The 55,417-nt window shown below is 58.0% G+C and carries 59 protein-coding genes and 1 pseudogene (2 of these 60 running past the window's edge); 24 read left to right on the top strand and 36 right to left on the bottom strand.

All coding sequences use genetic code 11. The features are described from left to right. Positions 1-454, top strand: the end of a protein-coding gene (locus ACSQ13_RS17570; protein ID WP_435988258.1) for an MFS transporter. 731 nt of this gene lie to the left of the window's left edge; 454 of the gene's 1,185 nt are visible here — the last part of the coding sequence; its start codon lies beyond the left edge, outside the window; it ends in the stop codon at positions 452-454. Here the strand turns inward: ACSQ13_RS17570 and ACSQ13_RS17575 are convergent. From ACSQ13_RS17575 to paaI, 9 genes and pseudogenes are all read right to left on the bottom strand, one after another. Further along, positions 451-1,374, bottom strand: a complete 924-nt coding sequence (locus tag ACSQ13_RS17575; protein ID WP_295512112.1) for an alpha/beta fold hydrolase — start codon at positions 1,372-1,374, stop codon at positions 451-453. The genes ACSQ13_RS17570 and ACSQ13_RS17575 overlap by 4 nt on opposite strands. Then, positions 1,371-2,291 (bottom strand): ornithine cyclodeaminase family protein, encoded by a 921-nt coding sequence (locus ACSQ13_RS17580; protein ID WP_176248920.1) that lies wholly within the window; start codon positions 2,289-2,291, stop codon positions 1,371-1,373. The genes ACSQ13_RS17575 and ACSQ13_RS17580 overlap by 4 nt, the downstream gene beginning before the upstream one ends. Continuing rightward, on the bottom strand, positions 2,288-2,908 hold the full coding sequence (locus tag ACSQ13_RS17585) for an HAD family hydrolase (RefSeq protein ID WP_176248921.1): 621 nt from the start codon (positions 2,906-2,908) through the stop codon (positions 2,288-2,290). Before ACSQ13_RS17585 ends, ACSQ13_RS17580 begins: the two co-directional genes overlap by 4 nt. Positions 2,909-2,982: 74 nt before the next feature. Continuing rightward, a complete protein-coding gene (locus ACSQ13_RS17590) occupies positions 2,983-3,432 on the bottom strand; it encodes a YaiI/YqxD family protein (RefSeq protein WP_176248922.1) in 450 nt (149 codons plus the stop codon). Between the two features lie 10 nt (positions 3,433-3,442). Continuing rightward, complete coding sequence (gene fghA / locus ACSQ13_RS17595; protein WP_176248923.1) at positions 3,443-4,276, bottom strand: S-formylglutathione hydrolase; 834 nt, start codon at positions 4,274-4,276, stop codon at positions 3,443-3,445. A gap of 102 nt (positions 4,277-4,378) precedes the next feature. After that, positions 4,379-5,308, bottom strand: a complete 930-nt coding sequence (locus ACSQ13_RS17600; RefSeq protein WP_176249057.1) for an AEC family transporter — start codon at positions 5,306-5,308, stop codon at positions 4,379-4,381. Positions 5,309-5,359: 51 nt separating this feature from the next. Further along, positions 5,360-5,966 (bottom strand): annotated as a pseudogene (locus ACSQ13_RS17605) (rubrerythrin family protein); the annotation flags it as partial. Between the two features lie 106 nt (positions 5,967-6,072). Then, positions 6,073-7,383, bottom strand: a complete 1,311-nt coding sequence (gene paaK, locus ACSQ13_RS17610) for a phenylacetate--CoA ligase PaaK (protein WP_295512116.1) — start codon at positions 7,381-7,383, stop codon at positions 6,073-6,075. Beyond that, entirely contained in the window at positions 7,380-7,817 is a 438-nt protein-coding gene (gene paaI, locus ACSQ13_RS17615; RefSeq protein WP_176248925.1) for a hydroxyphenylacetyl-CoA thioesterase PaaI, read from the bottom strand. The genes paaK and paaI overlap by 4 nt, the downstream gene beginning before the upstream one ends. Before the next feature lie 117 nt (positions 7,818-7,934). On the opposite strand from paaI, the gene ACSQ13_RS17620 reads away from it, so the two are divergent. Next, positions 7,935-8,285, top strand: coding sequence for a DUF2794 domain-containing protein (locus ACSQ13_RS17620; RefSeq protein ID WP_176248926.1), 351 nt, complete (start codon positions 7,935-7,937; stop codon positions 8,283-8,285). Positions 8,286-8,316: 31 nt separating this feature from the next. On the opposite strand, the gene ACSQ13_RS17625 is transcribed toward ACSQ13_RS17620, so the two are convergent. From ACSQ13_RS17625 to ACSQ13_RS17635, 3 genes are all read right to left on the bottom strand, one after another. After that, the gene (locus ACSQ13_RS17625; RefSeq protein ID WP_295512118.1) at positions 8,317-9,114 is read right to left on the bottom strand and encodes an NlpC/P60 family protein; all 798 of its coding nucleotides are present in this window, start codon (positions 9,112-9,114) and stop codon (positions 8,317-8,319) included. Then, a complete protein-coding gene (locus ACSQ13_RS17630; protein WP_176248928.1) occupies positions 9,111-10,493 on the bottom strand; it encodes a leucyl aminopeptidase family protein in 1,383 nt (460 codons plus the stop codon). Before ACSQ13_RS17630 ends, ACSQ13_RS17625 begins: the two co-directional genes overlap by 4 nt. Positions 10,494-10,560: 67 nt before the next feature. Beyond that, the gene (locus ACSQ13_RS17635; protein WP_255200103.1) at positions 10,561-10,938 is read right to left on the bottom strand and encodes a hypothetical protein; all 378 of its coding nucleotides are present in this window, start codon (positions 10,936-10,938) and stop codon (positions 10,561-10,563) included. A gap of 147 nt (positions 10,939-11,085) precedes the next feature. On the opposite strand from ACSQ13_RS17635, the gene ACSQ13_RS17640 reads away from it, so the two are divergent. Together ACSQ13_RS17640 and ACSQ13_RS17645 are read left to right on the top strand one after the other, a co-directional pair. Further along, complete coding sequence (locus ACSQ13_RS17640; RefSeq protein ID WP_176248929.1) at positions 11,086-11,736, top strand: carbonic anhydrase; 651 nt, start codon at positions 11,086-11,088, stop codon at positions 11,734-11,736. Between the two features lie 128 nt (positions 11,737-11,864). Then, positions 11,865-12,407, top strand: a complete 543-nt coding sequence (locus ACSQ13_RS17645) for an NYN domain-containing protein (RefSeq protein WP_255200104.1) — start codon at positions 11,865-11,867, stop codon at positions 12,405-12,407. A 138-nt stretch (positions 12,408-12,545) separates the two neighbouring features. Here the strand turns inward: ACSQ13_RS17645 and ACSQ13_RS17650 are convergent, their stop codons facing one another. The 5 genes from ACSQ13_RS17650 to ACSQ13_RS17670 all read right to left on the bottom strand — a co-directional run bounded on the left by ACSQ13_RS17650 (position 12,546) and on the right by ACSQ13_RS17670 (position 16,689). Further along, positions 12,546-13,568, bottom strand: a complete 1,023-nt coding sequence (locus tag ACSQ13_RS17650) for an aspartate-semialdehyde dehydrogenase (protein ID WP_295512121.1) — start codon at positions 13,566-13,568, stop codon at positions 12,546-12,548. A gap of 76 nt (positions 13,569-13,644) precedes the next feature. Beyond that, on the bottom strand, positions 13,645-14,820 hold the full coding sequence (locus tag ACSQ13_RS17655) for an MFS transporter (RefSeq protein ID WP_176248932.1): 1,176 nt from the start codon (positions 14,818-14,820) through the stop codon (positions 13,645-13,647). Then, positions 14,817-15,593 (bottom strand): HpcH/HpaI aldolase/citrate lyase family protein, encoded by a 777-nt coding sequence (locus tag ACSQ13_RS17660; RefSeq protein ID WP_295512123.1) that lies wholly within the window; start codon positions 15,591-15,593, stop codon positions 14,817-14,819. The genes ACSQ13_RS17655 and ACSQ13_RS17660 overlap by 4 nt, the downstream gene beginning before the upstream one ends. 126 nt (positions 15,594-15,719) lie before the next feature. After that, on the bottom strand, positions 15,720-16,394 hold the full coding sequence (locus ACSQ13_RS17665) for a winged helix-turn-helix domain-containing protein (RefSeq protein ID WP_176249059.1): 675 nt from the start codon (positions 16,392-16,394) through the stop codon (positions 15,720-15,722). A 1-nt stretch (position 16,395) separates the two neighbouring features. Beyond that, entirely contained in the window at positions 16,396-16,689 is a 294-nt protein-coding gene (locus ACSQ13_RS17670; RefSeq protein ID WP_295512124.1) for a hypothetical protein, read from the bottom strand. Between the two features lie 190 nt (positions 16,690-16,879). Between ACSQ13_RS17670 and ACSQ13_RS17675 the strand changes: the two genes are divergently transcribed. From ACSQ13_RS17675 to ACSQ13_RS17685, 3 genes are all read left to right on the top strand, one after another. Then, positions 16,880-17,416 carry a hypothetical protein gene (locus ACSQ13_RS17675; protein ID WP_295512126.1) on the top strand — a complete coding sequence of 179 codons (537 nt, stop codon included), beginning with the start codon at positions 16,880-16,882 and terminating at the stop codon, positions 17,414-17,416. A 181-nt stretch (positions 17,417-17,597) separates the two neighbouring features. Next, the gene (locus ACSQ13_RS17680; RefSeq protein ID WP_176249061.1) at positions 17,598-18,215 is read left to right on the top strand and encodes a ribonuclease HII; all 618 of its coding nucleotides are present in this window, start codon (positions 17,598-17,600) and stop codon (positions 18,213-18,215) included. 101 nt (positions 18,216-18,316) lie between these two features. Beyond that, positions 18,317-19,417 (top strand): site-specific DNA-methyltransferase, encoded by a 1,101-nt coding sequence (locus ACSQ13_RS17685; protein WP_176248935.1) that lies wholly within the window; start codon positions 18,317-18,319, stop codon positions 19,415-19,417. 128 nt (positions 19,418-19,545) lie between these two features. On the opposite strand, the gene ACSQ13_RS17690 is transcribed toward ACSQ13_RS17685, so the two are convergent. The 3 genes from ACSQ13_RS17690 to mutY form a co-directional block, all read right to left on the bottom strand. Continuing rightward, positions 19,546-19,938 carry a response regulator gene (locus tag ACSQ13_RS17690; RefSeq protein ID WP_295512128.1) on the bottom strand — a complete coding sequence of 131 codons (393 nt, stop codon included), beginning with the start codon at positions 19,936-19,938 and terminating at the stop codon, positions 19,546-19,548. A 102-nt stretch (positions 19,939-20,040) separates the two neighbouring features. Further along, positions 20,041-21,192 (bottom strand): alkane 1-monooxygenase, encoded by a 1,152-nt coding sequence (locus tag ACSQ13_RS17695; RefSeq protein WP_176248937.1) that lies wholly within the window; start codon positions 21,190-21,192, stop codon positions 20,041-20,043. Positions 21,193-21,266: 74 nt separating this feature from the next. Then, entirely contained in the window at positions 21,267-22,331 is a 1,065-nt protein-coding gene (mutY, locus tag ACSQ13_RS17700) for an A/G-specific adenine glycosylase (RefSeq protein WP_176248938.1), read from the bottom strand. Positions 22,332-22,433: 102 nt separating this feature from the next. On the opposite strand from mutY, the gene ACSQ13_RS17705 reads away from it, so the two are divergent. From ACSQ13_RS17705 to ACSQ13_RS17715, 3 genes are read left to right on the top strand one after another with little or no spacing between them, the layout of a single operon-like run. After that, positions 22,434-22,943: a DUF721 domain-containing protein gene (locus tag ACSQ13_RS17705; RefSeq protein WP_176248939.1), complete on the top strand. Its 510-nt coding sequence runs from the start codon at positions 22,434-22,436 to the stop codon at positions 22,941-22,943. 13 nt (positions 22,944-22,956) lie between these two features. Next, on the top strand, positions 22,957-23,640 hold the full coding sequence (locus ACSQ13_RS17710; RefSeq protein ID WP_176248940.1) for a DsbA family protein: 684 nt from the start codon (positions 22,957-22,959) through the stop codon (positions 23,638-23,640). Next, entirely contained in the window at positions 23,640-24,758 is a 1,119-nt protein-coding gene (locus tag ACSQ13_RS17715; protein ID WP_295512133.1) for a CaiB/BaiF CoA transferase family protein, read from the top strand. The genes ACSQ13_RS17710 and ACSQ13_RS17715 overlap by 1 nt, the downstream gene beginning before the upstream one ends. A 59-nt stretch (positions 24,759-24,817) precedes the next feature. Here ACSQ13_RS17715 and lpxK read toward each other — a convergent pair whose 3' ends face one another. From lpxK to ACSQ13_RS17745, 6 genes are all read right to left on the bottom strand, one after another. Then, entirely contained in the window at positions 24,818-25,810 is a 993-nt protein-coding gene (gene lpxK, locus ACSQ13_RS17720; RefSeq protein WP_176248942.1) for a tetraacyldisaccharide 4'-kinase, read from the bottom strand. After that, on the bottom strand, positions 25,807-27,036 hold the full coding sequence (locus ACSQ13_RS17725; RefSeq protein WP_176248943.1) for a 3-deoxy-D-manno-octulosonic acid transferase: 1,230 nt from the start codon (positions 27,034-27,036) through the stop codon (positions 25,807-25,809). The genes lpxK and ACSQ13_RS17725 overlap by 4 nt, the downstream gene beginning before the upstream one ends. 6 nt (positions 27,037-27,042) lie before the next feature. Next, positions 27,043-27,285 (bottom strand): DUF4170 domain-containing protein, encoded by a 243-nt coding sequence (locus ACSQ13_RS17730; protein WP_037228020.1) that lies wholly within the window; start codon positions 27,283-27,285, stop codon positions 27,043-27,045. 54 nt (positions 27,286-27,339) lie between these two features. Beyond that, the gene (locus tag ACSQ13_RS17735; RefSeq protein ID WP_176248944.1) at positions 27,340-28,119 is read right to left on the bottom strand and encodes an inositol monophosphatase family protein; all 780 of its coding nucleotides are present in this window, start codon (positions 28,117-28,119) and stop codon (positions 27,340-27,342) included. Next, positions 28,106-29,452, bottom strand: a complete 1,347-nt coding sequence (locus ACSQ13_RS17740) for a TldD/PmbA family protein (protein ID WP_176248945.1) — start codon at positions 29,450-29,452, stop codon at positions 28,106-28,108. Before ACSQ13_RS17740 ends, ACSQ13_RS17735 begins: the two co-directional genes overlap by 14 nt. An 89-nt stretch (positions 29,453-29,541) precedes the next feature. Further along, on the bottom strand, positions 29,542-31,080 hold the full coding sequence (locus tag ACSQ13_RS17745; RefSeq protein ID WP_295512136.1) for a DUF2125 domain-containing protein: 1,539 nt from the start codon (positions 31,078-31,080) through the stop codon (positions 29,542-29,544). 219 nt (positions 31,081-31,299) lie between these two features. Between ACSQ13_RS17745 and ACSQ13_RS17750 the strand changes: the two genes are divergently transcribed. From ACSQ13_RS17750 to ACSQ13_RS17760, 3 genes are all read left to right on the top strand, one after another. Continuing rightward, complete coding sequence (locus ACSQ13_RS17750; protein WP_295512146.1) at positions 31,300-32,049, top strand: SDR family oxidoreductase; 750 nt, start codon at positions 31,300-31,302, stop codon at positions 32,047-32,049. Further along, positions 32,046-32,687 carry an enoyl-CoA hydratase/isomerase family protein gene (locus ACSQ13_RS17755; protein WP_176248947.1) on the top strand — a complete coding sequence of 214 codons (642 nt, stop codon included), beginning with the start codon at positions 32,046-32,048 and terminating at the stop codon, positions 32,685-32,687. Before ACSQ13_RS17750 ends, ACSQ13_RS17755 begins: the two co-directional genes overlap by 4 nt. 175 nt (positions 32,688-32,862) lie before the next feature. Beyond that, positions 32,863-34,062, top strand: coding sequence for a TIGR03862 family flavoprotein (locus ACSQ13_RS17760; RefSeq protein ID WP_176248948.1), 1,200 nt, complete (start codon positions 32,863-32,865; stop codon positions 34,060-34,062). Here ACSQ13_RS17760 and ACSQ13_RS17765 read toward each other — a convergent pair. The 5 genes from ACSQ13_RS17765 to ACSQ13_RS17785 all read right to left on the bottom strand — a co-directional run bounded on the left by ACSQ13_RS17765 (position 34,059) and on the right by ACSQ13_RS17785 (position 39,278). Further along, entirely contained in the window at positions 34,059-34,649 is a 591-nt protein-coding gene (locus ACSQ13_RS17765) for a glutathione S-transferase family protein (protein WP_176248949.1), read from the bottom strand. The two genes, ACSQ13_RS17760 and ACSQ13_RS17765, sit on opposite strands and share 4 nt — an antisense overlap. Positions 34,650-34,679: 30 nt before the next feature. Continuing rightward, positions 34,680-35,678 (bottom strand): DNA polymerase III subunit delta, encoded by a 999-nt coding sequence (holA, locus tag ACSQ13_RS17770; RefSeq protein WP_295512139.1) that lies wholly within the window; start codon positions 35,676-35,678, stop codon positions 34,680-34,682. Further along, a complete protein-coding gene (lptE, locus tag ACSQ13_RS17775) occupies positions 35,675-36,160 on the bottom strand; it encodes an LPS assembly lipoprotein LptE (RefSeq protein ID WP_176248951.1) in 486 nt (161 codons plus the stop codon). Before lptE ends, holA begins: the two co-directional genes overlap by 4 nt. Continuing rightward, on the bottom strand, positions 36,147-38,693 hold the full coding sequence (leuS, locus tag ACSQ13_RS17780) for a leucine--tRNA ligase (protein WP_435988129.1): 2,547 nt from the start codon (positions 38,691-38,693) through the stop codon (positions 36,147-36,149). Before leuS ends, lptE begins: the two co-directional genes overlap by 14 nt. 87 nt (positions 38,694-38,780) lie before the next feature. Continuing rightward, positions 38,781-39,278, bottom strand: a complete 498-nt coding sequence (locus ACSQ13_RS17785; RefSeq protein WP_176248953.1) for a DUF3576 domain-containing protein — start codon at positions 39,276-39,278, stop codon at positions 38,781-38,783. Between the two features lie 297 nt (positions 39,279-39,575). On the opposite strand from ACSQ13_RS17785, the gene ACSQ13_RS17790 reads away from it, so the two are divergent. Then, entirely contained in the window at positions 39,576-40,592 is a 1,017-nt protein-coding gene (locus tag ACSQ13_RS17790) for a porin (RefSeq protein ID WP_435988130.1), read from the top strand. A gap of 99 nt (positions 40,593-40,691) precedes the next feature. Next, positions 40,692-41,345: a YggS family pyridoxal phosphate-dependent enzyme gene (locus tag ACSQ13_RS17795; RefSeq protein ID WP_176248955.1), complete on the top strand. Its 654-nt coding sequence runs from the start codon at positions 40,692-40,694 to the stop codon at positions 41,343-41,345. A 24-nt stretch (positions 41,346-41,369) separates the two neighbouring features. Here ACSQ13_RS17795 and ACSQ13_RS17800 read toward each other — a convergent pair whose 3' ends face one another. Both ACSQ13_RS17800 and ribA read right to left on the bottom strand, forming a co-directional pair. Continuing rightward, a complete protein-coding gene (locus tag ACSQ13_RS17800) occupies positions 41,370-41,864 on the bottom strand; it encodes a L,D-transpeptidase family protein (RefSeq protein WP_176248956.1) in 495 nt (164 codons plus the stop codon). Then, on the bottom strand, positions 41,861-42,949 hold the full coding sequence (gene ribA / locus ACSQ13_RS17805; RefSeq protein ID WP_295508258.1) for a GTP cyclohydrolase II: 1,089 nt from the start codon (positions 42,947-42,949) through the stop codon (positions 41,861-41,863). The genes ACSQ13_RS17800 and ribA overlap by 4 nt, the downstream gene beginning before the upstream one ends. Before the next feature lie 166 nt (positions 42,950-43,115). Here ribA and ACSQ13_RS17810 point away from each other — a divergent pair, with 166 nt between their 5' ends. From ACSQ13_RS17810 to ACSQ13_RS17830, 5 genes are all read left to right on the top strand, one after another. Continuing rightward, positions 43,116-43,802 (top strand): response regulator transcription factor, encoded by a 687-nt coding sequence (locus tag ACSQ13_RS17810; protein WP_295508255.1) that lies wholly within the window; start codon positions 43,116-43,118, stop codon positions 43,800-43,802. Positions 43,803-44,037: 235 nt separating this feature from the next. Then, on the top strand, positions 44,038-44,826 hold the full coding sequence (locus ACSQ13_RS17815) for an exodeoxyribonuclease III (protein ID WP_176248959.1): 789 nt from the start codon (positions 44,038-44,040) through the stop codon (positions 44,824-44,826). Between the two features lie 52 nt (positions 44,827-44,878). Continuing rightward, complete coding sequence (locus ACSQ13_RS17820) at positions 44,879-45,793, top strand: thioredoxin family protein (protein WP_295508250.1); 915 nt, start codon at positions 44,879-44,881, stop codon at positions 45,791-45,793. Between the two features lie 27 nt (positions 45,794-45,820). Continuing rightward, positions 45,821-46,465: an LON peptidase substrate-binding domain-containing protein gene (locus ACSQ13_RS17825; RefSeq protein ID WP_176248961.1), complete on the top strand. Its 645-nt coding sequence runs from the start codon at positions 45,821-45,823 to the stop codon at positions 46,463-46,465. A 29-nt stretch (positions 46,466-46,494) separates the two neighbouring features. Beyond that, positions 46,495-46,647: a Trm112 family protein gene (locus tag ACSQ13_RS17830; protein WP_176249063.1), complete on the top strand. Its 153-nt coding sequence runs from the start codon at positions 46,495-46,497 to the stop codon at positions 46,645-46,647. Positions 46,648-46,651: 4 nt separating this feature from the next. Here ACSQ13_RS17830 and ACSQ13_RS17835 read toward each other — a convergent pair whose 3' ends face one another. Beyond that, positions 46,652-47,878: an FAD-dependent monooxygenase gene (locus ACSQ13_RS17835; protein ID WP_176248962.1), complete on the bottom strand. Its 1,227-nt coding sequence runs from the start codon at positions 47,876-47,878 to the stop codon at positions 46,652-46,654. An 86-nt stretch (positions 47,879-47,964) separates the two neighbouring features. Here ACSQ13_RS17835 and ACSQ13_RS17840 point away from each other — a divergent pair, with 86 nt between their 5' ends. The 4 genes from ACSQ13_RS17840 (at position 47,965) to ACSQ13_RS17855 (ending at position 54,253) form a co-directional block, all read left to right on the top strand. Next, positions 47,965-49,293, top strand: coding sequence for an amidase (locus ACSQ13_RS17840; protein ID WP_295508242.1), 1,329 nt, complete (start codon positions 47,965-47,967; stop codon positions 49,291-49,293). Between the two features lie 107 nt (positions 49,294-49,400). Beyond that, a complete protein-coding gene (locus ACSQ13_RS17845) occupies positions 49,401-50,585 on the top strand; it encodes an aminotransferase class I/II-fold pyridoxal phosphate-dependent enzyme (protein ID WP_295508240.1) in 1,185 nt (394 codons plus the stop codon). Between the two features lie 17 nt (positions 50,586-50,602). Beyond that, positions 50,603-53,485: a DNA translocase FtsK gene (locus tag ACSQ13_RS17850; RefSeq protein WP_295508237.1), complete on the top strand. Its 2,883-nt coding sequence runs from the start codon at positions 50,603-50,605 to the stop codon at positions 53,483-53,485. Positions 53,486-53,647: 162 nt separating this feature from the next. Further along, positions 53,648-54,253, top strand: coding sequence for a LolA family protein (locus ACSQ13_RS17855; RefSeq protein ID WP_176248966.1), 606 nt, complete (start codon positions 53,648-53,650; stop codon positions 54,251-54,253). A gap of 39 nt (positions 54,254-54,292) precedes the next feature. Here ACSQ13_RS17855 and ACSQ13_RS17860 read toward each other — a convergent pair whose 3' ends face one another. After that, a complete protein-coding gene (locus ACSQ13_RS17860) occupies positions 54,293-54,889 on the bottom strand; it encodes a lytic transglycosylase (protein WP_295508234.1) in 597 nt (198 codons plus the stop codon). Between the two features lie 70 nt (positions 54,890-54,959). Continuing rightward, a protein-coding gene (locus tag ACSQ13_RS17865) for an AEC family transporter (protein WP_176248968.1) crosses the window boundary here: on the bottom strand, positions 54,960-55,417 show its 3' portion. Its footprint extends 424 nt past the window's final position; only the last 458 of its 882 coding nucleotides appear in the window; its start codon lies off the right edge, out of view; it ends in the stop codon at positions 54,960-54,962.

Raw genomic sequence — 55,417 nt, forward strand, 5'->3', positions numbered from 1 at the left:
GGCCGTTGCGATATCATTGATCGGGCTTGCAAATATCGCGGGCACGTTGCTGGCGGGATGGGCAGGCAAGCGCTATTCCAAGAAGTATCTGCTGGCGGGCATTTACACGGCGCGCACGTTAATCTCGGCGGTCTTTATCCTTATGCCCATCACGCCGCTGTCGGTGATCCTGTTTTCGGTCGGGATGGGGTCGCTTTGGCTGGCTACCGTCCCGCTGACCAGCGGTCTGGTCGCGCATATTTACGGCCTGCGCTATATGGGCACGCTTTATGGTATCGTGTTTTTCAGCCATCAGCTGGGCAGTTTCATGGGCGTTTGGTTGGGCGGTCGCTTGTATGACGCCTATGGCGGGTACACCGCAGTCTGGTGGATCGGTGTGGCCGTCGGTGCATTCAGCGCGCTTGTCCACTTGCCGATCCGCGAAAAACGACTTCCGGGATTGGTGACCGCCTAGCCCTTAGCCATCAGGTGATTGCGGACCAGATCGATCACCTGATTTGCATGGGTATAGGGCAGGCCATGACCGGCTTCGGGGATCACTTCGTGTTCTGCTGCGCGGTTCCATTCGGCGAGGGTACCAATCGCCGAGGCGGGTATCACGCTGTCTTCTTTTCCCCATATCGCTAGGACGGGAATGCCAGCGGCTTGAATGGCGCGATGTTCGTCACGCAACACATCCGTCAGAATGCCACGGCGGCTTGCCAGAACAGCGGAAACATACCCTTTGTACTCAAGCTGTTCCGCCTGTTGTTCAAAGACGTGGGGCACGTTTGTTGCCTGCGTGCTCTCGGCCTTGATGCCCTTGCGAAAAAAGGACGCGAACAACGCCAGCATCAGCCAGTCGCCGATCAAAGGGGCCTTGGCGATGAAGTCCATGATCTTGTTCGGGGTCAGCCCCATGCCGGCGGGCGCAAGCAGAACCAGACGCTCGATCCGGTCGGGGGCCGCTGCGGCAAAACAGGTCGCGATGGAGCCGCCCATGGAATAGCCAAACAGGGTAATCCGGCCATTTACGCCTTCGCGATCCAACAGTTCGTTAAGCTGGGATAGGAAATACTGCCGGTCCTGCACTCCGGATGGGCGGTCTGAATAGCCCCTGCCATAAAGATCATAGACCAAGGTGCGATACCCCATAAGCGCGAGGCCCTTGGTGATGCCGCGCCAGACAAAGCTGGGGGTCGTCAGGCCATGGATACACACTGCGACAGGGCCGTTTTGCGGTCCAAACCAGAAATAATGGGTGACGCCACGACTCAATTCGGCGAATTGTCCGGGTGCGCTGCCCCTCGCGGCGTCGTTCATGGTCAAACGGTTGCGTTCGATCAGCAGCGGGGTTGCGACCACTGCCAGAAGGATAAGGCCGATCCAGATCACGACCGCGCGCGCCAGCGATCCAGAACATAGCGGCTGGTCATCAAGTCAAGATGGGCCCCGCCGCCGTTCTTGAACACCGTGATTTCATCATCGGTTTTTCGGGTGAATTTCGCCAGATCATAATAATCGGCAATGATCGTGTCGCGGCTGATCACCCCTTGCGCGATCGGGATTTTAAGCTCTCCGATATGATCAACAGTGGTGTCCAGACTGTCGACAAAGATACGTCCGCGGGTCAGTGCGGTATCATCGGCTTCGCGCATGTCGGGACGATAGGCACCGATCAAATCCAGATGCTGGCCCGGCTGCAACCATTCGCCCTTGATAAAGGGGGTGGCGGACATTGTGGCCGAGGTGATGATGTCCGCGTGGCGGATTGCATGTTCCAGATCATCCGCAACCTTCAGATTTGGCAGCGCGTCCGCCATCGCCCTGGCATTGGCTGCGGTCCGGTTCCAGACGGTGAATTCGGCGTCTGGAAAGGCGGCTGAATAGGCGGAATACAGGCCCCGACCTTGGGTGCCGGCACCCAGGATCAAGATATTCCGGCTGTCTGCACGGGCCAGCCGCCGCGCCGCAAGAAGGCTGTCGCCTGCGGTTTTCCACTTGGTCACAAGGTGGAAATCGACCAGCGCTTCCAACATTCCGGTGCTGTCAGAATAGAGCGATACACCACCATTCACCATTGGCTTCCCTTTTGCGGGGTTGCCGGGAAAAATGGTGGCGGATTTCACCGCAAGACCCAAACCGTCAATCCACGCTGCACGGTTCAAGAGCGTATCGTCGCCGCGGTACAAAAAGGTGTCGGCGATTTCGGCCTTGGGCAAACTGTGACCTGCTGCCAAGGCATCGGTCAGGCCGATCCAGTCCAGCGTGGCCTCGCCTTCAGTGAAGGGAATGATGTCGATTTGTGTCACGCTGCCTCTTCCTCGGTCAGCAGCCCTTCGGCCACAAGGCGGGCGGCCCAACCGGCAGGACCGGTGAACAGATGTGTCCGCCATCCGCGCGCGTCGGCCGCAGCAATATTGTCCGGACGGTCATCGGCAAAGATCAGGTCACTACCCCTGAGCCCGCTTTGATCTTCCAAAGCCGCATAAATGGCGGGATCGGGTTTGATGATGCCCAGATGGCCCGAGATAAAGTCCCGGTCGAATTCACGCAGAAACGGATAGTGTTTGGCAGCCAGATCGTAAGACTGGATGCCGAAATTGGTCAGGGAAAACACCGGGACATTCTTGGCTTGAAGCGCCTTCATCAGCCGCAGTGAATGAGGAATGAACGGTGCCGCCATTTCAATCCAGCGATCGTGCCACAGCCGGATTTCATCGCGCCATTCGGTATTTGCGTCTGCGGTGGCATAAATTGTATCGGTAAAGTTTTCACCACTGTCGACGCGGTCGTTCATCGCATGCAGATCAACTGTCGCGAACATCGCCTTGCGGCGGTCCTCTCCGATGACGGAATCGAAAAATCGTTCGGGTTGCCATTCAATCAGTACATTGCCGATATCAAAAACAACTGCAGTTGGCTTCATTTCGCTGACCTTTGGGTGGGTGCGGAATTTCCAGAAAATTCCGTTTCGTTTTCTTTGAAAGAAAACGGCCAGCGCTATCGCTGAGCCGCTCTGATTTCACGTTCCAAGGCTTCCAGAAAACGGGAGCGGTCCGCTTTTGTAAAGCTTTTCCCGCCGCCTTGCCGGAAGGGGTCGGCGGCACGCAAGTCTGCCATGAGATCACGGGTCGCAAGGACGTTGCCGATATTCGCTGCGGTCAGCGCTTCGCCGTTATGTTTCAAAACGCGCGCGCCCGCTTCGACGCAACGCGCGGCAAGGGGGATATCGCCGGTTACGACGACATCGCCAGCGCCACAGCGTTCGGCAATCCAGATATCCGCAACGTCCGGCCCGTCTGGCACGATGACGTTTTCGACCAATGGGTTTTGCGACGGACGCAAGCCGCCATTCGACACGATGTACATCCGGATTTTGTGGCGCGTTGCGACGCGTTCGGCCTCGGCTTTTACGGGGCAGGCATCGGCGTCTATGTAGAGGGATGTCATGACAAGTTGATCAATCTGCGTAGAGCGCGTCGGCATGGAAGGCGATGTGGTCTTCCATGAAGGTTGAGATGAAGAAATAGCTGTGATCATACCCCGGTTGCATGCGGAAGGTGGCATTCTGGCGGCGCTTGGCGATTGCTGCGGCCAGGGCTTCGGGTTTGAGAAGGTCAAGGAATTGATCATCTGTGCCCTGGTCGATCAAAACCGGACCGGGAAAGCCTTTTTCGGCCATCAAAAGCGTGGCGTCGTGGTTGGCCCATGCGGCCTTGTCCGGGCCGAGATAGGCGCTGAGCTGTTTGCGGCCCCAGTCGCTGTCGGAGGGGTTTGCAATTGGCGCAAAGGCCGACACTGATTTGAAGCGCCCGTCGAGATTCATCGCGAGGGTCAGTGCGCCATGCCCGCCCATGGAATGGCCGCTGATGGCCTGGCGGTCCATATCAAGCGAGAATTCTTCGGCGAGTAGCGCTGGCAGTTCGTCGGCGATATAGTTCCACATCTGGAAATGCGGCTGCCAAGGGTCCTGGGTGGCGTTGACATAGAACCCGGCACCTTTGCCAAGATCATAGGCATCATCATCCGCGACATCGTCGCCCCGGGGGGAGGTGTCTGGGAAAACGACGGCGATCCCGTGTTCAGACGCCCAGGCCTGTGCACCTGCTTTGGTCATGGCGTTTTCATGGGTGCAGGTGAGGCCTGAAAGGAACCAAAGCAGCGGGACCGGCCCTTGTTTGGCTTCTTCGGGCAGGAAAAGGGCGAAGGTCATTTCGCAATTGCAGGAGGTGGACAGGTGAGAATAAACGCCTTGGGTGCCGCGGAAGCTGGCATTTTCGGAAACGGTTTTCATGGGGTTTCTCCTGTGGTGCGATGTTGCTTTATGGCTAGCGGGCATTGGCGCGGGCGGCAAGGGCTGGACGCTTCGCGATGAGTATTTGGAAAAGGGTGAAGCCTAGAAGGTTGTGACCCACGCGATGATCGCGCTTACCGTAAAGATGCTGAGGGCGGTAGAAACGAGGATGGCTGCGGATACGCGGGCCGGACCGACGTTGTAGTGTTGTGCAAGCATGTAGACGTTGCCTGCCACCGGGAGGGACGCGGCGGCGATGATAACGCCCGCTTTGTAGGGGTCGACCTTGAAGAACCACAAGGCGGCCATGGCGACAAAGGCAGGGTGTAGCACGAGTTTGCAAAAGGTCAGCCAGCCGGCGACCTGAAGCTTTTCAGCTGATTTTGACGCGAGTGATGCGCCAATCGCGAAGAGCGCGCCGGGGGTTGCGGCACCGCCCAGGATGACCAGGAAATCGTTCATCGGGGTCGGGATCGGGATGCGCAGGCCGGACCAGACAAAGCCCAGAGTCATTGCGACAATCATCGGGTTTTTCAGAAGGCCCATGCCGATTGTGCGCAAGACGCGCAGGCTCATCTGGCCATCGCGGCTGCCGGTGATGAGGATCACGATCAAGCTGGAGAAGACGATCAAATCGACAGCAAGAACCAGCACGACGGGGCCAATTGCGTCGGGCCCCAAAAGGAGGGTGAGCATCGGCACGCCCAGAAAGCCGGTATTGCCGATAACGGCGCATTGCGCTTCCATCGCGTTATTCGCGACATCAAGGTTGCGCAGGAAACCTATGATCGTTGCGATGCCATAGACGAAGGCGGTGCCCCAGAGATAGGCCGCGACAAGGCGGCTGTCCCAGACGTCGGCCAAAGACAGGTTCGCCGCAAAATGGAAGAGCATTGCCGAGAGGGCAAAGTAAAAGACGAATTTGGTCAGATAGGCTGTTGCTTCGGTCGTAAAGAAACGGGTTCGGCCGGCCCAGTATCCCAGACCGATCAGCGCGAAAAATGGCAGTGTTTTGAGGAAGATCGCCAGCATGTTGAATTCGTAGCGGGCAACGGGGTTAGGTGCAACTGCGTGTTGCGGTCGCCCTGACCCGATCACAACCCCAACGGCGAATACCAATGCGCCGCCCAGGACGATCTGGAATGCGGCGCGGAAAAACGGTGTGTTCATATAGCGGTTCTGGATCCAGACAATGGCCCAAACTTCAACGAACACAACGGCGAAGGCGCTGAGGGTCGCGGTCCAGAAATCGGTGATCAAATAGGGCAGCGCGTGGCCCAACCCGCCAAGTGTTGTCATCACGCCAGCCGACAGGCCGCGTTGACCGGCGAGCCACGGCCCGAAATCTGACCATCGTCAGAGGCGGCTTCGGTGAAGCCCATCGAGATGCCTGCCCCCAGCGATGCCGCAAGGCCCACCAGAAATGTTGTCCATGTGGCTTGCTTCGGCAGCGGCCAGATCACCAAGCAGCTTGCGGGTTGAGGCATCGGTGGTGCGGGTGGCGGCCAGAAGGTAGAATGCCTCGGCTGATTTTTCCATCGCGGCGGATCAAGGGGATCATCGGGCCAAAGCGTTCGGTGTGCAGGTCAATCGGCCGTTGGCGATGGCCGCCTTCCTCGGAGGAGATCGCGAGGGCGATGATTTTCTGCTCGGACAAATCCTTGAGACGTTTGCGGTTAAGGGAAAACAGCCCCGGACATCTTTTTCATGATTTAGAATGACTCTAAACTTGAGGGCGGCGATATCAAGATCGTTTCGCGAGGCTAACCCGATAGCGCAGGGGATGCGCTGTCGGGTTAGCCTTTTGGTCGCTTGTCGATGATACGCACTGCTTTGCCTTCGGACCGCGCCACACCGCCCACGTCACTGACGTCAATCTTGACGCTGATGCCAACGGTTTCCTTGATCTGCGCGGCAAGGGCGGCTGCGGCAGCAGTGCGGGCATCTGCGCTGATGTAGGGTCTGGCGCATTCGCACAGCACGCGCATTTGATCCATGCGGTCGGGTTTGGTGAGCTCGATCTGGAAATGCGGGGCAAGGTCAGGGATGGACATCAATGCTTCTTCGATCTGGGTCGGGAAAACATTTACGCCGCGCAAAATGATCATGTCGTCACTGCGGCCGGTTACTTTTTCCATCCGGCGCATGCTACGCGCGGTGCCTGCCAGCAGGCGGGTCAGATCACGGGTGCGGTAGCGGATGATCGGGAAGGCCTCTTTCGTCAGCGAGGTGAATACGAGTTCGCCTTTTTCACCATCGGCAACGGGCTGACCGGTTTCGGTGTTGATAATCTCGGGATAGAAATGATCCTCCCAGATATGCAGGCCGTCTTTGGTTTCGACGCATTCGCAGGATACACCCGGGCCCATGATCTCGGATAGGCCATAGATATCAACGGCATGCATATCAAACGCCTGTTCGATTTCGACGCGCATGGCGTTTGTCCAGGGTTCGGCACCGAAAATCCCCACCTCAAGCGAGGATTGGCGCGGGTCGATGCCTTGGCGGGCGTATTCGTCAAGAATCGACAGGGCATAAGACGGGGTGACCGTGATGCCGGTCGGCTTGAAGTCTTCGATCAGGCGCACCTGACGGGGGGTCATCCCGCCAGAAATCGGCACCGTGCTGATCCCCAGCTTGTCTGCACCCAGATGAATGCCCAAACCGCCGGTAAACAAACCGTATCCATAGGCGTTGTGCAGCATGTCACCGGGTTTCAGGCCGGCTGCACGCAAAGACCGCGCCACGACGCTGGCCCAGTTATCAAGATCGGTTTTCGTGTAGCCTACAACGGTCGGCTGACCGGTGGTGCCAGAGGACGCGTGAATGCGGGCGAGCTGCTCGCGGGGGACGGCGAACATCCCGAAAGGGTAATTGTCGCGCAGGTCGGTTTTGACGGTAAAGGGAAACCTGGACAGATCGCTGAGGTCGCGCAGATCGTCAGGATGGACCCCCGCATCGTCAAAGCTTTTGCGGTAAAACGGCACATTGTCATAGGCGTGCCGCAAGGACCATTTCAGACGCTCCAATTGCAATGCGCTTATCTCATCCCGGCTGGCGATCTCAATAGGGTCAAGGTTTTCACGGGCGGGGGTGAGGTCTTTCATTGGGTCATTTCCTCCTCGAAATGCTGGCCTTTTATGGTGCGAGACAGGCCACGGAACAGCGCGACGATGCGGCTGTCCTCCCCCGTGACTGTTACATCATAGATGCCGGATCGTCCGGTTTTTGTTTGCTCAATTGCGGTTGCTGTCAGGCGTTCACCCGCCTTGCCGGGGGCAAGATAGGTGATTTGATTTTGCTGGGCGACGACAAGCTGATTGTAACTGTTGCAGGCAAAGGCAAAGGCGCTGTCGGCGAGCGTAAAAATATAGCCGCCATGGCAAATACCGTGCCCGTTCAACATGTTATCCCCCACTGTCATGGAAAGCGTTGCGGCACCCGGCGCGATGTGGTCGATCCGCATGCCAAGGTTCTGGCTTGCCTTATCGGTGGCCCACATGGTGGACGCGGATTTTTCAGCACGTGCTTGAGGGGTCATGTCTGGCGGCCTTCATGTTTCATAAAGATATCATTTGCATATATTTTGTAACGCTTTCAAGGGATTTCATCCCACATAGGGCTTGATTTGACCGATGATCGACGCAACTGTCAAAGCATGACCTTGCACTTACATTCGTCAAACAACAAAAACGATCGCGCGCCTGAGCAGGTAGCGTTTCACAGAACCGAATTGTCGCCGATCCTGTCGCTTTACGGTCGCATGGTCGCGGCGGGGGAATGGCGCGATTACGGGATCTCTTGCTTGCGAGAGGTCGCGGTGTTTTCGATCTTTCGAAGGACTGCGGAAATGCCGCTTTACCGGATCGAGAAACGGCCAAAGATGCGTTTGAAGCAAGGGATGTATTCGGTTGTCGGGCCCAACGGGCAGGTGCTGCGTCGCGGTCACGAGCTGGGCGCGGTTTTGCGGGTGCTGGAACGCAAGTTGATCCGTGCCGTTGACATCTAGCTGGTCGCGCCTGCCGAGGGCGACGATGGATTTAAGACCATTTGGAAGACGTTAGACGTTTGTGCCCGGTCATCAGGCCGTCCGTTTTTGCGATACGTTCAAGAGCCGCGGTAATCGGTTCTAGCGTGACGGCCATCTTATGGGCGTTTGCATGGATCATCAGGTCAGGCTCAAGCACGAGTGCAACATGACCTTTCCAGAACAACAGGTCATTGCGCTGATAAGGGGTGCCCGCAGGCGGGGCATAGCCGACCATTGCCAGCTGCTGGTCGCTGTCGCCGGGGCAAGGGATGCCGCAAGCAAGAAACGCCGCCTGAACAAGGCCCGAACAATCAATGCCCCAACGGCTGTTGCCCCCCCAAAGATAGGGCGTGCCCAGAAATAACCGGGCAATATCAGCAGGGTCTGACGCAAGATCGTCTATCGGTTTCAGGTGCTGGATCGGGATGTAGCCTATTTGGGTTTCGGCAAAACCGGCCACGTGATCAAGAACGGTGATCTTGCTGCCAAAGCTAACAGACACCTGATCAGGGGATTTGAAATCGGCCTTTAGATAGGCGTGGGTCGCTGGCACGGACACAAAATGGGTGGCGTGCGACTGCGGGCCAATCGCCGTTTCGCGAATATATCCGCAATAATCGTCTTTGCCGAGCTGCACATAGCACCAGCCGTCATCTGCGGCCAAAACCGTCAGCGCGTCCCCATAGATCGCCTGTCGGTCCCGCGCGCCCGATGGGCTGCGGCACAGATCGGCAACGGCGATCACGATCTGCGCCGGCTGTTGTTGCTGAACCTTGGCAGGATCAGGGGACAGTCGAAAATCGGTCATTTTTTCAAAAGTGTATCAAATGCCGCGAACAACGCGCGTGTCGCCTGGCCGACGCCGCCTTTGGGGCGGGCGGGTGCTGCGGTTGGCTGCCAGCCGTATATGTCGAAATGCGCATAGGGGCTGTCTGTTACGAAACGGCGCAGGAACAATGCCGCGGTGATACATCCTGCAAATCCACCGGTGGGCGCGTTATCAAGGTCTGCTATTCCGGGTTCGATCATGGCCTCGTATGGCGTGTGGAAAGGCATGCGCCACACCGGATCAGCGTGAGTTGCGGCGGCAGCTTCGACCGCTGACACGAAGGTCTGGCTGTCACTGAAATAGGGTGCAAGGTCGGGGCCGACAGCAACGCGGGCCGCACCTGTCAGGGTGGCCATCGAAATAATCTGATCGGGTTTTTCTTCGTCTGCAAGCGCCAGCGCGTCAGCGAGGACCAAGCGACCTTCGGCGTCGGTGTTGTTCACCTCGACCGTCAGCCCCTTGCGCGAGGTCAGAATATCCTGCTGGCGGAATGAATTTGCCGACACAGAGTTTTCAACCGCCGGAATAAGCACGCGCAACTGGATGTCCATGCCCGTGGCCATGATCATACGGGCCAGGCCCAGCACCGCCGCCGCACCCCCCATGTCTTTTTTCATCAGACCCATGGATGCCGCAGGTTTCAGGTTCAGGCCGCCGGTATCGAAACACACACCCTTGCCAACCAAGGTCAGTTTTTTACCCGTTGCGCCCCACCGCATGTCGATCAACCGAGGAGCACGATCCGCCGCACGACCAACGGCGTGGATCATCGGCAGGTTCTGCGCCAGCAGGTCATCACCGGTAATAACGCTGATCCGGGCACCGTAGGCGTCAGCCAATCTGCGTGCGGCGTTTTCCAGATCAGGCGGTCCCATGTCCGAGGCGGGGGTATTGATCAGATCCCGCGTCAGCATTTCGCCATCGGCAATGGCAATCATCAGGTCGGCATTTACGCCTTCAGGTGCCACAAGCTCTGCCAGCATGGGGCCGTTTTTTGCATAGCGATCAAACCGGTACGCGCAAAGCAGCCAGCCCAATGTCTCATTCGCGAGCACATCCTTGGGAAGGTCGGTTTCAAGCCGGTAGGCCCCTTTGGGCAGCTTTGCGGCGGCGTCGGCCAAATGGAACCGGCCCCTGCTGCGCGATGTTTGGGTGCCATAGCCCGCAACGGCCATATCAACAGACCCGTCAGGCCCGGCGAAAACCAAGGCCTGACCCAACGCAGCGGTAAAGCTGTTTGCCGCAACCCAACCCGACACGGATGCAGGCTGGTTGGCCAGCCAATCATCAAGCTGGCTTTCGCCGATCAGATGAAGGGGGATGGCTTTGGCTGTCGGTTCGGCGAATTTTGCGGGCATGGGTCAGCACCTTTTGGGGCAATGGGTTCAGGTGCAGCCTAGTGGTATCCCAGCCAACCGCAAGCGGTCAGATTGACAGGTCCTGCACATCCCAAATGGCGGTTAATGATCGTTCCCCGACACGGATGAGCCGCGTTAATGTGGCGGCAATTGCAACCGGATCGGCCTGGTCGACGGCCGACATCACATCATTGGCGACGGCTGCCATCTTTTGCAGCCCGACCTGATCTGCAATGGCAATCAGGGACCGGCTGTTTTTGCGCAATTCCTGCCAGTCGGAAGTGCGGTACAACCGGTCGCAATGCGAGATCCGCAAAGCCAGTTCTTCCAAGGCGCGGCACACCACGTCTTCGGCATCTGTTTCGCCCAATTGTTTGTAAAGTGTACCCAACCTTTCTTGGTCGACGCAGACCTGTTCGGTTGGCCGCATTTGCAGAACTTGCATTTCAATCACCCCTTAAAAAGCCCCCATGACTGACCCCGTATATGTTAAGGGATGTGTTTAAATGGTTGAGCGCCAAGCGCCTTTTTGCTCGAATGTGATGAGAATTCAGGATAGTTACAGCGAGACACAAAAGGAGCGGATGATATTATGGATCGGGCGAAACCACTGCCATCTTATCTGGCACAACGATATCACGGTTGGAAAGCAACCACTTACGCCGAGAATCAAGCTTGGTACAAACGTCTTGCCAGCGACGGGCAGCACCCCCGTGCAATGGTGATTTCGTGCTGCGACAGTCGTGTTCATGTTACGTCGATTTTTGGTGCCGATCAGGGCGAATTCTTTATTCACCGGAATATTGCCAATCTGGTCCCGCCCTACTTGCCCGATGGCGAACAGCACGGTACGTCCGCCGCCGTCGAATACGCGGTCCAATCCTTGAACGTCGCGCATTTGATCGTGCTGGGACATTCCAGTTGCGGCGGTGTGCAAGGCTGCATCGATATGTGTCAGGGCAAGGCCCCGCAGCTGGATGCAAAGGACAGCTTTGTCGGCCGCTGGATGGATATTTTGCGTCCAAAATACGAGATCGTAGCCGAGATTGAAGACCCCCAGGAACAAGTGCGCCAGCTTGAAAAACACGCGGTGATGACGTCGCTTGAGAATCTTATGACTTTCCCGTGGATCGCGGAGAAGGTCGACGAAGGCAAGCTGACCTTGCACGGATTGTGGACCGACATCGGCGAGGGCGGGCTTGAGTGCTATAGCGCTGACAAGGAAATGTTCCTGCCGGTTTAAAGGCGGTCGGCAGAAATCAGATCAGTATATTTTTTGTACTTGCTCAGGGGCGCGAGGGGTGATCTGTTCTTGCTATGATTGTACCGATATTGCTATTTCTCGTATCGCTATTTGGCACGGTTGTGTCGATGTCTTCCGCCGTTTGGTCGGACATGATCCTGATCGCTGGCCCGTGTACCGTTGCAAGCGTTTTCATCCTGTACAGCGAAACCCGCAAGTGGGTGGCAAGCCGGAGCGAACCTGCCGGTCGTTTGATCGTGATTGACGGGTCTAACGTGATGTATTGGCGCGATGGCACCCCGCGTATCGAATGCGTGCAGGAGGTTGTTGATCATCTGAAAAAGCAGGGCTTTGATCTGGGCGTCATGTTCGACGCAAATGCGGGCTATCTGTTTTCTGGTCGGTATCGGGATGACAGGGCGATGAGCCGGCTGCTGAAATTACCACTGGAAAACGTGATGGTTGTGCCCAAGGGGATGCCCGCAGATCCGTATATTCTGAACGCCGCGCGCGACATGGGGGCAGTTATCCTTACCAATGACCGTTTCCGCGACTGGGCCGTGGAGTTTCCGGAAATTCACAAACCGGGGCACCTGATAAAGGGTGAATACAGGCAAGGCAGGCTGTGGTTCGACTTTGCAACGGAGGGCGGTGTCGGGGTGGCGGCCTAGGAAATCTGGCTGAATGTGATGGCAGTACTTTGGCGGCTATGGGCGTCCAGTAATGGGATACTCGATCCTGTAGCCTGAACGACAAAGGGCCCGCGACATGCGCGGGCCCTTGTTTGAACTCATGAAGAGTAGAAGGGCTTAGCCTTTTTTCAGCACTTCGCGGCCCAGCAGTTCTGCGATCTGCACCGCGTTCAACGCAGCGCCCTTGCGCAGGTTGTCGCTGACGCACCACAGGTTAAGACCGTTGTCGATTGTGCTGTCCTGACGGATGCGGCTGATGAAGGTCGCAAAATCGCCGGCACATTCAACGGGGGTTACGTATCCGCCGTCTTCACGCTTGTCGATCACCATAACGCCTGGGGCTTCGCGCAGGATGTCGCGGGCCTCGTTCTCGTCCAGATGCTCTTCGAATTCGATGTTGATCGATTCGGCATGGCCGACAAAGACAGGGACGCGCACGCAAGTGGCGGTGACTTTGATCTTGGGGTCGACGATTTTCTTCGTCTCGACCATCATCTTCCATTCTTCTTTCGTGTCACCGCTGTCCATAAACACGTCGATATGCGGGATCACGTTGAAGGCAATCTGCTTGGTGAACTTGCGCGCAGGCGTGCTGTCGGTCGGGTTATAGATCGACTTGGTCTGGTCCCACAGCTCGTCCATCCCGTCTTTGCCCGCACCGGACACCGACTGATAGGTCGAAACGACAACGCGCTTGATCGTTGCGCGGTCATGCAGCGGCTTGAGGGCCACAACCATCTGAGCAGTCGAACAGTTGGGGTTCGCAATGATGTTTTTCTTGGAATAACCGTGAATTGCCTGAGGGTTTACCTCGGGGACGATCAACGGGATATCCGGATCGTAGCGATACAGCGACGAGTTATCGATGACCACACAACCGGCCTTGGCGGCTTTGGGGGCGTATTTTTTGGTCGCTTCCGAACCTACGGCGAACAACGCCATATCCCAGCCCGTAAAGTCGAACGTATCCAAGTCTTTCGTCTTGAGTGTCTTATCGCCAAAGCTGACTTCGGATCCCATAGACTTGCGCGAGGCAAGTGCCACGATCTCATCCACAGGGAAGTGGCGCTCGGCCAGAATATTCAGCATTTCACGGCCCACATTACCAGTGGCACCCGCGATGACGACGCGATAACCCATCTTAAAACTCCAATACTAAAATGTGATGGTGCGCGCCTCTTATACCGCTTGGGACTGCGGGGGAAGGGGGTGTGCGTTAATGGGTTGTGTCACGTGAAAACAGATAGACAAACAACCCAGCGGCCATCATCCCGGCAAACAAGGTGAAAATGACGACATATGGGGCCTGTGCGGTGATTGCAGGTTGGCTGGCCCCGAAGGCGCGACCCGATAAAAACTGCGCAACGCCGACGCCGCCAATGCTGCACAGGTTCAAAAGGGTCATGCCCCGTCCGATCAGATGGGGCGGCAGAAAGCTGCGCCCATGCGCGATAATCACGGCATAGGTTGCACCGAAAAAGCCGATGGCCGCCATCAGACATGTCGCCAGTATCAAGCCGCTTGCAGGGAAAAAGATCAGGCCACATAGCGCCAGCAGGTTTACGGTGGTCCCTGCGACAACGACCCATTTCGTGCTGCCCGCCAAGCGGTCAAGCGGGCCATAGGCGAAAGTGCCTGCCACCATGGCGGCCCCCATCAGCAATGTCGCCAGACCGATTTGATGCGCATCTGCGTTAAAGACGTCTTCGAAATAGGGGCCGATCCACAGACCCCGCAGCGCGCCCACCTGGGCATAGCTGACGGCCATGATTGGAAAAATGAACCACAGGGCTTTGATCTTGAAAACGGCCAACAGGCTGCCACGGACTTCGCCTTCGGGTGTGGCAGGGTCGCGCACCACGGCCCAGATGCCCAGGGCGGTCAAACTGGTGATGGCGCAAAGCCCCCAAAGTGACGCGCGCCAGCCGATCGTCTCGGCCGCGATGGCCATAGGGTAAGACGCGACAAGGTTTCCGCAGGTGCCGACGCCGACCATGACGGATGCCAGAACCACGAAACGCGCAGGCGGGTATTCACGCGCAAAGATATAGTAGGACGCCATCAAGACGGGTGCGCAGCCGATGCCGATCAGGACCATCGCAATGTCGATATGCAAAGGGGTCGTCGCCAGCGCAAAGATCGCGGCCCCGCCACCGCCGCCCAAAAGCAGCAAGCTGGCAGCAGTCCGTCGTGGCCCGACAGTATCAAGGGCCCAGCCGACCGGCAGTTGCATTGCGGCAAAGGCAAAGAACCAAAGGCCCGACGCAAAGGCGAGGTCTTCGGGGCCTGCACCGATATCGGCGCGCAGGGCCGGGCTGAGGACAGCCAGAAAAGCGCGGAAGAACTGGCTGAGCACATAGGCGAGGCCCAGCAGGGCAATACCGCGGGTCATTTAAGGGTATCTTGCCATTTGGAGGCCAAAGCCTGCGCTGTATGGCTGAGGATCAAAATATCGGCCCCCACAGCAACAAAACGCGCGCCTGCCTTGATCGCGTCACGGGTCATCTCGTCATGTGTCGACAGGATGCCGGCGGCCTTGCCCGAAGCGTCGATCTTGGTCAGTGCCCCCATAATCGCAGTCTGGACATCGGGGTGCAACGCATTGCCCATATGCCCCATGTCGGCGGCCAGATCGGCAGGGCCGATAAAGACCCCGTCAATTCCGTCAATCGAAAGGATTTCATCAAGGTTCGCAAGGCCTTTGACGCTTTCCACCTGCACCAACAGGCAAATCTGGTCATTCGCCGTCAGGCCATAATCGGTGATTTGCGAAAACCGCGCAGCGCGGGTCACGGCATAGCCGACGCCGCGATCACCCTGCGGGGGATAGGTGACATCGCGCACCAGCTGGCGGGCCTGATCGGCATTATCCACCATCGGTACCAGCACGGTTTGCGCGCCGGCATCCAGTATCTGCTTGATCAGGTAGGTTTCGCCAATCGGGACGCGGACAACAGGGTGGCTGGGCGAGGCTTCGAGAACCTGCAACTGGGCCAGGATCGAGCGCAGATCGTTGGGGGCGTGTTCGCCATCAATGACCAACCAGTCAAAGCCCGCCGTCCCCATCAGTTCGGCGCTAAACGTATCGGCGAGGCCCAGCCAGCATCCGAAAACCGTTTTTCCGTCTTTGAGGGCTTGCTTGAACGGATTATGTGGTGCGGGCATGGGCGTGTTCCTTGGCAATATGTTCAAGGGCACACTAGGGGGATCGATTGACCACTGTCCAGTGGGGGCGCTGCCCCCGCCGCCATTTGGCGGCTCCCCCGGAGTTTATTTAGCAAAATGAATGGATCAGAGTACTTTTATCACGGTCTTGTCGATGGCCAGCATATAGCCGCGGCGAGCGATATTCTTGACCAGCAGTTCGGAGACGATCTGATTGCCGAGTGTGTCGCGCAACCGTTTGATCCGCGTTGCACCGGCGGCTTCGTCACAGTCCGATGCGTTGCGGCCTGATATGACGCCTTCGATTTCGGAGCCGGAAAGGACATCGTCATCCATCCGCGCTTCGGCAAGCACCGACATCGTTTCCATCGCGGCGGCGGTGAGTTTGAAACCAAGGTTGTTGAGATAGACGGTATTTTCCTCGCGGCTGATGAGCAGGGAGTTCACCTGGATGCCGACACGTTCGATTTGCGCCATGCGGCGGTTAAAGCCGATCAGCATGATCAGAAAGACAAGGGCGGCGATCAGCATCGCTGTGGCAAAGACCAGCAAGACGATGATGACAATCCGGTAGCTTGAGAGGGTTTCGGAAAACGCCGTGCCCGATTGCGCGAGGATTTCGAGCAGTTTGATTTCGGCCTGTGTGGTCAGGTCATCGTTTTCGATAAAGATGCGTTCGACCTGCGCGTTAAAGGCATTTGCATCGGGCAATGCCCATAGCAACAGCCCCGCACCGATGAGCAGGATCAATGCGACGGCGGCAATGCCACCGCCGACAAACCGGCCACCGGTGCGGCGCATCTTAGAAGCGGAGGAAGTTTGGTCCGGCACTGTCTCTCCTTTGGTTTAGTCCTTCGTTGCCAAACACCGACACGATGTTGAGCAATGTCCAGCCGTTTGCCGCGAGGCGTTGGGACAGTTGGGCGCGCGCAGCGGCCTTGCTGCAGGCCCCCGTTATTTCCGCGACACCGTAATGGAGCCGCAGCGGGTTTTCTTGTTTTGCCTTATAGTCTGCATAGCAGCCGGCGGCCTGAGCAGGCAAGGCTGCAAGGCTGAGGGCGGCAATCATAACCAAGGAATATGGGGTGTGTTTCATGGTGGAAACTTTGCGCTTTTATCTGTGGATATTCAATATCGATCGGGGCGGGGCTGCGTTGTTATCCGATAACAACCCGCCGTTATTGCCTGTCTGAAGGGGGCCGGGCCAATTTGATGCCAGAGGTCGAAAACGTATTTGGCTTTGCATGGGTCTGGACCCGTGCCCCTCAGAGAAAAGGATCAGACCCATGTATCACAAGTTCATCGCAACCATCGCCGCCGTCTCCATTGCGATCACAGGTTTTACCGCCACACCAGCAGCCGCAGGGGACCGGAACCGGGACCTTGCCAGGATCGCGGCAGGCGTGTTGGGCGTGGCGATTATTGGCAAGATTATCCACGACAATAACAAGGACCGCCGGGATCAGGCGCATGTCAATCAAGGGCGTACGAACCGCGACCATGTGGTGACGCGCCAGCAGGTTCAGCCGCGGCCGCTGCCCCAGAAGTACCGCAAGCAGAAGCAGCATCAACATCAACAGCAGCGTCACCAGCAACGTCAGTATCATGACAGCAAGCTTTTGCCGCAGCACTGTTTCAAAAGCTATGACACGCGCCGCGGTCAGGTGCTGATGTTCGGCAGCCGGTGTCTGCAAAATAATTTCCGTTATGCCAATCGGCTGCCGCAATACTGCGCGCAGACGATCCGCACCTTCCAAGGCAAGCGCAGAGGGTATGATGCCCGGTGCCTGCGTGGTGAGGGATACCGTTTGGCGCGTGGGTAATTCCAGGCGCTAAAGCCGGAGGGCCTAACCGCCGTCCGGATAGAGAGGGAGGGGTGTTCGGGCATCTCTCCCTTTTTCATGTTGGTGAATGCGGCTTATGTGCGCCTTCGGCGAGGATATTGTTGAGCCAGAGAAGCCCCGAGGGGTTGAGAATCGGCGGGGTCTGGGGTTGTTGGGCGGCATGGGACCAGATTTTGAATTTGAAAGAGATGCCTATGCGCGCGGATTTTCGCGGGTTGCGGGCGTGGATGAGGTGGGCCGTGGGCCATTGGCAGGACCGGTGACGGCTGCGGCAGTGGTTTTGGACCCGGAGCGTATTCCGGACGGATTGAACGATTCAAAGAAGCTGAGCAAAAAGGCACGCGAACGTCTGTATGAAGAGATCATGCAGGTCGCGGATGTCAGTATCGCCCATGCATCCGTCGCAGAAATCGAAGAGCTGAATATTTTGCGTGCCAGCCACCTTGCGATGGTGCGTGCATTGGATGGGCTGAAACAGCCTGCGGATTTCGCGCTTGTGGACGGAAACATGCTTCCACGGGATTTGAAGATAAAAGCCCAGACTTTGATCAAGGGCGATGCGCGTTCCCAGTCAATTTCGGCTGCCTCAATTATGGCCAAAATATGTCGAGATTGTGTCATGTTGTCATTGGCGCAACAGCACCCCGGATATGGCTGGGAGACCAACATGGGATACGGGTCAAAAAGACACATAGAGGCGCTCCGAAATCTTGGGGTAACCCCACACCATAGACGTTTGTTCAAACCCGTACACAACATGTTGTATCAAGAAAAATAACTAACCATTTGATTCAAAAAAGAAATTGACCGCGAATCATCTGTCAGGGCATCCTAGTCTCAACCAAGAGCACACAATGTGCCGGGGCAGAGGCAGTTATTATGAAGACGATCACAAAGGGTGCAGACGCACTTCCCTTGAACACAATTATTGCGGGCGATTGCATTGATGCGATGAATGCGCTGCCCGAGGGATCGATCGATCTGATCTTTGCCGACCCACCCTATAACCTGCAATTGCGGGGCGATTTGCATCGTCCTGACAATTCAAAGGTTGATGCGGTTGATGACGCGTGGGACCAATTTGCGAGCTTTGCCGTATATGACGAGTTTACCCGTGCCTGGCTGAAAGCCGCCCGCCGGTTGCTAAAGCCGAATGGCGCAATCTGGGTGATCGGCAGCTATCACAACATCTTCCGTGTCGGATCGGCCTTGCAGGACCAAGGGTACTGGATTCTGAACGATGTTATCTGGCGCAAATCCAACCCGATGCCAAACTTCCGCGGGAAGCGCTTTACCAACGCCCATGAAACGATGATCTGGGCCGGGAAAGACGAGAATTCGAAATACACCTTTAACTATGAGGCGCTGAAAGCCCTAAATGAAGGTATCCAGATGCGCAGCGATTGGGTTTTGCCGATCTGCAACGGTCACGAGCGCCTGAAAGACGACGCTGGCGACAAGGCGCATCCAACGCAAAAACCCGAGAGCCTGCTGCACCGTATTTTGGTCGGCTCTACCAATCCGGGCGATGTTATTCTTGACCCGTTCTTTGGCACAGGCACAACCGGTGCTGTTGCCAAGATGCTGGGCCGTGATTTTATCGGGATTGAGCGTGAGGAAGCGTACCGCAAGGTTGCCGAGAAACGTATTAAATCGGTGCGCAAATTTGACAAAGAAGCGCTGCAGACCACAATATCCAAGCGCGCCGAACCACGTGTGCCGTTTGGCCAATTGGTTGAACGCGGGATGTTGCGCCCGGGAGAAGAGCTTTATTCGTTGAACGGTCGCTATTCGGCCAAGGTCCGTGCCGATGGCACGCTGATCGGCAACGAGGTCAAAGGTTCCATTCACCAAGTGGGGGCCGCCTATGAAAAGGCACCCAGCTGTAATGGATGGACCTACTGGTGCTACAAAAAAGATGGCAAGCGTGTGCCGATCGATATTTTACGCCAGCAAATCAGGGCAGAAATGGCCAACTAGGCCGCGCCTTTTCACACAGTTTTACGAACACCGCCGGTGCCCCGCGTCCTTCCACATGAAGGTACGCCCCAAAGGGTACTCACCTTGGCCCCGCCTGTATGGCGGGGTCTTTTTCGTTTGAAGACGTGTCAGTGCAATTGCGGTTTCGCATTTTTAGCATGGTTGAACGCGTCCATCAGATAGTGCTGTCCGAACTCTGACTTGTTGACCACATGCAGCACGCCTGCTGTTGCGGCTTTTTCCCACATAAAGGGGGAGGGCCAATCGCTGACCATGACAACGGTGACATGGGAAAAACCCCCGAGTGTTGACAGTTCAACGGCAAAGTCGGCACCAAGGCCGTCTGGCAGGCGATTGTCGAGCAGGATCATCGACACAGGGTATTTTGCCAGTGTCTGCCGTGCCTCTCTTAGGGTGGCTGCGACATAGACTTGCATGCCTGAAAGGCTTCGGCTGATCATTCGCTTCATCTTGAGTTGGTCGAATTTGCTGTCTTCGATGATCAAGCAGGCTTGTGGCACGAGTGCGCTGTTTGCCTGTTGGAAAAGTTGCTGACTTGGCATGAATACCTCCACCATGATCGAGAATAGCTTCAATCATGGCAGAGGTAGATTAACATGCCGTCAACGGGGATAGGGGGTCGTTCCCTTGTTATAGTCGGACCAATCCGTGATTTCGGGGTAATACATGTCGCGCCATCTGCGCACGCGCGGGTTCATGACGCGCCGCCAGACCCAAGGCATCATCGCCATAACGGTCATGACCGGATATCCATAGGGCAGCTGCGGGGCCGTTGCGTCGCCATAGTTCTGGAGCACCGGAAAACGGCGATCCGGTTTGTAGTGATGGTCGGAATGCCGCTGCAAGTTGATCAAAAGCCAGTTTGATGCGCGATGCGCTGCGTTCCACGAATGGCGCGGCTGGACGTGTTCGTATTTGCCATCGCCCAGATGTTTGCGGGTCAGGCCGTAATGTTCGATGTAATTCACCAGTTCAAGCTGCCAGATTGCAGTGCCTGCTTGGACCAAAAAGAGCAGCAATCCGGTCCAGCCGCCCAGAATAATGGCCAGGGTTAAAAACACCGCCTGCAATGCCCAGTATTTGAAGAACGGGTTGCGCCTGTCAGTCCACGGTTTGTCTTTGCGCGCCAGCATGGCTTTTTCTGCGCGAAACGCGGATTTCATGCTTTGCCGCAGCACCCGGGGGTAAAAGCGGTGGAAGCCTTCGTTATAATGCGCCGTGACCGGGTCGCGGGGCGTCGCGACATAGCGGTGATGCACCAGCAGGTGTTCGGACCTGAAATGCGAATAGAGAACCATCGCCAAAAGAACGTCGGCCCAGAACCGTTCAAGCTTGTTCTTTTGGTGCATCAATTCGTGTGAATAATTTATGCCAACAGTGCCGGTCATCACACCCACACCAAAGAACACAAAGAACTTTTCCCAGCCGCCCAAATGGTCAGCTTGCGGCACATACCACAGCAGCCCGAACACCGTCAGAAACTGCGCTGGCATCCAAAACAGGGTGATCATGCGGTACCAGAACAGATCATCATCGGTCGCTTCGGGGTCTGCGTTATCGAGGTTCAGCCCAACGATGCTGTCGATGATCGAAAACAGATACCACGTGACGAGGGGCAGCAGGATCACGGTCCAGCCGCCGACAAAGGCGGTGATCCACGCCAAAGGAACCAGCGCAAAGGACAGCGCAAATGGTACAGCCCTTTTGAGTTGCGCCAACTGGTCGGTGCTGATGTCGGGGGATGTTGGGGTCATGCTGATATTGCTTTCGAAATCACTGTCTCTTCATAGCGCATCATTGCACCGTTTGTCACTGTGGCGCGCTGCCGCTAGCGGACCAAATCAAACGCCTTGCGCATGACGGTGGGCAGGTCGGACGGGCGGAACTGGTCGGGCGCAATGAATTCTGCATCCGGGTGCAGAATGCTGTCGGGGGCGGCGGTATACATAACGGTCAACATCAGGTGAAAATGCGTAAACGTATGGCGCACTTCGCCGGGCACCACCTGCCAGTCGGCTGTGGCAGGCGGGGTGCCTTGGGGGCGGGTTTCACTGGCGTCGATCCAGTCAGACCCCGGCCAACCGAGCATACCGCCCAGCAACCCTTTTTCGGGGCGGGTTTCCAGCAGCCACGCGCCATCGCTGCGCCGGGTCAGGTAAACGGTGCCGTGGCGGATGGGTTTGGGCTTTTTCGGGGTCTTTTTCGGCAATTCGGGCGCTGTGCCGCGTTGCCGCGCAAGGCATGGGCTGCGCCACGGGCAAATGCCGCAGGCCGGTGATTTGGGGGTGCAAATGGTGGCCCCCAGATCCATCACCGCTTGGGCGTAATCCCCGGGCCGGTCATCTGGCGTCAGGTTTGCGGCGCGCTGCATCAATTCCGGTTTGGCGGCCGGCAGGGGTGTGTGAATGTCGTAAATCCGCGCCAAAACACGCTCTACATTGCCATCAAGCACAGCGTGGGGCAGATCAAACGCAATCGATGATATGGCGGCGGCGGTGTAGGGGCCGATGCCCGGCAGTTTCAACAGCTCTGCGTGATCTGCTGGAAACTGCCCGTCATGGTCGGCAACAACCGCGCGGGCACATTTCAGCAGGTTGCGGGCGCGGGCATAGTAGCCAAGGCCGGCCCATTCCCCCATCACATCCGCGTCTTGGGCCGCAGCGAGATCGGCAACAGTGGGCCAGCGGGCGGTGAAGCGCTGGAAATAGTCGCGCACCGTGGCCACGGTCGTTTGCTGCAGCATCACCTCGCTTAACCAAATGCGATACGGGTCTGGATATTGGCCTGCTTTGCGGTCAGACGGGGCGACACGCCACGGCATTGCCCGCGCATGAACATCGTACCATTCGAGCAAGATAGGTGGCAGGTCGCTTGTTTCGTCTGTGTCACGCAATCTTTATGGCCTTTGCAGTTGGGATGGGCTGGCGATACGGTCCAGTATCGCTATGTTGTGTTGCATCGCTACGTTGAACTTTGTCATCCAGGAAAGATAGTCATGCCGCCGCGGCGTTCCAGTACAAAAGGGTTCAAACGCACAGACAGCCTGCTTTCGGCAAAGATCCGTCAGGCCAGCGAAACGCGTGGCTTTGCGCAATCGCGGCTTTTGACCCAATGGGCCGAGATCGTGGGCGAGGATGTTTCCTCCATCTCGAGGCCGGTCGAAGTCAGCTATGGGCGCGGCGGCATGGGGGCGACCCTGACCTTGCTGACCAACGGGTCAAATGCACCGATGCTCGAGATGCAAAAAGAACAACTGCGCGCCAAGGTAAATGCGGTTTACGGCTATAACGCCATCGCACGGGTGCGGGTCACGCAAACGGCGGCGACTGGCTTTGCCGAAGGGCAGGTCGCGTTCGAGGCAAAGCCAAAGGCGCGTGTTGATCAGGCCCCTGATCCGGTCATCCGCCAACGCGCCGCCGAAACCGTCGGGACAATGGGTGACGAAAGCCTGCGCGATGCCCTTGCACGTCTGGGCGAGAACATATTGAACAAGACGAAACGCTGACAAAGGAAATCAAATGAAACGCACTTTTCCAATTCTTGCGGCTGTTGCCGTGGTCGCTGCTGGCGGCTGGTATGTATTTGGCGGCACGGATGCAGTGAACAGCACATCGCTCAGCCCCATTGCAGGGGCTGCAAATGCGCAGACCACCGAAGCTGCCGAAGTCGATACGTCGACAATTCAGGACATGAGCCTGGGCAACGCCGAAGCCGCTGTGCAGATCGTTGAATATGCGTCTTTCACCTGCCCGCATTGCGCCGCATTCGATCAAGGTGCCTACAAGCAGCTCAAGGCCGACTATATCGACACCGACAAAATCGGCTTTACCTACCGCGAGGTGTATTTCGACCGCTATGGTCTGTGGGCATCCATGGTCGCGCGCTGTGATGGCGAAAACAAATTCTTTGGCATCGCTGACCTGATTTACAAAGGTCAGTCCGAATGGGTGCGCGCAGGCGAACCCGCTGCCATCGTGGAAGAGCTGCGCAAGATTGGCCGCCTTGCCGGTATCGAGAACGAAACTCTTGAGGCCTGTTTGCAAGACGGTGAAAAAGCACAGACTCTTGTGGCCTGGTGGGAAGAGAACCAAAAAGCCGATGATATCTCAAGCACGCCAAGCTTTATCATCAACGGCAAGAAATATTCCAACATGCCCTACGCCGAGATGAAGGAAATCATCGACGCGGCACTGGCCGAATAATGGCGGCCCCACTGGCAGGGCTCAAGGTGATTGAGCTGGCACGTATTCTGGCAGGGCCTTGGGCCGGCCAGACCTTGTCTGATCTTGGGTGTGAAGTCATCAAGGTGGAAAGCACCGCCGGTGACGACACACGCCAGTGGGGCCCCCCTTTCATCGAACGGGGGGATGACAAATCAGCATCCTATTTCCATTCGACCAACCGGGGCAAAGCGTCCGTTATCGTTGATCTAACCACCACCGAAGGTCAGGCCAAGATGAAAGAACTGCTGGCCGACGCGGATATCCTGATCGAGAATTTCAAGACCGGCGGTCTGGCGAAATACGGCATGGATTATGCCAGCCTGTCCAAGGAATTCCCCAAGCTGGTCTATTGTTCGATCACCGGGTTCGGGCAGGACGGCCCCTATGCACACCGCGCCGGATACGACTTTATCATTCAGGGCATGTCCGGCCTGATGTCGATCACCGGAGAAGCCGAGGGCCAGCCGCAAAAACATGGCATGGCGATTACGGATATCTTTACCGGAATTTATGCGACGACTGCAATCTTGGCGGCCGTGCACCAGCGCAGCCACACGGGCGTCGGGCAGCATATCGACATGGCCCTGCTTGACTGTGCCGTGGCGGTCACGGGCAATCAGGCGATGAACTATCTTACCACGGGCAAGCCCCCGCATCGTATGGGCAACGCGCATCCCAATTTGACCCCGTATGAAGTGTTCGAATCCTCTGATGGTCATTTGATTATTGCCACCGGCAATGATGGCCAGTTCCAACGGCTGTGCCGGATGCTGGGGCTGGACGATATGGCGGAAGCCGCGGAATATGCCAAGAACGCGGACCGTGTGGCGAACCGGCCGGAAATGATCCGTCGGTTGAATGATGCAACACGCCAGCGCACACGGGATGACCTGCTGGCAGCCTGCGAGGAAAAGGGCGTGCCTGCCGGACCGATCAACAACATGGAAGACATGTTCAATGATCCTCAGGTGATTGCGCGCGGGATGAAGATCGAACTGGACGGCGTGCCCGGTATCCGGTCGCCATTCGTGTTTTCGGGTGCCGAACTGGCGCTGCATCGCGCGTCCCCCAAGCTTGGCGAAGACGACATTGGCTGACAGGTGGCGGCGTTTTCTTTAAAGAAAACGGGTCGGAATTTTTGAAAATTCCGACCTACCTAAGCGTGCTTGGGAAGCGCATTCAGGGCCTGAACAAGCGCATTGTCATCGGCCATTTTCAACCGCACGGGCAGGGTGATTACCTTCATCCTGAACGCCGCAGGCAGTCGCACGGCGTCTTTTTCTGTCGTTACCAGTTGCGCCCCGCTGGCAAAGGCATCTGCCTCAAGCCGGGTCATCAGCGCGCGTGTCAGCGGCTGGTGATCGTCCAGCGCTTCGGCATGAACAATCTCGGCCCCGAGTGCGCGCAACGTCGCGAAAAACTTTTCCGGATGGCCAATCCCTGCAAAGGCCAAAGCGCGGGTATCCGACCAGTCCATACCGGTTTGCAGGGGGGCCAATTCGGCCTGCACATGGGGCAAGCCCGCGGGCAGTGGGGTATGGTTGAACGCGGCCTGATCTTCGGCGCTGCCAATCGACAGCAGCAGATCAGCCCTGGCCAAACCGGTTTGTACCGGTTCGCGCAGCGGTCCGGCAGGCAAGCACAGCCCGTTGCCAAACCCTTTGGCGGCATCCACCACAACAATGCTGAGATCCTGCTTGAGCGCGGGGTTTTGAAATCCGTCATCCAGAACAATGACGCTTGCCCCTGCCGCCGCAGCGGCCTGTGCACCCGCAGCGCGGTCACGGGCCACCCAAACATCGGCAAAGGCAGCCAGCAAAAGCGGCTCATCCCCGACCTGCGCCGCTGAATGCCGCGAAGGGTCTACCAAAAGCGGCCCTTTTTCGGTGCCGCCATAGCCCCGCGATACGATGTGTGGCGTGTGGTAAATGTTGCGCAGATGTTCGACCACGGCCATCACTGTCGGCGTCTTGCCCGTGCCGCCCGCGTTAATATTCCCGACACAAACAACCGGAATGCCCAGGTCCAGGGGCTCTCCATGGGCCAAACGCCGCGCGGTGGCTTTTGCGTATAGCGCGCCCAGGGGCTGCAACAGGCGCGCGCGCCAGTCGGGCTTGGGCGAAAACCAAAAGGAAGGGGGGCGTTTCATCGTTCGGCCTCTTGCTGGTCAAGGGTGTCCTGGACCAGATCTATCACCTTGTCCGTCAGGGCGGCACCGCGGCTGATCACATCCCAACCGGCATGTGCCATCACGGCAGCCTGATCCGGCGCAATCAAGCGGCTGACGGCGGTTGCAAGGGCCGTTGCATCATTCACAATCCGCGCGGCCCCTTCAGATGCAAGGCGCGTGTAGGACGGCAGAAACCGCCGCACCTTTGGGCCATACAAAACCGCCGACCCCAGGGCTGCCGCCTCGAACGGATCACAGCCGCCGGGCCCCCCGGTCAGCGAACTGCCCAGAAAGGACACAGGTGCCAGACGATAGAACAACCCGATTTCGGCAGGATCATCGGCCAGCATGATCTGGGTCGAGCTGTCGGGATATCCATCGTCCCCCCAGCGAAGAACGCGAAAATCCTGTTGCGCCATATAGGTGGCAAACTTGTCGGCTTGACCCGGGTCGGCCGGCATCACGACCAGCAGCAACCGATGTGACAGACGCAAAGCCTGCCGGTGCGCCCGAAGTACAGTGGGAAGTTCGTCTTCCAAAATCTGATTGGCAAACCAGACGGGCCGCCCGACCAAGGCGGCAGAAAGATCCGCCATGTCGGAAACGATACAGGGCAGCGCCTGCCCTCCGGCCTGAAGTGCGGGCGTCATTTCGATGCTATCTCGCGAAATACCAAGACGGATCAACCGTTGAAAACCGGCTTCGGACCGCGCCAGAATCGCTGAAAAGGTCGATACCAGTTCAAAGGTCAAATCCCGCATCCAGCGGTCACGACGCCCGTCAAACCCGCCGCTATCTGCATCGATCAGAAACAGCGGGCATTTCCGTTGCGCCGCAGCCAGGATCAAATTCGGGCGGAGCCTTCCCCAGGCCCAGATACATGCGTTGGGTTTCCAGTGGTTCAAAAACGCGGCGACGGATGTTGGATGATCATCGGGAAGATCATCAATGATAACGTCCGCGTGGGGTGATGCCGGGCGTTCGGCACCGGTATCGCTTTTGGGCAGTGTAATCAGAACGCGCAGGCCCGACCGGCTGCGGCATAAACGTATTGCAAGGTCTTGAATGGCCAGCAAACTGCCCGGTTCGGGGGCATGGCACCAAACCAGCTCACCGTCCGGGCGATCTGCAACAGGCGTATACGGCACCGCTGAGCCGCGCCCCGAGTAGGCGCGATACGCAGTCAGCGCAAGGGACCGCGCCATATTGAATTAGCCCAGTTCTTCGGTCGAGGACGCAGCGGCTTCCTCGTCGCGCAAGCGGTGCAGATGCGCGATGAAATACCGCATATGCGCGTTGTCTACGGTGCGCTGCGCTTCGTTCTTCCAAGCATCATAGGCGCTGGCATAATTCGGGAAAATGCCGACCACGTGAATGTCATCTACATTTTTGAACGCTGTGCCGGTCGGTGAAACCAGTTCTCCGCCAAAGACGAGGTGTAGGCGTTGGGTCATGGTGCAATCCTTTGTTTTCGGATGAATGCCGATGCCGGTATCTAAGGCAACGGGTTATGCGGGGGCAAGGCTGCTAAGCAAATCCGCATGGATCGAAGCGCTGGCCGCAAGGACGCCATTTAGTCGCGGATCAGGGTTGTTGAACCGTAAAGCCGCGCCGGTTTTATCGGTGCAATAGCCGCCGGCTTCGGTCACGATCAGCGCACCGGCAGCAATGTCCCATTCCCAGCTTTTGCGCAAAGTGACCATGCCGTCGAACCGCCCTTGCCCCACCAGCCCAAGCCGGTAGGCCAGCGACGGGCGGTGTGCCCGTTTGAAACCCGGATCACCTGCGATCCAGTGGTGTTCAGCCATGACAGGTTTGGTTGCAAGCACTGTTGCGTTGCTCAGACCTTGGGTGGTTGATGCCGCGATTTTCAGATCATTCAATGTGGCACCACCGCCCAGCGACGCGGCATAAAGCCGGTCGAGCATTGGCAGGAACACAACGGCTGCGGTGATCTTGCCGCCTTGGGCAATCGCCAGCGAATGGGACCAGGTATCAGACCCTTCGATAAAGCTGCGGGTGCCATCAATCGGGTCGATAATAAAGACGTGGGATTGATCCAGCCGCCTGTCGCCGTCTTCGCTTTCCTCGGACAGCCAGCCGTAATCGGGGCGGGCTGTCGTCAGGGTTTCGTGCAGCATTGCATTCACGGCCAGATCGGCCTCGGTCACGGGGCCGGCATCGCCGGGCTTGTCCCAGCGTTTCGCGGTTTGCCCGGTATAGGACGTGGCGATCTGGCCAGCCTTGCGGGCGCAGTCGATCAATAGGTCAAGATCACGCACCGGCAAGGGTCATTCCTGGAACAAGCAAGGACGGCACGACGCGGCTGAGGTGCGTGCGTGCGTCATTTGCGGGGATAATGCTGCGCAGCATGTCGCGCAAATTCCCTGCAATGGTGCATTCATTTATCGCATGGGTGATTTCGCCATTTTCGATCCACAGACCAGAGGCACCCCGCGAATAATCGCCCGTGTTAGGGTTGATCGTAGAGCCTATCATAGAGGTCACGAGCAATCCGGTGCCCATCTGTTTGATCAGGTCGTCACGGGTCGCATCGCCTTGGGTCAGGGCAATATTCCAGACCGCAGGGCCGGGGTTTGATCCGGTGCCGCGCGCGGCGTTGCCGGTCGGGGCCATGCCCAGTTTGCGGGCAGTCGCCAGATCAAGGGTCCAGCCTTTCAGCGTCCCGTTTTCGACAATCACACGCCGGTTGGTCGGCAGGCCTTCACCGTCAAAGGGGCGCGATCCAGATGTGCGCGGGCGGTGGGGGTCTTCGATGATCGACAGGCCGTCCGGCAACACCTGTTCGCCCATCGCGTCGCGCAACCACGACGCACCGCGCGCAATGGCAGCACCGCTGACCGCCGCCAGAAGATGCCCGATCAGCGTGGATGAAATCCGTTCGTCGAACAAAACCGGATAGGCCCCTGTCGGCGGTTTGCGGGCATCCATCCGCAGCAAAGTCCGCTCTGCTGCGGTGGTTCCGATGTCTTCGGGACTGCGCAGGTCGGCCTGAAAAATCCGGCTGTCGCCGTCATAGTCGCGTTCCATCGCGGTACCGCTGCCTGCGATGGTGACACAAGACAGCCCCCGATCCGTGCGGGTATACCCACCTTCAAAACCGTTGCTGGCCGAAAGATAAACCTGCTGCTCCCCATAGGCTGCGCTGGCGGATTGCACCTGCGAGATACCTTTGACGGCCAACCCTGCCGCTTCGGCCCGTGCGGCATCGTCTTGCAACGTCTGCGGCGATGGCTCCGGCGTCGGGTCGGACAGTTCGAGCGCGTCAATATCCCAGCTGGTCGCCAATTGGTCTGGGTCGGCAAGGCCGGAATAGGGGTCTTCGGGCGCTTCTTTTGCCATTGCAACGGCCCGCAGTGCCATTTCCTCGATCGTGCGATCTGAGGTGTCGGACGCAGATACGTTTGCCGACCGTTTGCCAACAAACACCCGCAGGCCGATGTCGACGCCTTCGGACCGTTCCGCTTGCTCAAGGGCTCCGCCACGGACGTCAACACTGACCGATGTACCGCGCACAGCCATTGCATCGGCGCTGTCTGCGCCGGCATCTTTGGCAGCGCGCAGCAATGATTTTGTCAGCGCATCAATGGACTGCTGCATGGGAATTCTCCTAAATATCTCAATGGTTAGCTAGCGACCCCACTGCCAGTCTGCAAGGGATGGGGGTCGCATCGACAAGGGCCGCGTCTTTATTTGATCCGCTGACCATTGGCCAAAATCGCGCCTGACCGGGTAAATTCGATCTTTGTCTCAAGCGTATCTTCGCCGTCGCCGGGGATCGTAAACATACCCATCACCATGCGCGCACCCATGGCCATCTGATCTGGCAGCAGACCTGCTTCGACAAGGCTGTTGATCAGGGTGTTGCCGCCCACCAGTTTCAGATCAACCGCCCCCGTCGGCTTGAGCGTGCCATCCTGTGTATCGGTGCCCGAATTGTCAAAAGTTGCAGCACCATAGCCGGTCAACCGCGCCCCGAGCGCGTCAACAATCAGCGAATTCAGCTTTACGCTTTCAGGTTTTGCAGGAACGTCCATGGCATCCGACATCTGATCGGCGTTTTGCATATCCAGGTAATCTGCCAGCAGCGTCGCAGTGCCGGTCATGTCAAGCGCAACCGTGGCCGGATCGCGCGGCAGAGTGCCCTGAGGGTTCAGCATCCCCCAAACCAGATCCGACATCGTGAAATCCGTCAGGTTCAGGCCCAAGGCAAAATTCTGGGGCGCGTCCGATCTCATCACAGGCGCGCTTAGGTTAAAGGCGGCGTTATCCATGGCAAAGGACAGCAAGAACGGGAATTGCGGCGGCTGTACCGACACTGTCATGCCTTCGCGGGTTCCGGCATAGCTGAAGCCATCCGCACTGGTCTCTACCGCAAGCGTGCCGCTTTCAGCGGCCATCGCAATGGCCATATCGCCGCTGACGGGGTCCTCAATGTTGAGGGTCATTGTGCTGTTTCCGGCAGTCACGGTGCCTGCAACATCCATACCGGCACGCAACAGCCCGGCCGTATCGCTGACCTGCGCCAGTGCAAGCGGCAGAATTCCGTTCGCCTTGAAACCCAGGTTGGCCGATGTTCCCTGTACCGTGGCAATTGCCGGTTCGTTCGGATCCTTGAACCGCATCTCATAGGTGGCGGACCCGATTGTCGCGGTTTGATCATAGTCGCGCATGCTGGCCAGTTTGCTGTCTGTTCTGCTTTGAACATCCTGCATCGTAATGGCCATCTTGGCGTTCTCGGGGCCAACAGTTTCACTGCCGACGGTCAATTGATCCAGGGTTAGTCCCACCATCCCGGCGGAATAGCTGCTGGTCATGTTGGTCGGGGTCCCGCTGACCACCATATCCTGGGCGGACTGGTTGATGGTCAGGGTCATAGTGACCGGTTCGCCTTGTCCTGTGGCGGGGCTGACGCTGACTGATACCGGCATGACCGGGGGAAACAGCACGGTTACGCTGCCGTCGTCATTCTGGGCAAAACCGATGCTGCCAAGGGTCACTGACATGTCGCCCTGATCGGGGTCCATTGCCAGATCAAGCCGCAGGTCGCTGACGGTCAGCGTATTGCCCGAGGTGCTTTCCTTGGCGGTCAGGCTGTATCCGATGCTTTGAATGTGGTCGCGCCAATCCTGCCAGACATCATTGGGGGTCACATCTGCGGTTGCGAAATGTGCTGTCGACAAAAGGGCAAAGGCTGAACAGCCAAGCAATGTTTGAAATCGGGTCATCGTGAAAGTTCCTTTGTCGGGCGGCTGCGGCACGGGGTCATTTGTGCCTAACAGATAATTGGTATGGATCATCTTACAAGGCAAAGCGCCCTTCGTCCAAGATTGGGCTTTTGGCTGGCATCGGGTTATGTAGATGCTAAGTATCTTCTGATTACACGGTTAATTACATGGTTTGGCGGATTTCCAAGCCTGATAACGATGAAAGATGGGATGAACGATATGGAAATGGCAGGCAAAACCGTCATGATCACCGGCGCAAGCCGCGGTATCGGTGCCGAAACGGCACGTCTTTTCGCCAAAGCGGGGGCGAATGTGGTGCTGCTGGCCCGATCCCAAGACGCCATCGCCGATCTGGCGGGCGAGATCGGGCATAAGGCCATCGCGATCCCCTGCAACGTGGCCCGCTTTGGGGAAATGTCGTCGGCAGTTGAAACGACGGTGCAGGCGTTTGGCAGTCTGGATGTGCTGATCAACAATGCCGGTGTGATCGACCCGATTTCGCATCTGGCCACCTCTGACCCCGATGCTTGGGGGCTGGCGATCGATATTAACCTCAAAGGTGTTTACAACGGCATGCGGGCGGCATTGCCCGTGATGAAACATGCCGGTACCGGCACCATTCTGACGGTCAGTTCCGGTGCTGCGCATCACGCGATCGAGGCATGGAGCGCCTATTGTGCGTCCAAGGCGGCGGTGAACATGATCGGCCGGTCTGTCCACCTTGAGGAAGCCGCCAACGGCATCCGCGCCATCGGTTTGTCACCCGGCACCGTTGCCACCCAAATGCAACGCGAGATCAAGGCAAGCGGCATCAACCCTGTCAGCGAACTGGCGTGGGAAGACCACATTCCCGCCGACTGGCCAGCCCGCGCCCTGCTGTGGATGTGTAGCCCAGCGGCAGACCGCTTTTGCGGCGAGGAAATATCGCTGCGTGACGAAAGCATCCGCAAAGAGGTTGGCCTGATATGATTGATTTTTCCCGCGACGGCGACATCTGGACCGCGACCCTGAACCGGCCTGAAAAGGCCAATTCGCTTACCCATGAAATGCTGGTGTCTTTGGCCGAGTTCATGGAGGACGCGCAAGCCGCCCGCGCTGTCATCCTGACCGGCCAAGGCAAGGTATTCAGCGCGGGGGCCGATCTGGACGAAGCCCGCGCAGGTCTTGCGACTTCGGATATCTGGGAACGGCTGTCGGGGGCCATTGCAGCGTTGCCGGGTCTTAGCATCTGCGCGATGAACGGCACATTGGCGGGCGGTGCGATGGGCATGGCGCTGGCCAGTGATCTGCGCATCGCAGTGCCCACGGCCAAGTTTTTCTATCCGGTGATGAAGCTGGGGTTCTTGCCGCAACCCAGTGACCCCGCACGGATGTCGGCATTGATCGGCCCCGCGCGGACCAAGCTGATCTTGATGGGCGGGCAAAAGATCACGGCGGATGAGGCCCTGTTGTTCGGTCTGATCGACAGGATCGTCGAACCGGATACCCTGCTGGAGACAGCCCGTCACATCGCCGCAGATACCGTCGCCGCCACGCCTGAAATCGCGGTCGGAATTAAAGCCATGTGCACACCACAGTCCGGTGCATCAGATGCGCCCCTTAGATAAAGGGCACAAACGGCACGCCACAGGCGCTAACTGCGGTTAATGTGGTCAAAAGAATGTAAAGCCGCATATGGGTGTGCCTGCCTGTTTTGGGTCAATTGCCATCATCATCGTGCAATTGCCTTTCGGTCAAGTTAAGTCAGGCCCTTAGTTTCGTATTTTCAGCAAAGGCATCCCCATGACCTCTTTGGCAGTGACAGAAAAACAGGCGGTCGTAATTGGCGCAGGTCCGGCGGGGCTGATGGCGGCTGAAATGCTGGCGGCAGCCGGTCTGTCGGTGACGGTCTGCGACCATAAACCGTCGGTCGGGCGCAAATTCCTGATGGCGGGCAAGTCGGGGTTGAACCTGACCAAAGTTGAACCGGATGATGCCTTTTTGAACGCCTTCACCGACGCCAAGGGCGTGCTTGCGCCGATCATATCTGCATTTGACAGCGCTGCGGTTCAGGAATGGGCCACAGGGTTGGGGCAAGAGCTTTTTACCGGGTCGACAGGCCGGGTTTTTCCGACAGTGATGAAGGCGTCGCCCCTGTTGCGGGCCTGGCTGGTCCGGTTGACCGAGGCCGGTGTCCGGATCAACACACGCTGGGATTGGACCGGCTGGGACGCAGACGGGCTGGTTTTCGAGACACCCGATGGCCGGCAGGTTTTGCAGCCGGATGTGACCGTTTTGGCGATGGGCGGGGCAAGCTGGGCGCGGCTTGGGTCAACCGGGGATTGGGCCAAAGTGATGGCAAGCGACACGCCGTTCACGCCATTCGCGCCCGCAAACGTGGGCATCGCGGTGGATTGGTCCTCGCATATGGAGGCGCATTTCGGCACGGCGCTGAAAGGTATCGCGCTCAAGTCCGGCACGTATCGTTCGCGGGGCGAGGCACTGATTTCGCGTCAAGGGTTTGAGGGCGGTGGCATTTACACCATCTCGCGCGGGGTGCGCGAAGGGCATCCGCTGATGTTGGACCTGCTGCCGGATCAAACGGTCGAGGCTTTGACGAAAAAGCTGGATCAGCCGCGCGGCAAGATGAGCATGGCCAATTTCATGCGCAAGGCGCTCAAGCTTGATCCGGTAAAAATCGCTGTTTTGCAGGAAATGGCGCGGCCCTTGCCGCAAGACACCAAGGCGCTGGCGAAACTGCTTAAGGCGCTGCCGATCAAACACGCGGGTTTGCGCCCGATGGATCAGGCAATTTCGACGGCTGGCGGGGTAAAGTTCGACGCCGTGGATGACGCGTTGATGTTGCGCAACCGTCCCGGTGTTTTTGTCGCGGGCGAGATGCTGGATTGGGAGGCCCCCACAGGCGGCTATCTGATTTCGGCCTGCCTTGCGACAGGCCGATGGGCGGGGCAACATGCCGCCGCTTGGGCGCAAAAGGCCTAGCCTTCTTTGGTTGCGGCCGCTTTGAACGCGGGGCGGTCGCGCATGGATTTGGCCCAGTCGCCCAGCTTGTCATCCACACGGTCGAACCCCGCGCCGATGGACCAGTTGATGCAATGGGTGGCCAGCAGATCAGGCACGGTTATCTCATCCCCCATCAAAAACGGCCCTTCCAAACGATCTGACAGAATCTTGGCCGAACGGGCGAACTCTGCCTTCAGGCTTGGCTTGATCTCGGGAACGCGCTGTTCTTCGGGAAAGACAAAGCTGTGTTTGGCCGCGGCCCACAGGATCGCGTCCATTTCGTCGATCAGCCAAAAGGTCATGGCATCCTGACGTGCGCGGGCGGGGGTGCCGGCCGGGGCGGTCAGCATGCCGTGTTTGTCGGCCAGATACTGCATGATCGCCACAGAATCGGTCAAAACCTCATCGCCATCGACCAATGCAGGGATTTTTCCTGACGGATTGTATTTCTTGGCCTCGTCTGACGCCGGCCCACACGGGACATGCTCGTATGGCTGGCCCAGTTCTTCCAGCATCCACATGACGCGCAAGGCGCGTGATTTTGTGGCTCCGATGACTTTGTACATTTCGCTCTTCCCTTGATATTTCAACCAAGGTTAGCGTTGTGCGCCCAACATTGCCAGCCGGATGAACGCCCGTTCGACCAACGCCATCGTGGGCGCATGTTGCCCCGCCGATCGCAGCGTAAGGTCGGTATCTGTCAGCACCGTCAAAGCGGTTTCCAGCTTGGTGGCACCCCAGTTTTTGGCCTGCCGCATGGCGCGGTCACGGTCGCGCACACCCCAGATCTGGCCGCCGGGGTTGCTGGCGATGCGGTACAAGGTGCGAAAGTGGCGGGTGGCCATGATGATCAAGGTCACGGCGTTCACGCCTTGCGCTTGCAGCTTGGCCATCACCGGCCCGATATCGCCGGCACGGGCTTCGGCCACGACATGCAGGATATCGTCGACTTCGGCCTCGGTAGAGGTGGGCGCGCAATTGCCAACGTCCAAGGCGGTCAGGGGACCATTGTCACCGATCTTGTAAAGCGTGATTTTTTCGACCATCTGGCGGAAATCGCCGGGGTCCAGCACGCGGGCAAGCTCGCTGAGCGACCCCATGGCATCGGGTTCGGGGCTTAGCTTTGCCTCGGACAGGATACGCTCTATCTCGGCGCGGTCGGGCGGAGTGTCATAAATCGGCGTGGCAAAGGCGGTTTTATGCGCCTCGAATGCCTTGAGCACCTTTGACGTTTTCTTGAGGTCACCAGCCGTCACCACGATCTGTGCATCACCGGGCTGCCAATCGGCAAGCGCGTCGATCAGTATCTTGGCGATGTTGTCGTTGGCATCTTCGACAAAGGCGGCGCGAGGGCCGGGAAAGAAACCAACCGCTTTTAACGCATCCAGCAGCATTGGCGGGTCGCGGCGCAGGTCGGCGGCCTGAATGCGGGTCAGCCGCATTTCTTCTTCGGCATTGGCGCCTAGCAACGCCTTTAGAAATTCCTGCCGTTTCAAGGCAACGCGCATCGCATCGCTGCCATAGATTAGCAGCCCTGTTTTGTTCGGGTCAGGCTTTTTGAAATAGGCAGTTGCGTCGCGTGGCGGCAGTTTCATTGTGTCAGGTCAGCCGCATAAAGCCGGGTCACGATCTGATCGGCCAGCATCGTCATCAGGCGCACTTGGGCATCGCGTTCAGCGGCGAGGGTCGCAACGGTAGACCCGGTCGCGGAATAGCCGGTAAAGTTTTCGACATCACCCGATGAGACGATTTGCCCGGTGCCAAGGTCACGCAGCGCAAAATCGGCTTTGCCAATCAGATTATAGCGTCTGGTGTTATCGGCGCTATCAATCGCCAGACCTTCTTGGCTGGTGGTCACGGCAAGGGCCAATCCGTATTTGGCAGCTGCCGGACGGCCCAGACGGGTTTCGATCTCGCGGACCAGCGTATAGCTGAACGCGTCGTCTGGCGCGTCCACTGCAACACTGTTTTTCAAGGCTGTCCCCGTGCCGCCGGGGCCGTAAACCGGCTGAAACCCGCAGGCGGCCAGCGCCAGCAAAGGCAGCGCCAGCATAAGGCGGCGGCTAGGCAACGACATTGACGATCCGTCCGGGCACTACGATCACCTTTTTGGGCGTGGCACCATCAAGGGTGCGAATAACAGCTTCGTGGCTGAGCGCGATCTTTTCAACCTCTTCTTTCGACATATCGGCGGGCACCTGAATTTCTGCGCGCCGTTTGCCGTTGATCTGGATCGGCAAGGTCACGGTGTCATCAACCAGCATCGCCTCTGATGCCTTGGGCCAAGGTGCCGTGGTGATCAGGCCCGTGCCGCCCTGTGCGGACCAGATTTCTTCCGACAGGTGCGGGGTCATCGGGGCCATAAGCTGTGCAAGGGTCATGATCGCCTCGCGCTGTGCGGCACGTCCGGCCTTGGATTTGTGCAGTGTCGCGGTAAAGGCATAGAGCTTGGCAATGGCTGCGTTAAAGCCGAAGGATTCGACGCCCATGGTCACATCATGAATGGTTTTATGCATGGCGCGCAGCAGATCGTCGTCGCCTTCGCCATTGGCATCATTCGCCATCTCGGTGATCCGGTTCGAAATATTCCAGACGCGGCCAAGGTGTTTATAGGCGGCTTCGGCACCTGACGCTGTCCATTCCACATCCCGTTCGGGGGGGGAATCGGACAAGACAAACCAGCGCGCGGTATCTGCGCCATAGCTCGCGATGATTCCCAGCGGATCGACGACGTTCTTTTTCGACTTCGACATTTTGGCCGAGGGGATGATCTCCACTGGTGTGCCATCGGCAAGTTTACCGTCGGTGACGTCCTCGGGCAGGTGATAGACAGGGCGGTCGTTTTCGCCCGTGGTCTGGTAAATCTCGTGGGTCACCATGCCTTGGGTGAACAACGCGTCAAAAGGTTCGATCGCTTTTTCCGGCAAATGGCCGGTGATCTGCATCGCGCGGGCAAAGAACCGCGAATACAGCAGGTGAAGAATCGCGTGTTCAATGCCACCGATATACTGATCGACGTTCATCCAGTATTCGGCGTCTTCCATGACAGTCGGTGTATCGGCGTGGGGCGCGGTAAAGCGGGCAAAGTACCAGGACGAATCAACGAATGTGTCCATTGTGTCGGTTTCACGCTTGGCAGGCGCACCACAGGACGGGCAGGCACAGTCGCGCCATGTCGGGTGGCGGTCCAAAGGATTGCCCGGCACGTCAAAGCTGACGTCATAGGGCAGTTCGATCGGCAGGTTCTCTTTCTTTTCAGGGACCACACCGCAAGCGTCGCAATGCACCACGGGGATAGGGCAGCCCCAATAGCGCTGGCGGGACAGGCCCCAGTCGCGCAGGCGGTATTTGGTCACGCCCTGGCCGACGCCTTGGGCTTCGCAGGCTTCAATCGCTGTTGCGATGGCCTCGTCGCCGGTTTGCCATTTCTCGCCGGCAAAGCCGCCATTGTAGTAAACCCGTTCGGATTTGGCCGGAACAAAGGCTTCGGTGATCTTTGGATCGGCATCTTCGGCCGGAAGGAAGGTCGAAATGATCGGCAGGCTGTATTTTGTCGCGAATTCAAAGTCGCGCTGGTCATGTGCGGGGCAGCCAAAGATCGCACCCGTGCCATAATCCATCAGGATAAAGTTGGCGATGTAGACAGGCAGTTCCCACGACGTATCAAACGGGTGACGCACGCGCAGGCCGGTATCCATCCCCAGCTTTTCAGCGGTTTCGATGGCTTCTTCGGTCGTGCCCCCCTTGCGGCATTCCGTGCAGAATGCGGCGAGTTCAGGGTTGTCCTTCTCGAGGGTTTTGGCCAGCGGGTGGTCGGGCGAAATACCGACAAAGCTGGCACCAAGCAACGTATCGGGGCGGGTGGTATATACCTCGATCCGGTCAAAACCGTCCGGCGCGTCGATGGTCGAGAACGCGAATTGCAGACCGCGCGATTTGCCGATCCAGTTGGCCTGCATCAGTTTGACCTTGGCGGGCCAGTTATCAAGCGTGTCGAGCGCGTTGAGCAATTCTTCGGAGTGGTCGGAGATCTTAAAGAACCACTGCGTCAGCTCGCGCCGTTCAACCAGCGCGCCCGACCGCCAGCCGCGCCCGGCCTCGACCTGTTCATTGGCCAGAACGGTCATGTCGACCGGGTCCCAGTTCACCACGGCATTCTTGCGGTAAACCAAACCTTCCTCAAGGAAATCAAGGAACAACGCCTGTTGCTGGCCATAATATTCCGGATCGCATGTGGCGAATTCGCGGGACCAGTCAATGGACAGGCCCAGCGGTTTCATCTGGCCGCGCATGTCTGCGATATTGCCATAGGTCCAGTCTTTGGGGTGGCCGCCGATGGCCATTGCCGCGTTTTCGGCGGGCATCCCGAAGGCGTCCCAGCCCATCGGATGCAGCACGTTATGGCCGGTCGCGATCTTGTAGCGCGCGATCACGTCACCCATCGTATAGTTGCGCACGTGGCCCATGTGGATACGGCCCGACGGATAGGGGAACATCTCGAGGACATAGTATTTCGGCTTGTCGGCAGAGCGGACAGCCTTGAAAACATCGTCTTTTTCCCAGGCGGCTTGCCAGCGGGCTTCGATTTCGGCGGGGGTGTAACGGGACATCTTGGCTGACCTTATCAAACGAAAAACGCCGGGCGAGCGACTAGCGCGTGGCCCGGCGTTGGAATGGAGAATGGGGTAGAAGCGGGCTTAGAATTTATTGTCGGCAATCCGCATTTCGCGCGCACGGCTAAGAATCGCATCTTCTACGGCACGCGACGTCGCTTTGTTGACCGCGCGCCCGCCACGGGTTTGCAGCGAAATGTTCAATGACCGCGCATCCAGCGCCGGATCGTCGATCAGAACGGTGGCGCGGTAGGACTGGCCGCTGCCGGGCGGTGTGCCGTATCCGGTCACGATAACCCCGGTGTAAGGGTCGATCGACTGGATCGGCAAAAAGTTGAGAACCTCGAGCGACGCAGACCACAGATACTTGTTAACGGATACGCTTGTGTCTGTGTTCTTGCGGTTGAAAATCGACCAGATCGTGTTCTCCTGGTTCGTCTCGATGCTGCTTGGCACGTTCGGGCCGGCGGCTTCTGCAGCAGAGGGACCAACAGGCGCACCTAGGTTAAACGCACCACATGCGCTTAGCGATGCAGCGGCCATAAGGGCCATTGTGGATTTAAATACCGAAGCGTGCGCCATTCCAGCCGTCCTTTGCCTATTTGGACACTGGTCTAAACAAGCAGGGTACTATCGGCAAGCGCAATGTCGGATCGCACATAGTATAGCGCTCTTTAATAGATGTTTTACCTGTGCGACGGCCCGCCTGCTGCTGCTGCCCCTCAAGTCGGACTGTGGCAAAGCTGCATCAGAGTTTTCAACATTGAGGCAAACCGTTTCGCGATCCTTGCCAAAACTGGGGCAAAAGAACAAAAGACCTTCATACCCTTTCCGGATTCCCCGGTCAGGGCATGTGAATTCAAACCGATGGGATAACTCATGAAAAAAGTTCTCTTCGCTACAACAGCCCTGGTCGCAACCGCAGGCGTAGCAGCAGCAGACGTAACATTTGGTGGCTACGGCCGCTTTGGTGTTCTGTACAACTCCACCGCTGGTGCGGACAACATCTTCGACACAGCAGATGACGTTTCGTCCTCCAACATCACATCGCGCTTCCGCCTGCAGATCACTGCAACAGCAGAATCCGACATGGGTGTTTCCTTCGGTGCGATGACCCGCATCAACCAGGATAATGGCGGCTCCGGCACTGGCCTGAACGGCGTTCGCTTCTTCGCGAAATCCGGTGGTCTTGAAGTTGGCGTTGGCAACATCTACGGCGCTCTGGAATTCATGCCTGGCATGTACCCAATCGATCTGGGCCTGACCGGTCTGGGTTACGACTACACCGCATATAACTTCAATGGCGATGCGTACTCTTCCGGTGGTGCCGGTGCATCCCAGCAGAACGGTGTTGAAGTAACGTACAAAATGGGCGACCTGTCCATGCACCTGTCGGCTTCCGATGGTGGCACAACGTACAACAACAACACAGTTGCTGGTAACGCAGTTGTTGGCGCAACAGCCATTCAGCGTGACCGTGTTGCTGCGCACATCGCGTACACGTTCTCCGGCTTCACATTCGCTATCGGTGGCCAAGACTCCAGCGACCTGGGCGACACAAAGTTCGCAGCATCCGTTGGCGGCAACGTTGGCATGGCAAACGTAACATTGGCATATGCTGACAACGGCACAAACGGCGACCAAGTCACTTTGGCTGCTTCGTTTGATGTTGGCGCGGCTACAAAAGTCCAAGCTTACTATGCTGACCGTTCCGGCGCGACAGCTCTGCGCGGCGACGACGGCACAGTCTACGTTGCAGGTACCGAGTACAATGGTGACTCGTACGGTATCGGTGTTCACCACGACCTGGGTGGCGGTACTTCCATCCGTGGTGGTGTTGCACGTCAGTTCACAGGCATCACACGTGCCGACGTTGGTGTTCGCTTCAACTTCTAAGTTGAACGCAACCATCTAAAAGAGGGGCAGGCCATTGGTCTGCCCCTTTTCTTTTGTGCCAAGCTGTAGTTCTGTGCCACCGGAAACAGGGGGCGTATCATGAGCTTGCACGACATCAAAATCCGCATCGCAAAAGCCGAAGAAAACGCAGGCCGTGCACCGGGCAGCGTCAAACTGATCGCTGTCAGCAAGGTGCAGCCCAATGCGCGGGTGCAGGCGGTGCTGGACGAAGGCCACCGTTGTTTCGGTGAAAACCGCGTTCAGGAAGCCGAAGGCAAATGGCCCGACTTCAAAAAATCCTATAGCGGGATCGAGCTGCATCTGATCGGGCCGCTTCAGTCAAACAAAGCCCGCGCCGCGATGGAGCTGTTCGACGTTATTCACACCTTGGACCGTCCGAAACTGGCCACAACCTTTGCCCGGCTGGCGCAAGAGATGGGCCACTGTCCCGACATGTTCATTCAGGTCAACACAGGTGAAGAAGACCAGAAAGCAGGTGTGATGCCCGCCGATGCAGACGCATTTATCAAGGAATGTCAGGGTCTTGACCTGCCGGTGCGTGGTTTGATGTGTATCCCCCCCGTAGACGAGGAAGCCGCGCTGCATTTCGCGCTGCTGGCCAAGATCGCAACGCGCAACGGGTTGGATGGCCTGTCGATGGGCATGAGCAGTGATTTCGAAAAGGCCATCGCCTTGGGTGCGACCCATATCCGCGTGGGATCAGCGATCTTCGGGGAGCGCGTTCCTGCCTAGCGGGGCGGTGGGTTGGCACCCAGCTTACGCAACAATCAGGCGGGTTCGGTGTTTGATCTTGGGTGCAATGTGATGCAGATGCGCCCGTGAAAGGGCAATGCACCCTTCAGTCGGATAACCGGGCCGGCGATATTGGTGCATGAAAATCGCCGAACCCCGCCCCTTGACCGCATAGGGCCAGTTCCAATCGGTCAGCAAGATCAGGTCGTACAGCGGATCAGCGCGGCGCAAGCGTTCATGGCTGTGCGGGTAGGGCGCACGGACCATCATGTTGTAGTCTTGATCGCGAGGATCATCTGACCACAGATCCAGCGGGCCAATCGGTTTTGCCCACTGCGCAGGCCGCGCAATACGGTCGGGGCGGTACAGCATACCGACAATCCGGTGAATGCCCCTTGGCGTGGCCCCGTCGCCTTCGCGTTTGCGCGACGTGATGCCGGTTTTGCCGATGGTGCAGGGATAGGTAAGGCCCTGAAACCGCAACCCCATTGGCGTCAGAACCATATCGTCAGGGGTCACAGCAAATGCCCCGATTTGGCGGCCTTGGTCGCAAGATATGCGGTGTTGTGACGGTTTTCACCGACTTTAAGGGGGACCCTTTCGGTGACTTTGATGCCGCTTGCCTCCATCATCTCGACTTTGCGGGGGTTGTTGGTTAGCAGGCGCACGGCTGAAAATCCCATTGATTTCAGGATGTCAGACCCAAGGCGAAAATCACGCTCGTCATCCTCGAACCCCAAGCGGTGGTTGGCTTCGACCGTGTCAAACCCTTGATCCTGAAGGGAATAGGCGCGCATCTTGTTGGCCAGACCAATGCCGCGCCCTTCTTGATTCAGATACAGCAAGACGCCGTTCCCCTCGGCCCCCATCTGGGCAAGTGCGGCGTGCAACTGTGGCCCGCAGTCGCATTTCAGGCTGCCCATCAGGTCGCCGGTAAAGCAGGCGGAATGCAATCTTGCCAACACAGGTTTGCTGCGGTCGGGACGACCGATTTCGATGGCATAATGTTCTTCGCCGCCATCATCGGGCCGGAAAATATGCAGCCGACCCGCCTCTGATACCTCCATCGGGAGACGTGCGTTGACAACGGGGTGCAGCGGGCTGCGGCTGGCAAGGGCGGGCAGGGCTGCCGCCAAATCAAGGGTGGTCAGGCCGTGGGTTGCGGCAAAACCGGCGGCTTCGGGCAGATCAAGGACAATCGCGGCGGGCAAAAGCCGCGCAGATTTCACCAGTTGCAACGCGGCCCCATGGGCCGAAGCATCCCCGCCGCGGGCGCATTTCAGCGGCCCTTTCATCGGGCTGCGCAGATCGTCTGCGGGGTCTGCGATGGCTTGCACCCATCTTGGCGTCGCGTCTTGGGGCAGCACAACACGGGCAAGGGCCCCGTCATAGGCCGGTGCCTTGAGGGTTTCGGCCCGCCGCGCTGTGATTGCCAGAACGGGATCACCGCCAAGCGCCAGCAGGTCGGTCAGACGCTGGGCGCTCAACGTCTCGGCGGCAATGACCAATACGGGGGCATCGCCCAGGAAAACGACCGGCACACCCATGCGCAAATCTGCGCGGGCCCGGGCCAGTTGTTCGGTAATGTCGGGGCCAAATGCCATCTTTTGTAATCTTTCAGGTCTGTTGTGACAGAATACTTAGGTGAGTTGGGCTGGAAATGAAACATTTGCTGTGTTTTGCGCACGGTCCTGTGAATAAAGCTCTGGCCCCCTTGTCCGCACGGGTTTGTGAACACACCTTTAGTGGGAGTTGTAAAGGATGAGTAATATGGCCCAGTTGAAGAAAATCCTGCTTGTGGATGACGACGACGACCTGCGCGATGCGCTGAGCGAGCAATTATTGCTGACCGAAGATTTCGACGTTTTCGAAGCCGCCAATGGCGCAGACGCAAAAACCCGTGCAGCCGAGGCGCTGTACGATCTGGTGATCCTTGATGTGGGGCTGCCCGATATCGACGGGCGTGACCTGTGCCGTGAATTGCGGACTCTAGGCGTGAAAAGCCCGATCCTGATGTTGACGGGTCATGACAGTGATGCCGATACCATTATGGGGCTGGATGCCGGTGCCAATGACTATGTCACCAAACCGTTCAAATTCCCGGTTTTGCTGGCGCGTATCCGTGCCCAACTGCGGCAACACGAGCAATCCGAAGAGGCGATTTTCCAGCTTGGGCCCTATACCTTCAAGCCGTCAGCGAAATTGCTGGTAAGCGAAGACGACAAGAAAATCCGCCTGACCGAGAAAGAAACCAACATCCTGAAATTCCTGTACCGTTCTGCGGCAGGGGTCGTCCCGCGGGATACTTTGTTGCACGAGGTTTGGGGCTATAACGCAGGCGTAACCACCCACACGCTGGAAACCCACATTTACCGTCTGCGCCAAAAGATCGAGCCCGATCCGTCGAATGCACGGATTTTGGTAACTGAATCAGGTGGTTACAGATTAAGTTCCTAACGTTGGAACTTAATTAATACTGACCTGTTATATTCCCGAGCGGCGGGGTTTTCATGACCCGCCAATCGGTTTGAACCCCGACGCATGTATCCGGGTTATGATACATTCCTCCCTGTTGGACTTGGCCGGGCCATTGCGCCCGGCCTTTTTTTGTCCGCCGATGCGCCCAATTCGTCATGGTAGCCACAACGCCTTTCAGGTTAGGTTGCGCAGGATCAGATTTGGGGGATTATCCATGCCATTTACGCTTGCGACTTGGAACATCAACTCGGTTCGTTTGCGCGAACCGCTTGTGCTGAAGCTGCTACAAGAGCACGGGCCTGACGTTCTGTGTTTGCAGGAATGCAAAAGCCCGGTTGATAAAATCCCGACCGAGGCATTTCACGCCGCCGGATACACGCACATGGTTGCGCGCGGCCAAAAAGGGTACAACGGCGTTGCGATCCTGTCGCGTCTGCCGCTTGAGGATGCGGGCGATCAGGATTTTGCCACGCTGGGCCATGCGCGTCATGTCGCGGCGAGACTTGAAAACGGTGTGACCATCCAGAACTTCTATGTGCCCGCAGGTGGCGATGTGGCAGACCGTGAAGTGAACGAGAAATTCGGCCAGAAGCTGGATTACCTTGCCGGTATGCGTGACTGGTTCCACAGCGAGAAGCCCCAGAAATCCATCCTTGTGGGTGATCTGAACATCGCCCCGCGCGAAGATGACGTATGGGGGCATAAACAGCTTCTCAAGGTTGTCAGCCACACCCCGATCGAGGTTGAAAAGCTGGCCGAAACCCAGGACGCAGGCGGTTTTGTCGACATCACACGTCAGGACATCCCCGAGGGGAATTTGTACAGTTGGTGGTCGTACCGTGCCAAGGATTGGGATGCCGCCGACAAGGGCCGCCGGCTTGACCATGTGTGGGCAACGCCGGATATTTCGAACGCAGCGCATTCCAGCAAAATCCTGCGCGATGTACGCGGTTGGGAAAAGCCAAGCGATCACGTGCCGGTCTTTGCGACATTCGACCTTTGAATTAACGGGGCCAGCCCACATATAGAGGGCAACCCCAAGTGAGGATATTGAAATGATGGATTTGAACCTTTCGCCCGCACCAGACACCAACCTGATCAAGGACACGACCGAGGCGACGTTCATGGCCGATGTGGTCGAGGCATCGCAAGACGTTCCGGTTATCGTTGATTTCTGGGCACCGTGGTGTGGACCCTGCAAGACTTTGGGCCCTATGCTGGAAGACGCCGTGCGCGCCGCCAAGGGCGCGGTCAAGATGGTCAAGATCAACGCAGACGAGGCGCAACAGATCGTCGGTCAGATGCAGATCCAGTCCCTGCCGACTGTCTATGCGTTTTTCAAAGGCCAGCCGGTTGACGGCTTTCAGGGCGCGCAGCCGCAATCCGAGATCAAGGCGTTTATCGACCGTGTGATCAAGGCAGCCGGTGGTGAGGCCCCCGGCGAGGCGTTGAACGAGGCGGTTGCCGCCGCCGAAGATATGCTGGCCGAAGGGGCGGCACAGGATGCCGCCGACACTTTTGCCGCCATTCTGGGCGAAGACCCGAACCACGCCGGTGCCTATGGTGGCATGGTGCGCGCCTACATCGCGCTGGACCTGCTGGACGAGGCCGAGGCCCATCTAAACGGTGCCCCGATCGAGATCTCGAAATCACCCGAGCTTGAAGCGGCCCATGCGCAGCTGGAACTGGCCCGTCAGGCTGCCGATGCCGGTCCGGTGGCCGAACTGCAAGCGGCCGTGGATGCCAACCCCGATGACCTGCAGGCGCGGCTTGATCTGGCCAAGGCGCTTTATGCCCATGGTGACATTCAAGGTGCGGTTGACCAATTGCTGACCTTGTTTGGCAAGGACCGAGAATGGAATGACGGGGCTGCCAAGACACAGCTTTTCACCATATTCGATGCACTAAAGGCCAATGATCCGATTGCGCTGAACGGGCGCCGGAAACTTAGCTCGATGATATTTGCTTAAGGTGTTTCGCGCACTAGATAGACCCTCATGATAAAGCAATCAGAGCTACCAGACACGATCGCAATTTTCCCGCTTGGGGGGGCTTTGTTGCTGCCCCGTTCGCGGCTGCCATTGCACATCTTTGAACCCCGTTATCTTCAGATGATCGAGGATAGTCTAAAGACGTCCGGACGTCTGATCGGCATGGTTCAGCCCAATGTTGTGCCCGGCCGTGAAGGGCCGGGTTTGCAAACGATCGGGTGTGCAGGGCGAATTACCCAGTTCTCTGAAACCGAAGACGGCCGGTACATGATCACATTGGGTGGCGTGTCGCGGTTTCGTGTGGTCAAGGAAGTCGAAGGCTTCACACCCTATCGGCGCTGCGAAGTGAACTGGGACGGGTTCGAGCGTGATCTGGGCAAAGACGAGGAAGACTGCGATTTCGACCGCGAAAAGTTTCTCGATACGCTTGGCCGGTATTTCGACGCGCGCAATCTGTCGGCGGACTGGGATACGTTGCAAGAGGCCGATGACGAATTACTGATCAATTCGCTGTCGATGATGCTGGACCTCGAGTCCGAGGACAAGCAGGCACTGCTCGAAGCTCCGTCGCTGTCGACGCGCCGCGAAACGTTGCTGACATTGATTGAATACACCCTGCGCGGTGGACATGAAGGGGAGATGATGAATTGAGCAGTGAAGAAATCCAGTTCGACCGCCGGATGCTTGAGGCGTTGATTTGCCCGCGCACGCGGACAACCCTCAGCTATGATGCCGAGAAACAAGAGCTGGTGTCCAAAGCGGCGGGTCTTGCCTATCCGATCCGCAACGGTATTCCCGTGATGCTGGTTGACGAAGCGCGGGTTCTGGACTGACCGCTTACAGCGGTTCACCCTGCATGAGCCGTGGCAGATCACCCGTCAAACCGGCCGCTTCGCGGATAAACCCGCGGCGCGCGCCGGGCAGGGCATTAATAGCGGCCATGCCCACATCACGTGCGATGCGCAGCAACGGGTTATCATTTGAAAACAGCCGGTTAACACTGTCGGTCGCCAGTGCCAATGTGGTGTTATCAAAGCGCCGCCAGATCTGGTATTGATCCAGAACCGTAACGCTGCCGACGTCCTGACCGCGGCGCATGGCATCTGCGATGACCTCGGCCAAGGCGGCAACGTCGCGCATCCCCGCATTCAGCCCCTGGCCCGCAATCGGGTGAACCCCATGCGCGGCATCGCCCAGCAAGGCCACGCGGTCCGCCACCATCGAATGGGCCAGTGACAGGCTTAGCGGGTAGGTGAACCGCGCCCCTGCCAGTGATATTTCACCCAGAAAATCGCCAAAGCGGGGCCGCAAAACATCCAGATATGCCGCGTCCGGCAGCGCGTTGATCCGTGCGGCATTTTCGGCGGTTTCGCTCCAGACGATGGAGGACCGGTTTTCGGTCAGGGGCAATATCGCAAGCGGGCCGGGCGGCATAAAGAACTGGTGCGCGACCCCGTTGTGGGGCTTTTCATGCGAAATCGCACAGACCAGTGCCGTTTGCGCGTACCCCCAGCCGATGCGTTTGATCCCTGCGCGCATGGCCGTGCCCGAACCGCGCCCGTCCGCGCCAACCAGCAGCTTTGCCCGCACGGTCTTGCCGCTTGCCAATGTCAGGGTGACACCGGATGCATCCACGTCTTGGGCGACAACGTCTTCGCCGTTCAGCAGGGTGATGCCATCTACGGCTTTCGTTGCGTCCATCAATGCGACCCGGAGGTGCCGGTCTTCGACCATGTGGCCCATCGGGCCTTCCTCGATCTCGGCGTGGTCGAAATGCATGAAAAACGGCGAAGGCCCTTCGCCGGCACGCCCGTCTGTTACCTTGATCTCGAGCATCGGCTGGGCATTTTCTGCCACGGCGTCCCACACGCCGATACCGTCCAGCAACCGCGTCGAGGTCAGCGCCAAGGCATAGGACCGCCCGTCGAAACCGGCGTCGCTGCGCACGTCGCTTTCCAGCCGGTCAATGATGGTTACCCGCAGCCCGATCCGGGCCAGTGCCAAACCCAAGGCGGGGCCGTTCAGCCCACCGCCGACGATCGCGATATCTGTGTCAAAATCCATATGTCTAAATATGTGCGTGCGTCAGGGATTGTCCATGCGCGCAACGGTCGCTACCGTCCGTTTCGGTAGATTAACGAGGGAATGACATGCAAGACTGGCTGACAATGACTGCCGCGGATCTGGGACGGGGCATTGAAGAGGGTCAGATTGACCCTGTCGGTCTGTGCAAAACATATCTGGATGCCATCGATGCGCATCCGCTGCGTGACCAGATCTATGCCCGCGTCACCGCAGACCGCGCCATGTCCGAAGCCCGCGCCGCATCGGTGCGTGCAAAGGCAGGGCAGCGTTTGTCGCCTTTGGATGGCGTGCCAATCAGCTGGAAAGATTTGTTCGATACCGCCGATGTGGTGACCGAAGCGGGGTCTTTGCTGTTGAAAGACCGCGTTCCCCAAAATGACGCCCATGTGCTGAAAAACGCGACGGCGATGGGCCTGGTCTGCCTTGGTAAAACCCACATGAGCGAACTGGCTTTTTCGGGGTTGGGCCACAATCCGTCAACGGCAACACCCCCATGCGTTAACGATCAGGCGGCTGTTTCCGGGGGGTCATCCTCTGGGGCGGCGGCGTCGGTTGCCTTTGGTCTGGCCGCAGCGGCGATCGGTTCTGATACGGGCGGATCTGTGCGCATTCCTTCGGTCTGGAACGATCTGGTCGGGCTGAAAACCACGGCAGGTCGCGTGTCGTTGGAGGGCGTTGTCCCCCTTGCCTTGAAATTTGATACTGTCGGCCCGCTGTGCCGGTCAGTCGAGGATGCGGGGCTGTTGCTGGCCGCGCTCGAGGGGACGAAACCGGCCGATTTATCCAGCGTTGATCTGGAAGGTCGCCGCCTTGCGATTTTGCGCACCGTGGCGATGGATGATCTGGCTGATATACCCGCAGCAGCCTTTGACTCGGCGGTTGAAAAGCTGCGCGATGCCGGGGCCATCGTCGAAGACCTGCATTTCAGGGATCTGGAAAACGCGATGCCGCTGAGTGGCTGTTTGTTCACTGCCGAAGCCTACGGTCTGTGGCGCGATGTGATCGAGGCAAATCCGGATGCAATGTATGCAGAAATTCTTGAACGGTTCCGTCTGGGCAAAAACCACTCCGGCCCAGATTATGTTGCCGCTTGGGCCAAGCTTGAGGGGATACGCAAGCTGTACGCCCGTGCGACTGCCGGCTTTGATGCGGTGATTTTGCCAACGGCCCCTATCTTGCCGCCCAAGCTGGAACGGCTGGAAAGTGACCATGACTATTACGTGTCGTCCAACCTGTTGGCATTGCGCAACACGCGCATCGGTAACCTGATGGGGGTCTGCGCCATGACCTTGCCAACAGGCACTGCGTCCTGCGGTCTGATGATGATGGCAGCACCGGACACCGAGGAGCGCCTGTTGCGCCTCGCCGTCGCCGCAGAAGAGGCACTGGCCTAAAAGACACAAAAGCAGCCTGATGTCCTAGATTCTCTGGACGTGAGGCAAGCCCTTGGGTAGTTTGAAAGAAACGGGGCGCTTATGATCCCGAACCCGAGGCAGTTGTGATGTTATATCCCGAGCGGTTTTCGAACCTTCCGGCCCATGCGTGGCCGCGCCTGCGTGCATTGCTTGATGTGCATGAAGGCGGTGGTGTGCCTATTCATATGACGATAGGCGAGCCGAAACATGCGTTTCCGGCGTGGGTCACCGATGTGATCACGCAAAACGCCGCAGGCTTTAACAGCTATCCCCCCAACGACGGGTCGCCCGAATTGCGCGGTGCCATCGCCGACTGGATCAAGCGGCGTTACGGTGTGACCGTGGATGCCGATACGCAAGTCATGGCGCTGAACGGCACGCGCGAAGGGTTGTACAACGCTGTGATGGCGGTTTGCCCTGAAACCAAGAACGGTCAAAAACCGGCGATCCTGATGCCGAACCCGTTTTATCAGGTCTATATGATTGCCGCGATTTCCGGTGCCGCTGACCCGATCATGGTGCCCGCAACGCTGGAAACCGGCCATCTGCCGGACTTTGCCAGCCTACCTGCGGATGTGCTGAACCGGACCACCGCTGCCTATATTTGTTCGCCCGCCAACCCGCAGGGCGCAGTGGCAAGCCGTGAATATTGGACCGATCTGCTGGCGCTGGCCGAGAAATACGATTTCAAGATTTTTGCCGATGAGTGTTATTCCGAGATTTACCGCGATACGCCCCCCGTCGGTGCGTTGCAGGTCGCTATGGAAGTCGGGGCTGATCCTGACCGCGTCGTGATCTTTCATTCGCTGTCAAAACGGTCGAACCTTCCGGGGCTCCGGTCAGGCTTTGTCGCGAGCGGGCCGAACACCATGCGCGAGATCAAGCAGTTGCGAAACTATGCGGGTGCGCCGTTGCCGCTGCCGTTGCAGGCGGCTGCCGCAGCGGTTTGGGCAGACGAAGAACACGTGGCCCAAAGCCGCGCGCTGTACGTCGAGAAATTCGAAGTGGCCGACCGCATTCTGGGCAATGTGCCCGGATATGTCAGCCCCGAGGCGGGTTTCTTTTTGTGGCTTCCGGTCGAGGATGACGAGGCCGCCGCGCTGAAACTGTGGCGTGAAACAGGCGTGCGGGTGCTGCCCGGCGGTTATCTGGCGCAGACTGTTAACGGGGAAAACCCCGGCAAGAAATACATCCGGGTGGCCATGGTCGCCCCATTAGAAGAGACAACGCGCGGGATCCAAGCGATCCGCGACTGTCTCTATCCAGAATAAGACGAGGGATCAGAGCAATGGCATACCAGACACGCGGACGCGACCCCCTGCTAGACAGCAAAATGGCCGAGGCGATTGAAAAACGCGGCAAGGAATTGCTGGGCGTCGGGCTGATTGTCTTGGGCCTGATGGCGGCAATGATGATCGGCAGCTATACGCCGGATGATCCCAACTGGATGGTGTCCACCGACGCGCCTGCGCAAAACTGGCTGGGCCGCATGGGCGCATCTCTGGCCGCGCCTTTGTTCATGATTGTGGGCTGGGGAGCCTGGGCTGTTGCCGCGATCCTGCTTGCGTGGGGCGCGCGGTTTGCGTTGCACCGTGGTGCCGATCGCGCGATGGGCCGCCTGATCTTTGCGCCCATTGCCGTGGCGCTATGTGCAATTTACGGCGCGACCCTGACGCCTGATGCGGAATGGCTGCAAACCCACAGCTTTGGTCTGGGTGGTTTGTTTGGCGATACGGTGATGGGGGCGATCCTCACGATCCTGCCCATCGGGTCGACCTTTACGATCAAGATGATGTCGCTGTTGATGGGCGGGGCGATCCTTGCCCTTGGTGCCTTTGTCATGGGCTTTACCAAGGTCGAACTGAACCGCATTTTCCGCTTTATGCTGGTGGGTGTGATTATGGTTTATGCGGGCATTATGAACGTGCTTGGCCGTGGTGCATCCGGTGCGGTTGTGGCCGCGCAAGGGCTGCAAGCCCGCCAGTCCGAGCGCCGCGCACGCAACCGCATCGAGGCGGAAGAGAACGCAGAATTTGCAGCGTCTCACGCCTATTACGACGACGAGATGCCCGCCCATGCCCCAGTTGCCGCGCCCAAAACCGGCCTGTTGGCAAAAATGCCTGCCTTGGTAAAGCGGACCGAACCAATGCCCGAACCAGAGCTGGTCGAGGATTGGTTTGACGCAGAAATCGACCAAGCGCCAAGCGATGACCGGATCAAATCCAAGATTGCCGATGTCATCAAAAACCGTGTGCGGACAGCGAGTGCCGTGCATGCCCCTGTCACATCGCCTTTGACCCGCGGGCGCGGTCGCGGTCCTGATCCGCTTGTCCTTGATACGACCCCGCGAAGCCACCTGCGCGAGGAGCCGCCCCTGACCGGTGCGGCCCGCGCAGAGCCGCCCCTGACCGCATCGCGTCTGTCGATCAACCCGGCAAAACCCGCACAGCCTGTGCCGCAGCCGGAAATCGCGACGGATAACATCTTTGTCGAAAATGATGTGTTGCCGCTTGAGGATGCTGCGGTTGATGACGCCATTCATATCCCTGTCGCCGCCCCGCGCAAAGTCGTGCAGCAACCGATCCGCAAGGCCATCCAGCCCAGCAAAAAAGCGCAGGCCGAAGCCCAGCCCGGTCTGACCTTCGAAGACACGCACCCCGGGTTTGAACTGCCGCCGCTGAACCTGCTTGAAAGCCCCGATGTCGTAGAGCGCCTGCACCTGAGCGACGAAGCACTGGAAGAAAACGCCCGCATGTTGGAAAACGTGCTGGATGACTATGGCGTAAAGGGTGAAATCGTTGCCGTGCGTCCGGGCCCTGTTGTCACGATGTACGAACTTGAACCTGCCCCCGGTTTGAAAGCCAGCCGTGTGATCGGTCTGGCGGATGACATCGCGCGGTCGATGGCCGCGTTGTCTGCGCGTGTTTCGACCGTTCCGGGGCGCAGCGTCATCGGTATCGAACTGCCGAACGAAAACCGCGAAAAAGTCGTTCTGCGTGAAATTCTGTCGGCGCGTGATTTCGGTGACAGCACCATGCGTCTGCCGCTTGCCCTGGGCAAGGATATCGGCGGCGATCCGGTGGTTGCGAACCTTGCCAAGATGCCCCACCTGCTGATTGCGGGTACGACGGGTTCGGGTAAATCGGTGGCGATCAACACGATGATCCTGTCGTTGCTGTACAAGCTGACGCCGCAAGAATGCCGGATGATCATGATCGACCCCAAGATGTTGGAACTGTCGGTCTATGACGGCATTCCGCACCTGTTGTCCCCCGTTGTGACCGACCCGAAAAAGGCCGTTGTCGCGCTGAAGTGGACCGTGGGCGAGATGGAAGAACGCTATCGCAAGATGTCCAAAATGGGTGTGCGCAACATCGAAGGCTATAATGGTCGCGTCCGCGAAGCGCTGGCCAAAGACGAGATGTTCAGCCGCACCGTTCAGACCGGATTTGACGAAGAAACCGGCGAGCCGATCTTTGAGACGGATGAGTTCAAGCCCGAAACCTTGCCCTATATCGTCGTCATCGTTGACGAAATGGCCGACCTGATGATGGTCGCAGGCAAGGAAATCGAAGCCTGCATCCAACGTCTTGCACAGATGGCGCGGGCATCGGGTATCCACCTGATCATGGCCACGCAGCGCCCGTCGGTTGACGTTATTACCGGCACGATCAAGGCGAACTTTCCGACGCGTATTTCGTTTCAGGTCACGTCCAAGATCGACTCGCGGACCATTCTGGGTGAAATGGGCGCGGAACAGCTGCTGGGTATGGGTGACATGCTTTATATGGCGGGCGGGTCCAAGATCGTGCGTTGCCACGGGCCGTTCGTTTCCGACGAAGAAGTCGAGGAAATCGTGAACCACCTCAAGGCCTATGGCGAACCGGACTATATCTCGGGTGTGGTCGAAGGGCCGCCAGACGACCAAGAGGGCAGTATTGATGCGGTTCTGGGCCTTGGCGGCAATACCGACACCGAAGATGCGCAATATGACACGGCTGTTGCGATCGTGATCAAAGATCGCAAATGTTCGACCTCGTATATCCAGCGCAAACTGGCGATCGGATATAACAAAGCGGCGCGGCTGGTCGAGCAAATGGAAGAGCAGGGCCTTGTGTCGCCTGCCAACCATGTTGGTAAACGCGAAATTCTAGTGCCTGAACAGGGTTAACCGGAACGAATGACGGTTATGCGGGGTTAGCTTGGTGACAGGCTGACCCCGTTTCGTTTTGTAGGTTGTTGCTAAGCGATAACATGCCGCGTGATATCGCATATCAACACGCGGAACCCTATGTTGGGGTCAAGCCACCCGAATAACGTTAGGAATACTTAGATGCGTTTTGTGACCACAACTGTACTGGCCCTCGGCCTTGGATTGGCCGCTGCGTTTCCCGCTACGGCGGAAAAGCTGCCGTTGAATGCGATTTCGAGCTATCTGAATTCGCTAAAAACCGCCCAAGGTGATTTTACCCAGATCAACGACGACGGTTCGATCAGCACGGGCACCATATATATCAAACGCCCTGGGAAAGTGCGTTTTGAATATAATGCGCCCGACACGGGCATCGTGATTGCAGGCAGCAACACGGTTGTCATCTATGACAAAAAGTCGAACCAGCCTGCCGAAACCTATCCGCTGTCAAAAACGCCACTGTCGATTATTCTGGCGGCCAATGTGAACCTGGGTCAGGCGAAAATGGTCACCGGTCACAGCTATGACGGGACATCGACGACTGTTCGCGCACAGGACCCCGAGCATCCCGAATACGGTAACATCGAGCTGAAATTTACGGAAAATCCGGTCGAGCTGCGGCAATGGGTGATCAATGACGGCAACGGCAGTCAGACGACTGTCATTCTGGGTGACCTGAAAAAGGGCGGTCAGCTGGCCAACAGCATTTTTGATACCAGCGGCAATGCGCCGGGAATAAATCGCTAATTAAAAAGGCCCAAGGTTAACCACCTTGGGCCTTTTGCTTTACCAGCGGCGCAGACGGCACCCGGCAATCTGGTTTTCGTACATTTCAGCGCGCAATTGAACCTTGCGTGCGACGCCGATCAGCCAGGGTTTCGAGTTATAGCTTTGACGCGCAAAGCCGGTGTTGCCTTCGTGATAGGCAAGGTACTGATTTTCAGCATCGTGCAATGAAATGCCGTTTTTTGCCTGGCTTTTCGTCATGTACCATCCCATGAAATCGGCCGCATCGTTGATGCGGTCCCGCTTGGCAAAACGGGTGCCGGTTTCGGACAGGTATTCATCCCAAGTGGCATCCAACGCCTGACTATAGCCAAACGCGCTGGATTGGCGCCCCATGGGGATCACACCGATCACATAGCGGAACGGGGTCCGCGCATCGGCGATGAATTTGCTTTCTTGATGGATCGTGGCCATCTGGACATGCACAGGCACACCCCAGCGACGCTCGCTTGCTTTGAAAGCTTTGTAATATTCCGGGCGCTCCTTGAGAATCGCACAGGCGTTGTCCAGATTTCTCGGGGCGCTGGAAGGGCCACTGCCCCCGCCGCAAGACGCTAGAAACACTGCAATAATCAGGGCGCAAAAGGTTCTGCTCATTTGCCTCTCGCTCTATCTTTTTTTATTAATGCCAGTTTACCAGATTTCGCAGGAGGCGCACACCGAAATTTTATAACAAAAACGCCAGCAGGACAGGTAACGCCGCCACCGACATTAATGTTGATGCCACAACCAGTCCGGCCACCGATTGCGCATCGGCACCGTATTTTTCGGCGAGTAAGTAAGACGTTACCGCGACCGGGGTCGCGACCTGCAAAACCAAAACGCCAAGGGCTGTCGAGTCGAGTTCGAAATACGTCCCCGCAGCCCAGGCGATGGCGACGCAAATGACCAGTTTGACTGCCGACAACAGCACAGCGCGGCCAATACCGCCGGGGGTCAGGCGCGCGACGGCAACCCCAAGGGTGATCAGCATTATCGGAATGGCCATCTGCCCCAACAGGCTGAGTGTGTTTGTTAGAAACTTCGGCGTTTCCCAACCCTGGATGAGAAACAGCGCGCCCAGCAGCGTGCCCCAGACCAGCGGTTCGCGGATCACTTTCCCAAAAGACCCCGCGCCAGCCACCA

The sequence above is a fragment of the Sulfitobacter sp. SH22 genome (assembly GCF_965641905.1).
Taxonomy (GTDB): Bacteria; Pseudomonadota; Alphaproteobacteria; order Rhodobacterales; family Rhodobacteraceae; genus Sulfitobacter.

Bases quoted from the DNA above. Each gene is read 5' to 3' on its own strand.
- ACSQ13_RS17585 (WP_176248921.1), bottom strand. From the start codon at position 2,908: ATGAAGCCAACTGCAGTTGTTTTTGATATCGGCAATGTACTGATTGAA.
- ACSQ13_RS17590 (WP_176248922.1), bottom strand. From the start codon at position 3,432: ATGACATCCCTCTACATAGACGCCGATGCCTGCCCCGTAAAAGCCGAG.
- fghA (WP_176248923.1), bottom strand. From the start codon at position 4,276: ATGAAAACCGTTTCCGAAAATGCCAGCTTCCGCGGCACCCAAGGCGTT.
- ACSQ13_RS17600 (WP_176249057.1), bottom strand. From the start codon at position 5,308: ATGCTGGCGATCTTCCTCAAAACACTGCCATTTTTCGCGCTGATCGGT.
- paaK (WP_295512116.1), bottom strand. From the start codon at position 7,383: ATGAAAGACCTCACCCCCGCCCGTGAAAACCTTGACCCTATTGAGATC.
- paaI (WP_176248925.1), bottom strand. From the start codon at position 7,817: ATGACCCCTCAAGCACGTGCTGAAAAATCCGCGTCCACCATGTGGGCC.
- ACSQ13_RS17620 (WP_176248926.1), top strand. From the start codon at position 7,935: ATGACCTTGCACTTACATTCGTCAAACAACAAAAACGATCGCGCGCCT.
- ACSQ13_RS17625 (WP_295512118.1), bottom strand. From the start codon at position 9,114: ATGACCGATTTTCGACTGTCCCCTGATCCTGCCAAGGTTCAGCAACAA.
- ACSQ13_RS17630 (WP_176248928.1), bottom strand. From the start codon at position 10,493: ATGCCCGCAAAATTCGCCGAACCGACAGCCAAAGCCATCCCCCTTCAT.
- ACSQ13_RS17635 (WP_255200103.1), bottom strand. From the start codon at position 10,938: ATGCAAGTTCTGCAAATGCGGCCAACCGAACAGGTCTGCGTCGACCAA.
- ACSQ13_RS17640 (WP_176248929.1), top strand. From the start codon at position 11,086: ATGGATCGGGCGAAACCACTGCCATCTTATCTGGCACAACGATATCAC.
- ACSQ13_RS17645 (WP_255200104.1), top strand. From the start codon at position 11,865: ATGTCTTCCGCCGTTTGGTCGGACATGATCCTGATCGCTGGCCCGTGT.
- ACSQ13_RS17650 (WP_295512121.1), bottom strand. From the start codon at position 13,568: ATGGGTTATCGCGTCGTCATCGCGGGTGCCACTGGTAATGTGGGCCGT.
- ACSQ13_RS17655 (WP_176248932.1), bottom strand. From the start codon at position 14,820: ATGACCCGCGGTATTGCCCTGCTGGGCCTCGCCTATGTGCTCAGCCAG.
- ACSQ13_RS17660 (WP_295512123.1), bottom strand. From the start codon at position 15,593: ATGCCCGCACCACATAATCCGTTCAAGCAAGCCCTCAAAGACGGAAAA.
- ACSQ13_RS17665 (WP_176249059.1), bottom strand. From the start codon at position 16,394: ATGCGCCGCACCGGTGGCCGGTTTGTCGGCGGTGGCATTGCCGCCGTC.
- ACSQ13_RS17670 (WP_295512124.1), bottom strand. From the start codon at position 16,689: ATGAAACACACCCCATATTCCTTGGTTATGATTGCCGCCCTCAGCCTT.
- ACSQ13_RS17675 (WP_295512126.1), top strand. From the start codon at position 16,880: ATGTATCACAAGTTCATCGCAACCATCGCCGCCGTCTCCATTGCGATC.
- ACSQ13_RS17680 (WP_176249061.1), top strand. From the start codon at position 17,598: ATGGGACCAGATTTTGAATTTGAAAGAGATGCCTATGCGCGCGGATTT.
- ACSQ13_RS17685 (WP_176248935.1), top strand. From the start codon at position 18,317: ATGAAGACGATCACAAAGGGTGCAGACGCACTTCCCTTGAACACAATT.
- ACSQ13_RS17695 (WP_176248937.1), bottom strand. From the start codon at position 21,192: ATGACCCCAACATCCCCCGACATCAGCACCGACCAGTTGGCGCAACTC.
- ACSQ13_RS17705 (WP_176248939.1), top strand. From the start codon at position 22,434: ATGCCGCCGCGGCGTTCCAGTACAAAAGGGTTCAAACGCACAGACAGC.
- ACSQ13_RS17710 (WP_176248940.1), top strand. From the start codon at position 22,957: ATGAAACGCACTTTTCCAATTCTTGCGGCTGTTGCCGTGGTCGCTGCT.
- ACSQ13_RS17715 (WP_295512133.1), top strand. From the start codon at position 23,640: ATGGCGGCCCCACTGGCAGGGCTCAAGGTGATTGAGCTGGCACGTATT.
- lpxK (WP_176248942.1), bottom strand. From the start codon at position 25,810: ATGAAACGCCCCCCTTCCTTTTGGTTTTCGCCCAAGCCCGACTGGCGC.
- ACSQ13_RS17725 (WP_176248943.1), bottom strand. From the start codon at position 27,036: ATGGCGCGGTCCCTTGCGCTGACTGCGTATCGCGCCTACTCGGGGCGC.
- ACSQ13_RS17730 (WP_037228020.1), bottom strand. From the start codon at position 27,285: ATGACCCAACGCCTACACCTCGTCTTTGGCGGAGAACTGGTTTCACCG.
- ACSQ13_RS17740 (WP_176248945.1), bottom strand. From the start codon at position 29,452: ATGCAGCAGTCCATTGATGCGCTGACAAAATCATTGCTGCGCGCTGCC.
- ACSQ13_RS17745 (WP_295512136.1), bottom strand. From the start codon at position 31,080: ATGACCCGATTTCAAACATTGCTTGGCTGTTCAGCCTTTGCCCTTTTG.
- ACSQ13_RS17750 (WP_295512146.1), top strand. From the start codon at position 31,300: ATGGAAATGGCAGGCAAAACCGTCATGATCACCGGCGCAAGCCGCGGT.
- ACSQ13_RS17755 (WP_176248947.1), top strand. From the start codon at position 32,046: ATGATTGATTTTTCCCGCGACGGCGACATCTGGACCGCGACCCTGAAC.
- ACSQ13_RS17760 (WP_176248948.1), top strand. From the start codon at position 32,863: ATGACCTCTTTGGCAGTGACAGAAAAACAGGCGGTCGTAATTGGCGCA.
- ACSQ13_RS17765 (WP_176248949.1), bottom strand. From the start codon at position 34,649: ATGTACAAAGTCATCGGAGCCACAAAATCACGCGCCTTGCGCGTCATG.
- holA (WP_295512139.1), bottom strand. From the start codon at position 35,678: ATGAAACTGCCGCCACGCGACGCAACTGCCTATTTCAAAAAGCCTGAC.
- lptE (WP_176248951.1), bottom strand. From the start codon at position 36,160: ATGTCGTTGCCTAGCCGCCGCCTTATGCTGGCGCTGCCTTTGCTGGCG.
- leuS (WP_435988129.1), bottom strand. From the start codon at position 38,693: ATGTCCCGTTACACCCCCGCCGAAATCGAAGCCCGCTGGCAAGCCGCC.
- ACSQ13_RS17785 (WP_176248953.1), bottom strand. From the start codon at position 39,278: ATGGCGCACGCTTCGGTATTTAAATCCACAATGGCCCTTATGGCCGCT.
- ACSQ13_RS17790 (WP_435988130.1), top strand. From the start codon at position 39,576: ATGAAAAAAGTTCTCTTCGCTACAACAGCCCTGGTCGCAACCGCAGGC.
- ACSQ13_RS17795 (WP_176248955.1), top strand. From the start codon at position 40,692: ATGAGCTTGCACGACATCAAAATCCGCATCGCAAAAGCCGAAGAAAAC.
- ribA (WP_295508258.1), bottom strand. From the start codon at position 42,949: ATGGCATTTGGCCCCGACATTACCGAACAACTGGCCCGGGCCCGCGCA.
- ACSQ13_RS17810 (WP_295508255.1), top strand. From the start codon at position 43,116: ATGGCCCAGTTGAAGAAAATCCTGCTTGTGGATGACGACGACGACCTG.
- ACSQ13_RS17815 (WP_176248959.1), top strand. From the start codon at position 44,038: ATGCCATTTACGCTTGCGACTTGGAACATCAACTCGGTTCGTTTGCGC.
- ACSQ13_RS17820 (WP_295508250.1), top strand. From the start codon at position 44,879: ATGATGGATTTGAACCTTTCGCCCGCACCAGACACCAACCTGATCAAG.
- ACSQ13_RS17825 (WP_176248961.1), top strand. From the start codon at position 45,821: ATGATAAAGCAATCAGAGCTACCAGACACGATCGCAATTTTCCCGCTT.
- ACSQ13_RS17830 (WP_176249063.1), top strand. From the start codon at position 46,495: ATGCTTGAGGCGTTGATTTGCCCGCGCACGCGGACAACCCTCAGCTAT.
- ACSQ13_RS17835 (WP_176248962.1), bottom strand. From the start codon at position 47,878: ATGGATTTTGACACAGATATCGCGATCGTCGGCGGTGGGCTGAACGGC.
- ACSQ13_RS17840 (WP_295508242.1), top strand. From the start codon at position 47,965: ATGCAAGACTGGCTGACAATGACTGCCGCGGATCTGGGACGGGGCATT.
- ACSQ13_RS17845 (WP_295508240.1), top strand. From the start codon at position 49,401: ATGTTATATCCCGAGCGGTTTTCGAACCTTCCGGCCCATGCGTGGCCG.
- ACSQ13_RS17850 (WP_295508237.1), top strand. From the start codon at position 50,603: ATGGCATACCAGACACGCGGACGCGACCCCCTGCTAGACAGCAAAATG.
- ACSQ13_RS17855 (WP_176248966.1), top strand. From the start codon at position 53,648: ATGCGTTTTGTGACCACAACTGTACTGGCCCTCGGCCTTGGATTGGCC.
- ACSQ13_RS17860 (WP_295508234.1), bottom strand. From the start codon at position 54,889: ATGAGCAGAACCTTTTGCGCCCTGATTATTGCAGTGTTTCTAGCGTCT.